Origin of the sequence: Sorangium sp. So ce176, assembly GCF_051519835.1 — a bacterium.
GTDB classification, from domain to species: domain Bacteria; phylum Myxococcota_A; class Polyangia; order Polyangiales; family Polyangiaceae; genus Sorangium; species Sorangium cellulosum_G.
Window position 1 is genome coordinate 1,895,211 of record NZ_CP150371.1, and the last position, 57,671, is coordinate 1,952,881.

45 protein-coding genes and 1 pseudogene (1 of these 46 only partly in view) are annotated in these 57,671 nt (G+C 72.4%); 24 read left to right on the forward strand and 22 right to left on the reverse strand.

From position 1 onward, the window contains the following. The first annotated feature begins 103 nt into the window (after positions 1 to 103). The 5 genes from WMF42_RS07230 to WMF42_RS07250 all read left to right on the forward strand — a co-directional run bounded on the left by WMF42_RS07230 (position 104) and on the right by WMF42_RS07250 (position 4,601). Complete coding sequence (locus tag WMF42_RS07230) at positions 104 to 1,111, forward strand: hypothetical protein (protein ID WP_061609975.1); 1,008 nt, start codon at positions 104 to 106, stop codon at positions 1,109 to 1,111. Positions 1,112 to 1,287: 176 nt separating this feature from the next. Continuing rightward, complete coding sequence (locus WMF42_RS07235; protein ID WP_061609974.1) at positions 1,288 to 1,614, forward strand: acyl carrier protein; 327 nt, start codon at positions 1,288 to 1,290, stop codon at positions 1,612 to 1,614. Further along, entirely contained in the window at positions 1,611 to 2,555 is a 945-nt protein-coding gene (locus tag WMF42_RS07240) for an SAM-dependent methyltransferase (RefSeq protein WP_061609973.1), read from the forward strand. Before WMF42_RS07235 ends, WMF42_RS07240 begins: the two co-directional genes overlap by 4 nt. Continuing rightward, positions 2,552 to 4,225, forward strand: a complete 1,674-nt coding sequence (locus WMF42_RS07245; RefSeq protein WP_437691097.1) for an AMP-binding protein — start codon at positions 2,552 to 2,554, stop codon at positions 4,223 to 4,225. Before WMF42_RS07240 ends, WMF42_RS07245 begins: the two co-directional genes overlap by 4 nt. A gap of 190 nt (positions 4,226 to 4,415) precedes the next feature. Beyond that, positions 4,416 to 4,601 carry a hypothetical protein gene (locus WMF42_RS07250; RefSeq protein ID WP_061609971.1) on the forward strand — a complete coding sequence of 62 codons (186 nt, stop codon included), beginning with the start codon at positions 4,416 to 4,418 and terminating at the stop codon, positions 4,599 to 4,601. A gap of 23 nt (positions 4,602 to 4,624) precedes the next feature. On the opposite strand, the gene WMF42_RS07255 is transcribed toward WMF42_RS07250, so the two are convergent. Together WMF42_RS07255 and WMF42_RS07260 are read right to left on the reverse strand one after the other, a co-directional pair. Beyond that, entirely contained in the window at positions 4,625 to 5,752 is a 1,128-nt protein-coding gene (locus WMF42_RS07255; RefSeq protein WP_437691099.1) for a glycoside hydrolase family 5 protein, read from the reverse strand. Positions 5,753 to 6,391: 639 nt separating this feature from the next. Then, a complete protein-coding gene (locus tag WMF42_RS07260; RefSeq protein ID WP_233561954.1) occupies positions 6,392 to 7,792 on the reverse strand; it encodes a carboxypeptidase-like regulatory domain-containing protein in 1,401 nt (466 codons plus the stop codon). A 390-nt stretch (positions 7,793 to 8,182) separates the two neighbouring features. Here WMF42_RS07260 and WMF42_RS07265 point away from each other — a divergent pair, with 390 nt between their 5' ends. After that, a complete protein-coding gene (locus WMF42_RS07265; protein WP_233561953.1) occupies positions 8,183 to 9,568 on the forward strand; it encodes an MATE family efflux transporter in 1,386 nt (461 codons plus the stop codon). 89 nt (positions 9,569 to 9,657) lie between these two features. After that, positions 9,658 to 10,038 (forward strand): hypothetical protein, encoded by a 381-nt coding sequence (locus tag WMF42_RS07270; protein WP_155798629.1) that lies wholly within the window; start codon positions 9,658 to 9,660, stop codon positions 10,036 to 10,038. Positions 10,039 to 10,156: 118 nt separating this feature from the next. Here WMF42_RS07270 and WMF42_RS07275 read toward each other — a convergent pair whose 3' ends face one another. The 3 genes from WMF42_RS07275 to WMF42_RS07285 form a co-directional block, all read right to left on the reverse strand. Continuing rightward, positions 10,157 to 10,795 (reverse strand): hypothetical protein, encoded by a 639-nt coding sequence (locus WMF42_RS07275; RefSeq protein WP_233561952.1) that lies wholly within the window; start codon positions 10,793 to 10,795, stop codon positions 10,157 to 10,159. Positions 10,796 to 10,910: 115 nt separating this feature from the next. Beyond that, positions 10,911 to 12,314, reverse strand: coding sequence for a sigma 54-interacting transcriptional regulator (locus WMF42_RS07280; protein WP_437691103.1), 1,404 nt, complete (start codon positions 12,312 to 12,314; stop codon positions 10,911 to 10,913). Positions 12,315 to 12,372: 58 nt separating this feature from the next. Beyond that, entirely contained in the window at positions 12,373 to 12,858 is a 486-nt protein-coding gene (locus tag WMF42_RS07285; RefSeq protein ID WP_437691105.1) for a Smr/MutS family protein, read from the reverse strand. 37 nt (positions 12,859 to 12,895) lie between these two features. Here WMF42_RS07285 and WMF42_RS07290 point away from each other — a divergent pair, with 37 nt between their 5' ends. Together WMF42_RS07290 and WMF42_RS07295 are read left to right on the forward strand one after the other, a co-directional pair. Next, positions 12,896 to 13,471 carry a PadR family transcriptional regulator gene (locus WMF42_RS07290; RefSeq protein WP_437691107.1) on the forward strand — a complete coding sequence of 192 codons (576 nt, stop codon included), beginning with the start codon at positions 12,896 to 12,898 and terminating at the stop codon, positions 13,469 to 13,471. Next, positions 13,450 to 14,292, forward strand: coding sequence for an SDR family NAD(P)-dependent oxidoreductase (locus tag WMF42_RS07295; RefSeq protein WP_437691109.1), 843 nt, complete (start codon positions 13,450 to 13,452; stop codon positions 14,290 to 14,292). The genes WMF42_RS07290 and WMF42_RS07295 overlap by 22 nt, the downstream gene beginning before the upstream one ends. A 27-nt stretch (positions 14,293 to 14,319) precedes the next feature. Here the strand turns inward: WMF42_RS07295 and WMF42_RS07300 are convergent, their stop codons facing one another. After that, positions 14,320 to 15,534 carry a GAF domain-containing sensor histidine kinase gene (locus WMF42_RS07300; protein ID WP_437691111.1) on the reverse strand — a complete coding sequence of 405 codons (1,215 nt, stop codon included), beginning with the start codon at positions 15,532 to 15,534 and terminating at the stop codon, positions 14,320 to 14,322. Positions 15,535 to 15,969: 435 nt separating this feature from the next. Between WMF42_RS07300 and ligD the strand changes: the two genes are divergently transcribed. The 8 genes from ligD to WMF42_RS07340 all read left to right on the forward strand — a co-directional run bounded on the left by ligD (position 15,970) and on the right by WMF42_RS07340 (position 26,790). Then, positions 15,970 to 18,327 (forward strand): non-homologous end-joining DNA ligase, encoded by a 2,358-nt coding sequence (gene ligD, locus WMF42_RS07305; protein WP_437691113.1) that lies wholly within the window; start codon positions 15,970 to 15,972, stop codon positions 18,325 to 18,327. A 145-nt stretch (positions 18,328 to 18,472) separates the two neighbouring features. Continuing rightward, positions 18,473 to 19,960: an MDR family MFS transporter gene (locus WMF42_RS07310; RefSeq protein ID WP_437691115.1), complete on the forward strand. Its 1,488-nt coding sequence runs from the start codon at positions 18,473 to 18,475 to the stop codon at positions 19,958 to 19,960. Between the two features lie 83 nt (positions 19,961 to 20,043). Next, positions 20,044 to 20,964, forward strand: a complete 921-nt coding sequence (locus tag WMF42_RS07315; RefSeq protein WP_061612616.1) for a TolB family protein — start codon at positions 20,044 to 20,046, stop codon at positions 20,962 to 20,964. Between the two features lie 287 nt (positions 20,965 to 21,251). Further along, complete coding sequence (locus tag WMF42_RS07320) at positions 21,252 to 22,481, forward strand: arabinan endo-1,5-alpha-L-arabinosidase (protein WP_437691117.1); 1,230 nt, start codon at positions 21,252 to 21,254, stop codon at positions 22,479 to 22,481. 58 nt (positions 22,482 to 22,539) lie between these two features. Further along, complete coding sequence (locus WMF42_RS07325) at positions 22,540 to 23,178, forward strand: RNA polymerase sigma factor (RefSeq protein WP_437691119.1); 639 nt, start codon at positions 22,540 to 22,542, stop codon at positions 23,176 to 23,178. Further along, positions 23,175 to 24,248 (forward strand): tetratricopeptide repeat protein, encoded by a 1,074-nt coding sequence (locus WMF42_RS07330; protein WP_437691121.1) that lies wholly within the window; start codon positions 23,175 to 23,177, stop codon positions 24,246 to 24,248. Before WMF42_RS07325 ends, WMF42_RS07330 begins: the two co-directional genes overlap by 4 nt. After that, the gene (locus WMF42_RS07335; RefSeq protein ID WP_437691123.1) at positions 24,245 to 25,429 is read left to right on the forward strand and encodes a hypothetical protein; all 1,185 of its coding nucleotides are present in this window, start codon (positions 24,245 to 24,247) and stop codon (positions 25,427 to 25,429) included. Before WMF42_RS07330 ends, WMF42_RS07335 begins: the two co-directional genes overlap by 4 nt. 386 nt (positions 25,430 to 25,815) lie before the next feature. Beyond that, positions 25,816 to 26,790: a rhamnogalacturonan acetylesterase gene (locus WMF42_RS07340; RefSeq protein ID WP_437691125.1), complete on the forward strand. Its 975-nt coding sequence runs from the start codon at positions 25,816 to 25,818 to the stop codon at positions 26,788 to 26,790. A gap of 90 nt (positions 26,791 to 26,880) precedes the next feature. On the opposite strand, the gene WMF42_RS07345 is transcribed toward WMF42_RS07340, so the two are convergent. From WMF42_RS07345 to WMF42_RS07385, 9 genes are all read right to left on the reverse strand, one after another. Continuing rightward, on the reverse strand, positions 26,881 to 29,310 hold the full coding sequence (locus tag WMF42_RS07345; RefSeq protein ID WP_437691127.1) for a cellulose binding domain-containing protein: 2,430 nt from the start codon (positions 29,308 to 29,310) through the stop codon (positions 26,881 to 26,883). A 563-nt stretch (positions 29,311 to 29,873) separates the two neighbouring features. After that, positions 29,874 to 30,242 carry a hypothetical protein gene (locus WMF42_RS07350; RefSeq protein ID WP_061611829.1) on the reverse strand — a complete coding sequence of 123 codons (369 nt, stop codon included), beginning with the start codon at positions 30,240 to 30,242 and terminating at the stop codon, positions 29,874 to 29,876. A gap of 265 nt (positions 30,243 to 30,507) precedes the next feature. Beyond that, a complete protein-coding gene (locus WMF42_RS07355; RefSeq protein WP_061611828.1) occupies positions 30,508 to 30,951 on the reverse strand; it encodes a hypothetical protein in 444 nt (147 codons plus the stop codon). Between the two features lie 283 nt (positions 30,952 to 31,234). Then, positions 31,235 to 31,954: a YciI family protein gene (locus WMF42_RS07360; protein ID WP_437691130.1), complete on the reverse strand. Its 720-nt coding sequence runs from the start codon at positions 31,952 to 31,954 to the stop codon at positions 31,235 to 31,237. 273 nt (positions 31,955 to 32,227) lie between these two features. Beyond that, positions 32,228 to 32,818 carry a GTP-binding protein gene (locus WMF42_RS07365; RefSeq protein WP_061611826.1) on the reverse strand — a complete coding sequence of 197 codons (591 nt, stop codon included), beginning with the start codon at positions 32,816 to 32,818 and terminating at the stop codon, positions 32,228 to 32,230. A 288-nt stretch (positions 32,819 to 33,106) separates the two neighbouring features. Continuing rightward, the gene (locus tag WMF42_RS07370; protein ID WP_437691132.1) at positions 33,107 to 34,354 is read right to left on the reverse strand and encodes a hypothetical protein; all 1,248 of its coding nucleotides are present in this window, start codon (positions 34,352 to 34,354) and stop codon (positions 33,107 to 33,109) included. Between the two features lie 191 nt (positions 34,355 to 34,545). Then, positions 34,546 to 35,730 carry a cytochrome P450 gene (locus tag WMF42_RS07375; RefSeq protein WP_437691134.1) on the reverse strand — a complete coding sequence of 395 codons (1,185 nt, stop codon included), beginning with the start codon at positions 35,728 to 35,730 and terminating at the stop codon, positions 34,546 to 34,548. Positions 35,731 to 35,999: 269 nt separating this feature from the next. After that, the gene (locus tag WMF42_RS07380; protein WP_155798898.1) at positions 36,000 to 36,359 is read right to left on the reverse strand and encodes a hypothetical protein; all 360 of its coding nucleotides are present in this window, start codon (positions 36,357 to 36,359) and stop codon (positions 36,000 to 36,002) included. 1,839 nt (positions 36,360 to 38,198) lie between these two features. Next, on the reverse strand, positions 38,199 to 38,411 hold the full coding sequence (locus tag WMF42_RS07385; RefSeq protein WP_199694111.1) for a hypothetical protein: 213 nt from the start codon (positions 38,409 to 38,411) through the stop codon (positions 38,199 to 38,201). Between WMF42_RS07385 and WMF42_RS07390 the strand changes: the two genes are divergently transcribed. Then, positions 38,410 to 39,693, forward strand: a complete 1,284-nt coding sequence (locus WMF42_RS07390) for a serine hydrolase domain-containing protein (protein WP_061611822.1) — start codon at positions 38,410 to 38,412, stop codon at positions 39,691 to 39,693. The genes WMF42_RS07385 and WMF42_RS07390 overlap by 2 nt on opposite strands. 100 nt (positions 39,694 to 39,793) lie before the next feature. Here WMF42_RS07390 and WMF42_RS07395 read toward each other — a convergent pair whose 3' ends face one another. Continuing rightward, on the reverse strand, positions 39,794 to 41,587 hold the full coding sequence (locus WMF42_RS07395; protein WP_437691137.1) for an adenylate/guanylate cyclase domain-containing protein: 1,794 nt from the start codon (positions 41,585 to 41,587) through the stop codon (positions 39,794 to 39,796). Positions 41,588 to 41,614: 27 nt separating this feature from the next. After that, entirely contained in the window at positions 41,615 to 43,438 is a 1,824-nt protein-coding gene (locus WMF42_RS07400) for an OmpA family protein (RefSeq protein WP_437691139.1), read from the reverse strand. 68 nt (positions 43,439 to 43,506) lie between these two features. Here WMF42_RS07400 and WMF42_RS07405 point away from each other — a divergent pair, with 68 nt between their 5' ends. Together WMF42_RS07405 and WMF42_RS07410 are read left to right on the forward strand one after the other, a co-directional pair. Then, positions 43,507 to 45,900 (forward strand): FecR domain-containing protein, encoded by a 2,394-nt coding sequence (locus WMF42_RS07405; RefSeq protein WP_437691141.1) that lies wholly within the window; start codon positions 43,507 to 43,509, stop codon positions 45,898 to 45,900. Then, the gene (locus WMF42_RS07410) at positions 45,897 to 47,423 is read left to right on the forward strand and encodes a protein kinase domain-containing protein (RefSeq protein ID WP_437691143.1); all 1,527 of its coding nucleotides are present in this window, start codon (positions 45,897 to 45,899) and stop codon (positions 47,421 to 47,423) included. Before WMF42_RS07405 ends, WMF42_RS07410 begins: the two co-directional genes overlap by 4 nt. Positions 47,424 to 47,631: 208 nt before the next feature. On the opposite strand, the gene WMF42_RS07415 is transcribed toward WMF42_RS07410, so the two are convergent. Both WMF42_RS07415 and WMF42_RS07420 read right to left on the reverse strand, forming a co-directional pair. Continuing rightward, on the reverse strand, positions 47,632 to 48,690 hold the full coding sequence (locus WMF42_RS07415) for a hypothetical protein (RefSeq protein WP_437691145.1): 1,059 nt from the start codon (positions 48,688 to 48,690) through the stop codon (positions 47,632 to 47,634). Between the two features lie 341 nt (positions 48,691 to 49,031). After that, a pseudogene (locus WMF42_RS07420) lies at positions 49,032 to 49,216 on the reverse strand (tyrosine-type recombinase/integrase); the annotation flags it as partial. 482 nt (positions 49,217 to 49,698) lie between these two features. On the opposite strand from WMF42_RS07420, the gene WMF42_RS07425 reads away from it, so the two are divergent. From WMF42_RS07425 to mtnC, 4 genes are all read left to right on the forward strand, one after another. Beyond that, the gene (locus tag WMF42_RS07425; protein ID WP_437691147.1) at positions 49,699 to 50,775 is read left to right on the forward strand and encodes a glycosyltransferase family 2 protein; all 1,077 of its coding nucleotides are present in this window, start codon (positions 49,699 to 49,701) and stop codon (positions 50,773 to 50,775) included. 102 nt (positions 50,776 to 50,877) lie between these two features. Then, positions 50,878 to 51,516, forward strand: a complete 639-nt coding sequence (locus WMF42_RS07430; protein ID WP_061612708.1) for a methylthioribulose 1-phosphate dehydratase — start codon at positions 50,878 to 50,880, stop codon at positions 51,514 to 51,516. Beyond that, entirely contained in the window at positions 51,513 to 52,055 is a 543-nt protein-coding gene (locus WMF42_RS07435) for a 1,2-dihydroxy-3-keto-5-methylthiopentene dioxygenase (protein WP_061612709.1), read from the forward strand. Before WMF42_RS07430 ends, WMF42_RS07435 begins: the two co-directional genes overlap by 4 nt. A 13-nt stretch (positions 52,056 to 52,068) precedes the next feature. Further along, a complete protein-coding gene (gene mtnC, locus WMF42_RS07440; protein ID WP_061612710.1) occupies positions 52,069 to 52,782 on the forward strand; it encodes an acireductone synthase in 714 nt (237 codons plus the stop codon). Positions 52,783 to 53,020: 238 nt separating this feature from the next. Here mtnC and WMF42_RS07445 read toward each other — a convergent pair whose 3' ends face one another. From WMF42_RS07445 to WMF42_RS07455, 3 genes are all read right to left on the reverse strand, one after another. Then, complete coding sequence (locus WMF42_RS07445) at positions 53,021 to 54,772, reverse strand: prolipoprotein diacylglyceryl transferase (protein ID WP_437691150.1); 1,752 nt, start codon at positions 54,770 to 54,772, stop codon at positions 53,021 to 53,023. After that, positions 54,769 to 56,193, reverse strand: coding sequence for a hypothetical protein (locus WMF42_RS07450; RefSeq protein ID WP_437691152.1), 1,425 nt, complete (start codon positions 56,191 to 56,193; stop codon positions 54,769 to 54,771). Before WMF42_RS07450 ends, WMF42_RS07445 begins: the two co-directional genes overlap by 4 nt. Positions 56,194 to 56,492: 299 nt before the next feature. Further along, positions 56,493 to 57,671 carry the 3' portion of an ABC transporter ATP-binding protein gene (locus WMF42_RS07455; protein WP_437691154.1) on the reverse strand. It continues 774 nt past the right edge of the window, so only the last 1,179 of its 1,953 coding nucleotides appear in the window; the start codon falls outside the window, past its right edge; its stop codon occupies positions 56,493 to 56,495.

Sequence of the window (57,671 nt, forward strand, 5' to 3'; positions counted from 1 at the left end):
CGCGGCGGCCCGGCGGCGCCCGGGCGAGCGGCTCGGCGGCCCGTCCGGCGCCGGTCCGGCGTTGGTGCGCCCTCGATCGCCCCGCCGGTGCTAAGTAGCGCGCATGCGGCTGATCGGACAGATCCACGTTTCGCTCAAGGGCAGCATCATCCAGCGCAACCCCACCGTCTGGGAGCGGCTGAAGCGCGGCTTCGGCGCCACGGTGGACCTCGACACCGATCGCATGCGCGTCGAGCTCGAGGCCACGGCCGTCGTCGACCAGGTGCGGCGGGCGCTCGGCCAGCTCGGGGTCGGCAACGCCCTCTCGCTGGTCATCGACGATACAGTCATCTTCCAGGACACCGACGGCAAGCCCGACGACCTCCCCGATCTCGTGCTCGCGCTCTCCGAGCACTCCGCCGTGTTCGGGCGCGGCTTTCAGGAGCTCCGGTTCGCCGCCGAGCACGAGGAGGCAGGGCTGCACCTCGTCATCGAGACGCGGGCGCGCACCGAGCACGCGGACGAGGAGCCGACGGGGATCATCTCCGTCGGCGGCCGCGTGCGGGACCTCGAGCCGCGAGCCGGCGAGTCGGCGGACGATTACCGCCGCCGCGTCGAGCCGCTCGCGAAGGATCCGGCGCTGTTCGAGACGGCGCGGATGCAGTTCGAGTCGTTCGTCGGGCGGCTCGAGGGCGCCCTCAAGGCGGCGATGCCGGAGGCGAGCGTGGTGCAGCACCACGCCGACGCGCGCGTCGTGCACGCGCCCTCGGGCGACGGCGCGGCCGCGCCGCAGCCTTCAAGTCCCACGCATCCGGCCTATGACCCGTTCCTTGTCTATTATCCGCCCAGCCCCCTCGGGATGATGCTGGACGTGATGCTCATCTCGTCGTTCATGCACATGATGATGCCGCCTCACGTGGTCTTCGTGAGCCCCGTGGGCACGCCGCTCGGCACGGCGCAGGAGGCCGCGGCGGATCCTGGCCTCTTGAATGCCAGCGATCGCGGCGGCGACGCCGATGACGCGGGCGGCGCGGGCGACGGGGGAGACGACGGCGATCCGTGGGGCGATGACGGCGGCGGCGTCGATGACGGCGGCGGGTTCGACGGCGATCTCGGCGACTTCGGCGACTGAGCCGCGCGGCGCTCCGACATCGAGGCGCCGCGGGCGCCGGCGAGCGCGCTCATCCTTGATGGACGACGAATGGCAATCATGGTACGGCCTATTACGGCCGTGGCCCGCGCTTGCGTGGAGTTCCTCTCGCTGGCGCGCTGAAGGTCGCGCGCGCCGAAACCGGAGCAGGAGATCGCATGAACAAGAGCGAGGCGGCGCTGGGCAAGCAGCCGCAGGTGGCGGGCGGGGGAGATCCGGAGATCGCCCGTGAGGTCCGCGCCATCATTGCAGAGCGATGCGGAATGAGCGTCGATGCCGTGACTCCCGACCTGTCGCTCGAGAGCGGCCTCGGCGTGGATTCGCTGGCGCTCATCGAGGTCAACGTCGCGCTGGAGGAGCGATTCCAGATCGTGGCGCCGGATTTCGCGGCGCCCGATCAGGCGCATATCAGCACGGTGGGCGACGTGATCGCCTTCGTGGAGGCGCAGCTCGCGGCGCGGGGCGGCCGGGGAGGGGCGCCGTGACCGCCCCGCGCACGCGCGCCGAGCGCGAGGCAGCCGCCCGGACGCCCGAGGAGCAGCGGGAGCACGAGCGGCGGGAGGTGGCCGCCCATTACCAGAACGACCCGGAGATATTCTCCCTCGTCCTCGACAGCCGCCTGGCCTACGCGACGGGCATCTTCCTCGATCCCGGCGAGAGCCTCGAGGCGGCGCAGGCGCGCAAATACGACTGGGTCCGTCGCGAGCTCGACATCCAGCCCGGCGAGCGCGTCCTCGACGTGGGGTGCGGCTGGGGCTCGAACCTCATCTATCTCGCCGAGCACACGGGCGGCAGCTTCCGGGGCGTCACGCTGAGCGACAAGCAGCGGCAGGAGGCGCTCCGCCGCGCCGACAGCGCGGGCGTCGCCGGGCGGGTCCGCATCGATCTCGCGCACATCGAGGACATCGACCTCGAGCCCGAGTCGCTCGACGCCGTGCTCTTCGTTGGCAGCATCGTCCACATGCACAACCGCGAGCGGATCCACCAGAAGATCGCCGCCGCGCTGCGCCCGGGGGGCCGCCTGCTCATCTCGGACTGCTACTTCCCGGCGCGCGCCCGCGGCGACCGGGAGAGCGCCGCCACGCAGTACATCTTCGTCCAGGCGCTCGGCTACTGCCGCCTCATCTCGCTCGCCGAGGAGCTCGGGCTCATCGAGCAGGCAGGCCTCGACGTCCGGCGCGTCGAGGATCTCACGAGCTCGTACGTGCACACGGTCGCCCGGTGGATCGACAACGTGCGCGCGAACCGCGCCCGGATCGACGCCCGCGCGCCCGGCTTCTCGCGGCTGCTCCAGACGTACATGACCGTGGGCCGGCTCTCCTTCGCGCGCCGCACCGCGCTCGAGTACATGATCGTGGCGACGAAGGGCGGCGGCCGCGAGCGCCTCGGCGTCGCGCCCTCCCCCGAGCCGAGGCGCGCGCCGTGAGCCGCGGGCCCTCTGCGCGGACGGTCGCGGGCCTGCTCAGGGCGCGGGCCGAGGCCACGCCGGAACGGTTCGGGTTCCACCACAAGCAGCAGGGCGAGTTCGTCGGCTGGTCGTGGGCGGAGTACTGGCGGCGGGCGTGCGCGGCGGCGTCGGGGCTCATCGAGGCGGAGGTGCGCCCGGGCGACCGCGTGCTGCTGCTCGTGACGGACGTCGAGGTGGCGGTGCCGTGCCTCTTCGGCGTCTGGGTGCTCGGCGCGGTGCCGATCCAGGTCGGGGTGCCCTACCGGCTCACAGACATCGCGGCGTTCCTCGGCGAGCTCCGGCGGACGGCCGCGCGCGTCGGCGCGCGCGCGCTCGTCGTCTCGTCCGCGCTCCTCGGCTTCGCGCAGGGCGAGGGCGGGGCGGACGACCTGCTGCAGCTCGCGGCCGAGCCGCTGCTCGACGCGCCCGTCGCGGGCTCGCTCCCCGATCCGGAGGGCGCGCCCGGCCCCGCGCTGATCCAGCTCACGAGCGGGAGCACCGGGCACCCGCGCGGCGTGGTCATCCCGCACGAGCGGCTGATGCTGCACCTCGACGCGATGAGCCAGCGGCTCCCTGTGCGCGGCGAGGGCGCGGGGGGCGTGTCGTGGCTGCCGCTCCACCACGACATGGGGCTGGTCGGCGGGCTGCTCTTCCCGCTCTTCAACGACTTTCCCGTGCACATGCTCTCGCCGCTCGAGTTCCGGACGCGGCCGTTCTCGTGGCTCGCGGAGATGTCGAGCATCCGGGGCGCCATCTCGCTGGGGCCGCCGAGCGCCTACTCCATCTGCATCGGGCTCGCCCGCCGCGCCGTCGAGGCGGGGCTCGACCTCGGCGCGTGGCGGTGCGCGATGATCGGCGCCGAGCCGATCTCCCCCGCCTTGCTCCGCCGCTTCGCCGAGGCGTTCGCGCCGTGCGGCTTCCGCATCGAGGCGTTCTTCCCCGTCTACGGGCTGGCCGAGGCGACTGTCGCCGTGACCTTCCCCGACCTGCTCGCCCCGCCCCGCGTGCTCACGGTGGACCGCGGCCTGCTCGAGCGCGAGGGCCGCGTGGAAGAGGCAGCGCCGGGGCCCCTCTCGCTGGAGCTCACCGGCGTCGGCAGGCCGATCCCGCGCACGGAGCTCCGGATCGTGGACGCGGGGCGCGCCCCCGTGCCCGAGCGCACGGTGGGGGAGATCGAGGTGCGCTCGGAGACGGTGATGGAGGGGTATTTCAACGAGCCCGAGGCGACGGCCGAGGCGCTGTCCGACGGGTGGCTGCGCACCGGCGATCTCGGGTTCGTCGACAGCGGGACGCTGTTCGTCACCGGCCGCAAGAAGGAGGTGATCATCAAGGGCGGACACACGATGATCCCCGCCGTGATCGAGGAGATCGCGTCCCGGGTCGACGGCATCCGGGCCGGGTGCGTTGTCGCGGTCGGGCTGTACGTCGAGGAGCGCCAGACCGAGTCGGTCTACGTGGTGGCCGAGACGCGGGCCGAGGCCTCGGAGCACGCCGGGCTCGCGGAGCGCGTGCGGGAGGCGCTGCGGGCGAACGGGGTCACCGTGGACCAGGTCGTCCTGGTCCCGCCGGGGGAGCTGCCCAAGACGACGAGCGGGAAGCTGCGGCGGCGCGAGGTGGCGGAGCGGGTGCGGGCGGGGGCGATGCGCTGAAGGGCGCCCACGGCATTGGCGCTTACGGGGGGAGCGCCGGTCTGTCGATGAACCGTCCCGAAGGGGGCTTTTCCGTTCTCCTCAACGAGGGACAGACTTGCCGTGATCCGGCCGATTTCGCGGGCGTCGCAGGGCTGCGCGCGATAAATCCCGGAATCGCTCTCCGGAGCACAACCGAACGGGAACGTCCATGTTGAGCCGGCCGAGAGACCACAAGTCCACCTGTCCCGCGCCGCTTTCGCCCGAGGCGCGCGCATGGGAGCTGGAGCAGCTCCGGGCGCTCGGCCTCGAGGACGACGACTGGAGCTCGGACGAGCAGTGCCCCTTCTGTGCCGGGCGGCCCCTGTCCGCGGACAGCCAGCGAGAGCGCGGCTGAACCGCCCGCGGACCCCGCGCGGATCACTCGGCCATCTTCGCCTTCACCCACTTGCCCGACTCGGTGAGGTCGTTGTCGGTCCAGTTGCCCGAGGGGTTTGACCTGGGCTTGAGGGCGGAGCACGCCTCGTTCTTGTCGCCCAGCGACCAGTTGGCCCAGCTGATGTCGTGCGAGTCCAGGAAGTTGAGCCATGTCTGCGACTCGCCGAGATCGAGCGTGCCGTTGCCGTCGGCCGAGCAGGTGCCCCACTCGGTGACGAAGAGCGCCAGCCCCTTGTCGATGGCGCGCTGGGCCTTGTCGCGCAGGAAGCCCTTGTGCGTGCTGGCGTAGAAGTGCAGGGTGTACGCCACGTTCGGATCGCGGAGGGGGTTGTCCGCGGCGATGTCCACGTCCTGCGACCAGTTGGGCGAGCCGACGATGACGAGGTTGTTGGCGCCCTGGCCGCGGATCTCGGCGATCACGGCCTCGGCGTACGACTTCACGTTGGACCAGCTGTTCGTGTTGAGCGGCTCGTTGAAGACCTCGAAGATCACGTTGGGCACGTTCTTGTAGGTCTGCGCCACCTCGCGGAAGTAGCTCTTCGAGAGCTCCAGGTGGTCCTGCGCGTTGTGATCGTGCCAGTCGAGGATCACGTAGAGGCCCTTCGCGATCGCCGCGTCGGCGACGGTCTTCGCCTTGGCCTTCTGGCCGCCCTGGTCCTCGAGGTACCCGCCCTCGTTCTCGATGCCCATCGCGGCGCGGATCACGGTCGCGTTCCAGTTGTCCGCGACCGACTTGACGACGTCGGCGTTGTAGTAGTTGCTCCACTGGCTCCAGAACAGGCTCATGCCCTTGAGCTGGACCGGCGCGCCGTGCTCACCGACGATGTTGCCGTTCATGACCCGGAGCTGCCCGTGCCGCTCCACCGGCGTCCCGCTCGTGGGCACCATCCCGGAGCTCGTGCTCGTCGTCGTCGTCGTCGTCATGTCCCCGGTCCCCGTGGTGGTCGAGCTCGCCGAGGTCGCCGTGGTCGTCGTGCTCGTCGCCGTGGTCCCCGTGGTGGTCGAGCTCGCCGAGGCCCCCGTCGTCGTCGAGGCCCCCGTCGTCGCCCCGCCGCCGCCGGCGCCGCCCGCGCCGTCGTCCGTCGACGCGTCACCGCAGCCGATCGTCATGGCTGCCTGCAGCGCGACCACCGCCAGGCCGAGTGACCACGTCGACCTGCCAAGCACACCTCCAAGCGAAACGCTCTTCATCATGTCCTCCAAGGGAAGTTCCGGATGGCGCGGCATTCAACGGGCAGTCCAGCTCCATGGCAAGCCCTCTGCGTCATCATGGTTAAGAGAATTGACTTACTCTCGGTATGGGGTGCAGCGCATAATTTTACAGCGTGCATCTCTCGACGAAGGGCGGCCGCCGGTCACCGTCGCGGCGCGAGGCGGAGCCTTCACGGGCGCCGATCTGGCCGAGCCGTGGTGTGCAAGCAATTGAAAATTTTTCCGCAAGACGCATGCCATCCTTCGCGCGCCGCGAGCAGGCGCTTGCTGCGCTGCGTCTGTGCCCATCGCGCGGCGCCCGTACCGCGTGGATCCACGCAGACTACGGCGTTCCCCTCGGTGGTCAGGTGACCACCCTGGTCAACCGCCCATCCATGCGCAGAGCGTCACTGTCGCTCGGGATATAGAGAACGAGCGCTCCCGGAATGTCAAGCGTGTTGCTCCGGCCGAACGCCACGACGTCCCCGTCGAGAACCCCCTCTCCGGAGGCCGGGCCACTCGGTATCTCCTCTCCTCCGCGCCCCACCGCGAGAGCCCTCACCGCGGCACAGGCACGGGCGGCGGCTCGTCGTCCGGCGTGATGCACGCCGACAGATCGAACAGCATGAAGAGCAGCGCCTTCTCCTGCGCCGTCAGCTCGTGCAGCTCCCCGTTGCGGTCCTCGCACCCGCTCGGGAACGGCGCCCCGGCCACGTCGGTCGCCGCCACGTGGATGTCCGTGTACACGAACCGGCCGCACTGCTCTTCCTCCGGCGACCCGATCGGCGTGTTGAACGTGAAGTACTTGACCCCCGCCGTCGCCTCGAACTGCGCATTGGCCTCGTTGAAGAGCCACCGCGTCGCGATCTCCTCGTTCACCGAGTTGACCCAGTGCTGCGGGTCGACGATCTTGATCTGCCCGGGTCTGCTCGACGCCCCCACGGTGACGAGCCAGTCCCGGAGCGCCTCGCCCTTCGGGAACGTCGTGTCCACCAGCACGGGGAGGTTGTCCTTGGGATCGCTCTCTTCCTCCCAGTCCGCCGTCTCCGGGAATCGTCCCGGCCCGCGCCGGAGCCAGGTGTTGTGCCAGTGCGACGCGAACACGCGCCCCCCGGCGGAGGCGTAGTCGAACATCGCTTGCAGCGCCGCCTCCGGCTTGTCGTCCTTGAACTCGGACCCCTCGCACGACAGGATCACCATGTCGTACTGGCTCAGGTTGTCGAGCGAGCGCCAGAACTGCCGCGCCGTCGAGAAATAGGCCCCGTCGTTCAGCCCGTCGCGGTACCGGCTCGTCGCTGTGTCGCCCTCGATGGCGCGCCCCGTGAACAGGTTCACCCGCCCGTCACCCGTCTCCGGCGTGAACTCCGACGCGTCGATCCCCATCTTGTAGAGCAGGCACTCCAGCACGTCCGCGCCCCCCGTCGTCAGCGCGATCTTCGGGAGATGCCCCTCCGCCTTGCTCCGCGGCAGCCGGATCGCCCCGTCCTCGGTCGGGTTGTCGACGCACGCCTCCACCCGCGGCAGCGTGATCTGCCGCCGCCATTTGCCGAGCTGGACGACGAGCGGGATGTCCTCGCCGACCGGCACGTTCTCCAGCACGAACCGCCCGCTGGTGTCCGTGAGCGCTGTCGCGATCGGATCCCCGGAGAGCGCCACGCCGCACCGGTCGCAGCTCGCTCCGTCGGTGATCGGATCAAGCTCCCTGTTCGGGACATAGACGATCACGTTGAACAGCGGGAGTTGGCCCGCGGGCTCGTACACAGTGCCGCTCACGGTTGTCTTGCGACCGCCCTCGCAGGCGAGCTGCTGGCACTCGAGCCCCTCGCACCCGGCCCCGACCCCCGATCCGCCGGTCCCCGGATCAAAAGGGATCCCCCCGAGTCCGCTCCCCGCGCCCTGGCCGGCCCCGCCGGCGCCGGGGCCGGGGCCGGCGCCGGCGCCGGACGTGCTTCCGAGCATCCCGCCGGAATCGCCGCAAGAGCATCCGGCGATGACGGCCGGCGCCATGGCAGCCGCCGCCAGGAGCCACGCTGCGCTGTGCAATCTCCCCATTCGAGCCTCCAAGCGCGGAGGGGCGAGCCTGCCCTGTTCCGCCCATTGCCAGGGTAATCGAGGCGAGGGCGAGCCGGGAAGGGATAACCCTGCAAGGCTGCGAGCAGGAACACGATTTGCCGTCTCACCTCCTGTGAGCGCGGCTCTCCGCTTCAGCCGCGGCGCCGCCCGGGCGAGCCGCCGCGCCGCGCCCCACGCCCAGCGCGGGCGGCGAGCAGCGCGCGATGTGGGAATCGCTCTCACTCAGCCGCGTTCCGTCATGGCGAGACGCGTTCTGGCAGAGTAGGATGCGGCGCCTTGCAATCGGTCATTCCTGCTCCGTCTCTTCCTCGCCCGCGCCTGCTCGACATCACCTGGCCCATCTTCAGCGAGCACCTGCTGCACATGCTCGTCGGGGTGTTCGGCGTGTGGCTGGTCAGCCGCCTGTCGGACGAGGCCGCCGCCGCGTACGGGCTGTCCAACCAGATCATGTTGACCTTCATGATCACCTTCCGCTTCGTCAGCGTCGGCGCGAGCGTGGTGGTCACTCAGTACCTCGGCGCGCGCGACCGCGCCGGCGCGGAGCAGGTCGCGCGGGCGTCGCTGGCCGCCAACGTCTGGCTGGGCGTCGCGAGCTGCGCCGTCATCGCGATCGGCGCGCGGCCGCTGCTCGAGCTGATGCGCCTGCCGCCGTCCCTGTTCCCGATCGCGCAGCCCTACCTGATGGCCGTGGGCGTGATGCTGGCGTTCGACGCGGTGAACTTCTCGATGGGCTCGGTGCTGCGCGCGCACACCCATACCCGCGACACGCTGCGCCTCATCGTCATCATGTACGTCGTGCAGCTCGCGCTCAGCCTGCCGCTCATGTTCGGCTTCGCCGGGTGGCCGGGGCTCGGCATGAACGGGCTCGCGCTCGCCGCGATCATCGGGCGCATCCTCTCGTTCTGGATGCACCGGCAGATGTGGATCACGCGGCTCCGCATCCGCCCGAGCCTCGACGACTTCTGGCGCATTCGCCCCGATCGCCTCCGCGAGATGCTGCACATCGGCCTCCCGGGGGCCGGCGAGAACGTTGTCTATCGGATCAGCTTCATGATGATCCTCGCCATGGTCGCGGACATGGGGAAGACCGCCCTCACCACGCACACGTACACGATGCAGATCGTGCACTTCCTGCTCCTCTTCGCCATGGCGGTCGGCTTCGGGACCGAGATCGTCGTCGGGCACCGCGTCGGCGCGGGCGAGCTGCACGGCGCCGATCGCCAGGTGCGCGGCGGCCTCGCCGTCGGGCTCTGCGTGTGCGTGACCGTGGTGCTCGCCACGGCGCTGGCCGGCCCCCGCCTGCTCGGCCTGTTCACGAGCGATCCGGAGGTGATCGCCACCGGCTCCACGCTGCTCTGGCTCAACCTCCTCGTCGAGCCGGGCCGCACGATCAACCTTGTCGTCATCAACGGGCTACGCGCCGCCGGCGACGCGCGCTTTCCGGTCGGATTCGGCGTCTTCTCGATGTTCGCCGTGGCCGTCGGCCTCGCGTGGCTGCTCGGCGTCCGCCTCGGCTGGGGCCTCGCCGGCGTCTGGGTGGCCTACGCCGCGGACGAGTGGGTCCGCGGCATCGCCATGTCCGTGCGCTGGCACCTCCGCGGCTGGGTGCCCCACGCGCGGCGCACCCTCCGCCGCGTGCGGATGCACAGCCGCCCCACGTGACCGCTCCTCCCGCAAACTCCACACATCACCTGTCTCCGCGTTCGAGGTGGCATGTCGCTTGCTGCGACCTCGCGCGAAGGAGACACGCCATGGCTCAAGACGAGCGCACGAAGGAAGGACGAGCGGCGGAAAGCCCGGCCGCCAGCCCGCCTGGCTACGGTGGAATTTCCGAGGGCACCGTGGGTGACCAGGGCGGAGCGGGGCAAAATGCATCCCCGGCGGGCCAGAAGGCGCCGCCGCAGGGCGGCGCTGGCGCCCCGGGAGGGCGCGAGAAGGCGGCGCGCGGCGAGGACGTCGACGAGGGCGACGCGGGGCTGGACGCTGTCGACACGCCGCGCGGGGGCGGGTCGAGCAACGAGGCGATCCCCGGCGTGCTCGACGAGAGCAAGCCGCTGAACCTGGAGTCGAGCGCCGAGCACAAGAGCAGCTGGCCCGACGAGGGCGCGACAGGCGAGGCGGGCGCGGGGTGACGGGCGCGGGGCGCGCGGGGCTGTCGAAAGAGCCCGCCTGGCGCCCGGGACCCACGAGATATGGAGCGGCCTGGCAGAAGGCGTGAGGCCGACAAGGCGGGAGACAGGCACCTATCGCCTATCCTGGCGGGGTGCTCACCTTGTCGGTCACGGCCATGCAGAGCGCCGCCACGCCGCGCCTCGGCACGGTGACGAGCTTGTCGCGGAACGCGGCGCGCTGATCGGTGTAGAGCTTCGAGACCTTGTGCGAGAGGATCGTCGAGCTCCAGACCGCGACAACGTCGGCCCAGCGGAGATCGGCGTCGGCCTTTGTCGCGTTGCGGTGGCCCTCCCCGTCGACGATGCGGATGTCGACCTCGCCGGCGAGGAGCTGGCGCAGGTCCTCGGCCGTGCCGGGCCCCCCGCCGACAACGAGCAGCCGCCGGAGCCCGCGCGCATGGAACGCCCCGATCATCGCGAGCGCCGCCCGCTTGTTCGCAGAGCTGCCGCACATGTCGCAAACTGCATCGGCGCCCACCTCGATGAGGCGCACGCCGGGCTTCGGGGGCAGCTTCGCGCACCCGGCGCAGCGGCGCTCGACCGGCTCGGGCTCGGGCGCCGGCGGCGGCGCCCTGCCGAGCGCCTGCTGCGCCCGCACAGCGATGTCCGCGGGGAGGAAGTCCGCGGGGTGCCGCAGGTCCGCGGCGGGCGCGTTCTCCGCGAGCCAGACGAGCAGCTCCGTCTCCGAAACGTTCAGGGATCTTGCGAGGTTGCGCACACGGACGGGTCGCGCCATTTCGAGGCGACTGTGACATGTGCGGGGCGGTGGCGCCCTGTCCGATCGCCGCGCGGCCGCCTGGGACGCGCCGCGGCCCTGTGTGGCGCGGCGCTGCTCAGTCGAGGGCGGCGGCGCGGCGCAGCCCGTGCCGCTGGAGGAGGCGGTGGAGGTACATGCGGTCGAGCCCCGCCTTGCGGGCGGCGCGGCTCACGTTGCCGTTCGACCACTCGAGCAGGGCGGCGAGGTAGTCCCGCTCGAACCTGTCGATGATGGCGTCCTTCGCCTCCTTGAAGGGCATCTCGATGCTGGCGGCGGCCGGCGCCGCCGGCGCGGCCGCCGCGGCGGGCGCCGCGCTGCGCTCGTCCGGCGCGGTCGCCCCCATGGCGGCGCCGTCGCCGAGCACCACGCGGCGCTCGACGTAGTTCCTCAGCTCCCGCACGTTGCCGGGCCAGTCGTAGCGCTTCATGTCCTCGATCACCTCGGGGGGGAAGAGGTCCGCCTTGTCGATGGCGCCGAGCTCGTTGAGGAAGCACTGGACGAGCAGGCCGATGTCCTCCTTGCGCTCCCGGAGCGGCGGGACGCGCACGGTGAGCACCGAGAGGCGGTAATAGAGATCCTCGCGGAACCTGCCGCTGTTCACCTCGCGCTCGAGGCGCCGGTTGGTCGCGGCGATGACCCGGATATCGACCTTGCGCACGCGGCCCTCGCCGAGCCGGCGCACCTCGCGCGAGGCGAGGGCGCGGAGGAGCTTCGGCTGCATCTCCAGCGGCAGCTCGCCGATCTCGTCGAGGAAGACGGTGCCGCCGTCGGCCTCCTCGAAGGCGCCGGCGCGGTCGCGCGAGGCGCCGGTGAACGAGCCGCGCACGTGGCCGAACAGCTCGCTCTCGATGAGGCTCGGCGAGATGGCGCCGCAGTCGACGATGACGAGCGGCTTGTTGGCGCGCGCGCTGCGCTGGACGAGCTCGGTGGCGATGACCTCCTTGCCGGTGCCGTTCTCGCCCTCGATGAGCACGTCGGGCGCGCTCTTCGCCACGCGCTCGAGGATGGGGAAGAGGCGCCGCATCGGGACCGACAGCCCCTGGAGCGCCCCGAAGCTCGGCGCGCGCGCGATCTCGGTCTCGGCGACGGCGTCGGCGTCGCGGATGCGCACGACCGACTCGCCGAGCTCGATGCGGCACTCCGGCAGGACGGCGTCGGCGTCCCGCACGCGGACGCCCGCGATGTAGGTCCCGTTGCGCGACCCGACGTCGGTGAGCCGGAAGGTCGATCGGACGCGCTCGAGGATGCAGTGGAAGCGCGACACGGCGCGGTCCGCGAGCACGAGATCGTTGCTCGGGTGGGAGCCGACGCGGATGAAGTCGCCGTCGAGCACCATCGACCGGCTCGCGGGCTTGCCCGCCTCGCGCTCGACGCAGAGCTCGAGGCGGGGGACCGCCACCACCTCGGCCTTCGTGCTGGGCTCCGTGACGGCGTTGACGCCGGGGAGATCGGCGTCGGGCGTGGCGGGGGGGCGCGGCATGCGCGCCATCTTACCTGACGCACGAGACCGCTGTTGTTCCAAGTGGCCTGTGGTCGGCTCAGGACGGGGCGTCGCCGCCGGCTACCTTGAGCCACACAACGGTCGCCCCCCACCCGCCGCGCGAGGCCGGGGCGTCGCGGAAGCCGTCCACGGCCGGGTGGCGCGAGAGGACGCTCTGGACGATGCGGCGCTGCACGCCCTTGCCGCGGCCGTGGATGATCCGCACCTCGCGGAACCCGCGCTGCTGCGCCTCGTGGAGGTACTCCTCGACAACCGAGGCGACGTCGCGCGGGGCGAACGTGTGCAGGTCGATCGCGTCCTCGATCGGCATGACAACGATGTCGTCGCCGCCGGGCGCGCCGGGCGGCTCGGGCTCCGGCGGCTCGGGGCCTGTGTCGGGGGACGCGGGCGCGCGGGGCGAGAGCGCGCTGTCGAGCCAGGCGCGGAGTCGGCGGAGCATCCGCGCGGTGTAGCCGAGCCCGCGCCGGCCGCCACCGGGCGGCGCCGCTGTCGCCCCGGGCGGCGCCCTGTTGATAGAACACATTGCACATATGACACAGGAGGATTATGATTCGTGTGTCATGTCACTCCGCGGCGCCATCCTGGGCTTCCTCTCGCTCGAGCCGACGAGCGGCTACACGCTGAAGCAGCGCTTCGACGGGTCGGTGCGGTCGTTCTGGTCCGTGACCCAGAGCCAGATTTACCGGGAGCTGCACGCGCTGGAGCGCGAGGGGCTCGTCGCGGCGACGACGATGCCGGGGGACGGCAAGCCCGACCGCAAGGTGTACTCGCTGACGGAGCCCGGCCGCGCGGCGCTCAAGGGGTGGCTCGAGGAGCCGCTCGAGCCGCTCATGCTGCGGCACCCGCTCTTGCTCAAGCTTGTGTTCGCGGCGCAGGTGCCCCCGAAGAAGCTCGACGACATCCTGGCGAGGTACGCCCGGGAGATCGAGGCGACGAAGGGCGATTACGAGGGGAGGCTGGGGGACGAGCGCATCTTCACGCTCGCGCGCTCGCCGCGCGAGCGCGACCTGTGGCGCCTGAGCATCGAGCACGGGCTCGCGTGGTGCGACGCGGAGCTCCGGTGGATCGAGCGCGCCCGCGGCGAGCTGTCGGCGGAACGAGGAGGACAGAAGAGATGGAACCGAAAGGCAAAGTGATCATCGTGACGGGCGCTTCCTCGGGCATCGGGCTCGCCAGCGCGAGGGCGCTCGCCCGCGAGGGCGCGCGCGTCGTCCTCGCCGCGCGGTCGATGGCCGCGCTGTCGAGGGAGGTCGACAGCATCGTCCGCGAGGGAGGGAGCGCCGTGGCCGTCGCGATGGACGTCACGTCCGACGCCTCGGTCGGGGCGGCGGTGGCGTCGATCCTGGAGCGGCTCGGGCGCATCGATGTCGTCGTCAACAACGCCGGCAACGGCGGCAGGCTGTCTCTCTGGGAGTCGACGGACGGGGCGTTCACGCGCGCGATGTTCGACGTCCACGTGTTCGGGATGGAGCGCGTCACGCGGGCTGTCCTGCCGGCGATGCTGGCGCAGGGCTCGGGCGTTGTCGTGAACATCGCCTCGACGGTGGCGTGGGTGCCCATGCCGGCCGCCGCGGCGTACTGCGCGGCCAAGGCTGCGGTCGTCGCCTTCTCCGAGTCGCTGCGCGGCGAGCTCGAGGGGCGCGGCGTCCGGGTGACGGTGTTTGCTCCCCCGCACACGAGCACCGGCGCCGGCAACGACTGGCCCCTCGAGGGGCCGCAGGTCTTCGCGCCCGAGTGGGTGGCCGATCAGCTCGTCGAGACGCTCCGCCGGGACCGGCGCAGCTTCCTCGCCGGCGCGTCCAACCGCAGCCTGCTCGTGCTCCAGCGGATCGCGCCCGCCCTCGCGGCGCGCATCATGAGGGACATCGGGCTGCGGGCCGAGGTGAAGAGCGCCGCCAGGATGCGCGGAGCCGACGAGGCGCGAGGCGCCGGTCGCCGCGATCTCACGACGAGGTGATGGCGCCCTGGCGCCTCTACCTCCCGGTCACGCCCCTCCCCGCAGATCCGACGGTCCGCTCGCGGGCAAGCTCAGCCTGAACGTCGCGCCGCCGTCCGGAGGAGAGTTCACGGTCAACGTGGCCCCATGCGCGGCGGCGATCCTGCTGGCCAGGTAGAGCCCGAGGCCGACGCCCGGCGCGCTCCCGCCCGTGACGAAGCGGTCGAAGATCCTGGGGAGGAGCTCCGGCGGCACGCCGGCGCCGTGGTCGATGACATCGACGTGGACGTACTCTTCCCCGGTGATCAGCTCGCTGGTGAGCTTGATGAGGACCCACTTCCCGGCAGGCGAGTGCTTGATCGCGTTGCTGACGAGGTTCTCCAGCGCCTGCCGGAGGCGAGCCCTGTCCGCCACGACGGTGAGCTCCGCCGGGCCCTCGACGCGGACGTCGACGCTCGGCGTCCCGAGCGCCTGCGCGGTGTCCCTCGCCAGCGCCGCCAGATCCATGGACGCGGGCGCGATCTCGAAGAGCCCCTGCTCGAGGCGCCCGACGTCCAGCAGATCCGAGACGAGCTGGCCGAGCCGCTCGATCGAGGAGGTCGTCCGATCGAGGTCGCGCAGGTCGTCGGCCCGGCCGTCGAGCTCCGCGCGCCGGTGGAGCAGCTCGAGGCGGGTCATGAGCGGCGCCAGGTAGTTGCGCAGGTCGTGCGCCAGCACGGTGATCAGCTCCTCGGCGGCCTGGCGCCGGCCCTGCGCGAGGGCGGCCGTGGTGACCTGCTCGACCAGCTCTGCCCTGTGCGTCAGCGCGCCGATCCAGTGCGAGACAGCGACGAGGAAGCGGAGATCGTCGTCGGAGAAGAAGGCCGGCTTGGCGGACTGGGCGGAGATGGCCCCGCGCCGCTCGCCGTCGACGACGAGCGCGACGGCGATGTGCGACCGGACGCCGAGCTCGTTCACCACGCCGGGCAGCTCGCCGGGGACCTGGTCCGCGTGCCCTGTGATGTGGGGATCGCCGGTCTTGAAGACGTCGGCGATCGAGCCGCCGTTGGCGACCGGGTGGGTGTCGAGGCCGAGCGACCGCTGCAGCCGGCCGAGCGGCGTGTTGCTCGTGCCCAGGGCGCGCAGCGTCTTTCTGCCGGGATCGAAGAGGAAGATGTCGATCTTGTCGGCGTCGAGCGCGCTGGCGAGGAGCTCACTCGCCTGGTTGAGCGACTGTCTCAGGTCGGCTGCCGGGAGCTCGAGCAGGCGCTCGAGGGTCGCCATCAGCCTACCTTCCTTAGGGCTACCTTCCTTCAGGGAGGCTTCCATTCCGGACATGGTGCTTACTTTCTCGGTGGCCGGCTCGAGCGCGTGTCGATCGCCAACAGAGGCGTGAGCCGGGTCGGGGCGGGAAATCCTTCGTCATGACGAAGCTGTCGTTCGATGGCCAGGCCTGGACGGCGCTGGTCGGTCGCCCCGGCGCGAAGCAGCGTGCGCCTGAGGGGTATCGGCTACACACGGCGCGTCGTCAAGCTCACTCCGCCTGCGCAGGGCGCGGCGCGCGGCGCGGGCACGCGCGCCGCGCCCGGGAGTACGGCGCGCCGGGGCCGCACACGTCCACCTCGAAGCGGCGCCGGGGGTCTGTCGGCCGGCCCGTCGCGTCACCCCTCGTGCGGGCGACGCGGAGGCCCGTGCGCGGGCAGCCTGCTATCCTGACGTATGGGACTGCGCGAGTACTGGCGTAAGCGCGACTTCTCCGTCACGCCCGAGCCGCGGGGAGAAGACGTCGCCGCCGCGCCTGCCGACGCCGAGGAGCGGACCTTCATCATCCAGAAGCACGCCGCCTCGCACCTGCATTACGACTTCCGTCTCGAGCTCGAGGGTGTGCTCAAGAGCTGGTCGGTGCCCAAGGGGCCGAGCCTCGACCCCGAGGTCAAGCGGCTGGCCATGCATACGGAGGATCACCCGCTGGAGTACGGCGATTTCGAGGGGATCATCCCGAGAGGGCAGTACGGGGGCGGGACAGTGCTCCTGTGGGACCGGGGCACGTGGGTCCCGGTCGAGAACCCCCACAAGGGGTATCACGCCGGAAAGCTGAAGTTCCTCCTGCGGGGCGAGAAGCTCCGCGGCGGCTTCACGCTCGTGAGGACCCGCGGGCGGTACGATGACGACGAGGGGAGGAGCTGGCTCCTCATCAAGGAGAACGACGCGGAGGCGCGTCCGGCGAAGGACTACAGCATCGTGGACGCCCGCCCCGAGAGCGTGGCCACCGGGAGGCAGCTCGACGAGATCGCCGCGGCGAAGGACCGGGTGTGGCAATCGAATCGTGCGGAGAAGGGCGCGGGGAAGACGGCGAAGAAGGGCGCGGAGAAGGCGTCGCCCGGGCGCCGCGAGCGGGGAGGGGGGGCGCGCTTCGCGGGGCGGGTGGAGGGCGCGCGCGAGGCGGCGATGCCGGAGAAGGTGCGGCCGCAGATGCCGAAGCGCCTGCCCGCGGGCAAGGTGAAGGGCAAGGCGAGCGGCGCGCCGGACGGCGAGGGGTGGCTGCACGAGATCCAGGTTGACGGTCTCCGAATCATGGCCCGGGTCGAGGACGGGCGCGTCCGGCTCGTGGACGAGAAAGGCAAGGACGTCGAGGGGCGGTTCGAGCACATCGCCTCGGCGATCGCGGGGCTCGGGCTGAAGAGCGCGCTGCTCGACGGCGAGGTCGCGGTGCTCCGGCGCGACGGCATCACGGCCCCGCCGCCGTCGAGCGCCAGGGCCGCTCCCCGGGAGGGCGAGGTCGTCTACTTCGTCTTCGATCTCCTGTACCTCGAGGGCCACGATCTCATGGCGTCGCCGCTCTCGGCGAGGAAGCAGGCCTTGAAGCGGCTGCTCGGCCCCTCGGGCGCGGGCGCGCTGCGCTACGCCGACCACGTCGAGGGATCGTGGGAGGAGGTCCTCCAGAAGGGGTGTCAGCTCTCGGTCAAGGGGATCGTGTCGAAGCGCGTCGACGCGCCCCATGTGCCGGGCCGCGGCCCGGGCTGGGTCGTGGCGTCGTGCGGCGGCGCGGCGGGACGGGCGCCGGAGAAGCCCGGGAAGAAGGCGAAGACGAAGGCGGCGCGCGGCGCGGGCACGCGCGCCGCGCCCGCGAAGGCGGCCAGGGCGCGCGCGGCCGCGGCGGAGGGCGCGGACGACGGCGAGGGCGGCTCGGTGCTCGGCGTGCGCCTGTCGCACCCGGACAAGGTGCTGTATCCGGAGCAGGGGATCACCAAGCGGGAGCTCGCGCGCTATTACGCGTCGATCGCCGGGCGCATGGTGCCGCACGTGAAGGACCGGCCGCTCACGCTGGTGCGCTGTCCGGAGGGCGCGGAGCGCGCGTGCATCTACGTGAAGCACGCGAAGGCGTGGGGGCCGTCGGCGCTCCGCCGCGTGACGATCCAGGAGAAGACGAAGGCGGGCGAGTACCTCGTGGCGGACTCGGCCGAGGCGCTCGTGTCGCTCGCGCAGATGGGCATCCTCGAGATCCACACGTGGAACTCGACCGTATCGAAGCTCGAGCTGCCGGATCGTGTTGTGTTCGATCTCGACCCGGATCCCTCGGTGTCGCTGGAGCGCGTGATCGAGGCGGCCCTCCTGCTGAGGGAGCGGCTCGACGAGCTCGGCCTCGAGGGCTTCGTGAAGACGACGGGCGGCAAGGGGTTCCACATCGTGGTGCCGCTCGCGCCGGTGAGCGGCTGGGACGAGTGCCTGGCGTTCACGAAGGCGCTGGCGGGCGACATCGCGCGGCGCGACCCGAAGGGGTACACGATCGCTGTCTCGAAGGCGCGGCGGAAGGGGAAGATCTTCATCGACTACCTGCGCAACACGAGGGGCGCGACGTCGGTGGCCGCGTACTCGACGCGCGCGCGGCCGGGGGCGCCTGTGTCGGCGCCGCTCTCCTGGGACGAGCTCGGGCCGGAGGTGCGCCCGGACCAGTTCACGATCAGGAACCTGCCCGAGCGCCTGGCCTCGCTCAGGGCCGACCCCTGGGCGCGCTACGGGGAGGTCCGGCAGAAGATCACGCCCGCGATGCTGCGGGCGTTCGGGATCCGGGCATGAGCGGGCGGGCAGCCTGCGCCGCCGCGCCGCCGCGCCGCCGCGCCTTCCGCCTCGACGCGCGGCGCGGCGCAGTGGCACGCTTGCCGCGCTGCGCGGTGGCGCGCTTGCTCTCCGGGCTGCTCCGCACCACACCCCCACCACCTGCATGGCTTCAGAACGCAAGACCCACAGAGGCCTGACCGTCGTCGGCCTGATCCTGTCCCTCGCCATGGCCGCCCTCGAGTCGACCGTGGTCGCCACCGCGATGCCCACCGTGATCGGCGATCTCGGCGGCATTCAGCAGTACGCCTGGGTCACCACCGCCTACCTGCTCACCTCGTCGGTGCTCGTCCCCATCTGCGGCAAGCTGTCCGACATCTACGGCCGCAAGCCGGTCATGCTGTTCGGCATCGCCGTCTTCCTGATCGGCTCGATCGCGAGCGGCGCGGCGCGGTCGATGCCGCAGCTCATCGCCTTCCGCGCGCTCCAGGGGGCCGGCGCCGGGGCCATGCAGCCGATGGCGATGACCATCTCGGGCGACATCTTCGACCTCAACGAGCGCGCGCGGATCCAGGGCGTGTTCGGGGCCGCGTGGGGGCTGTTCGGCATCATCGGCCCGATGGTGGGCGGGCTCATCGTGCACTACCTCTCGTGGCGCTGGGTCTTCTACATCAACATCCCGTTCGGCCTCGCGTCCGCGGCGCTCGTGGCGACCGTGTTCCACGAGCGCATCGACAGGCGGCGCCACGAGCTCGACTTCCTCGGCGCGGGGCTCCTGTCCGCCGGCGTCGTCGCGCTGCTGCTCGCCACCGGGCGGCTGGGCGGGGCGACGACGCTGATCGCCGCGATCGCCTCGGTGGCGCTGTTCGCGGCGTTCTTCGCTGTCGAGCGCCGGGCGCCCGAGCCGATGATCCCGCTGCCGCTCTTCCGGCGCCCGGTGATGTTCATCTCGAACGTGGCCGGCGCGATCCTCGGCGGCGCGATGATGGGCACGATCACGTTCGTGCCGCTCTTCGTGCAGGGCGTGCTCCGCGGCACGCCCACCGACGCTGGCAGCGCCATCGCCCCGATGCTGGTCGGCTGGCCGGTCGCGAGCGCGATCGGCGGGCGGCTCATCCCCCGGGTCGGGTTCCGCCCGCTCATCTGGGCGGGCCTCGGCGTCACGGCGCTGGCGGGCCTCACCCTCGCGATCGGCGGGGCGCACGACACGCCGCTGATGCTCCGCGCGACAACGCTGTTCTTCGGCGTGGGCATGGGCCTGTCCAACGTCGCGCTGCTCATCGCGGTGCAGAGCAGCGTCGCCTGGGATCAGCGCGGGATCGCGACAGCGAGCACGATGTTCTCCCGCCTGCTCGGCGGCGTGGTCGCGGTGGGCGTCATGGGCGGCGTCCTGACGGCGCAGCTCGCGAAGGACCCGTCGATCCCCGCGGACGCCGCGAGCCGGCTCCTGACCGCGGAGGGGGCGCGGGGGCTCGACCCGTCGATCGTGCAGCACCTCGGCGAGGCGCTCACGTCGGGCCTCACCACGGTGTTCTGGATCATCGCGGCCATGGGCGTGGTCGGGTTCATCGCCGCGCTGTGGTTTCCGCGTGTGCCCCTCCAGGCCGGGGAGGACAAGGCCGTGGCGCCGCCGAGCGAGGCCGGCATCGGGTGAGGTGGCGGGCCACCTCCGCCGCGTCCTGCAGTTGTCGACGGGGGTGAATCCGGGCCATGGTTCCGGGGCGTGAGCGGGTATCGATGAGCTGGCGTTTCCAGGGGAGCGCCGCGGCGTGGGGCCTCTGGCTCGCGCTCGGCGGCGCGGGGTGCGGGGATCAGCGCTTCGTCATCGGCATGTTCGCGCCCGGGCAGGGCGGGGGCGGGGCGGCGAGCGCGCCGGAGCGGCCGACGTTCGAGCCGCCGGCGGCGATGACCGAGCTCAACTCCGATTCCAGGGAGGAAGACCCGACGCTCACGGACGATCTGCTCGAGGTCTATTTCATGTCCGATCGCGGGGGGAGCCGGGACATCTGGACGTCGCGGCGGGCAGGGGTGGGCTCGCCCTGGGACGCGCCGCACGCCGTGGAGAACATCAACCTGGCCGAGAGCATCGAGGATACCCCCTGCGTCTCCGGGGATGGGCTCCGGATCTGGTTCTACAGCAGGCGCGAGCCGGAGGGCATCTGGCTCGCCGAGCGCGCCAGCCGGGACGACCCGTGGGGAGCGCCAGCGCACGTGGGCGCCCTCGCCGTCGAGGGCGCCACGGTGATGGGCCCTCACGTCGATCCCACAGGGCTCCTGGTCGTGGCCGGCGTCACGCCCGCGGACGCGGAGACGTACCTCGCGATCGCGTCGCGCGAAAGCCCGGAGGACGACTGGAGCGCGCTCGTCCCGCTCGCCGGGCTGGACGGCCCAGGCGACGAGGGCGCCCCGTTCCTGTTCGGCGACGGCAAGCAGATCCTGTTCCGATCGAGCCGCGCGGGAGGGGGAGACCTGTTCTGGGCACGGCGGGCAAGCGCCGAAGCGGCGTTCGAGGAGGCAGCGCCGCTCGAGGAGCCGGTGAGCCTCCCCGGGGAGCGCGACACCGATCCGCACCTCTCACCGGACGGCTCCGTCCTGTATTTCGCATCGACGCGGACCGGCGTCGCCGATCTCTACGAGGCCCGGCGCGCCGCGCCTTGATCGGACTCCTGATCTCGCGCGGCGCGGAGAGCGACGTAGATCCCGCTCGCGGCGCCGGACGAGGCGGCGGCAAGACACCTCCCGGAAGCTCACGACGCGTGGATCTGCGCCATCCTGTGCTGATGTAAAATTCTTCCCGGGTGCGAACGTTCAGAACCTCACGCGAAATTCGAGCGACCCATGATTGATCGCGGGCGCCCCGGTCCACGTGGGAAAGCGGGACCAGGAGATCTCCAGGAGGTTCGATGCATCCTCTGCTTTGCCGGTCGTGGCGACGGTGCGGGTCTGTGCGTACATGGGGCCTGCTGATCGGCGTCGTCGCGTCGCTCGCGGGTTGCGGCGAGGAGACGCCGGGAGCGGGCCCCGGCGCCGGCGGGCAGGGCGGCGGCACGACCGGCGCCACCAGCACGAGCGCGTCCTCCACCGCGGGCACCGGCGGCGCCGTGAGCAGCGCGGAGGCGACGACCGGCACGGGTGGCGCCGGCGGCGGGGAAGGGACCGGCGGCGCCGGGGGAAGCGGCGCCGGGGGCAGCGGCGCTGGTGGCGAGGGAGCGAGCGGCGGCGCCGGCGGGGGCGGCGACCGGTGCGCGGAGGCGCTCCACGACCCATCGAGCCCGCCCGGGGCGCTGCGCCTTTCCGGCGACCTCGGGACCCACGACCCGTCGGTCATCCAGGCCGGCGACCGCTATTACCTCTTCCAGACGGGCGACCGGCTCCCGATGAAGACGTCCTCGGACCTCCTCGACTGGCAGGCTGCCGGTCGGGTGTTCAACGCGCGTCCCGGCTGGCTCGCGGAGCGGGTGCCGGGCGTGACCGACCTCTGGGCGCCCGATATCTCCCGCTTCGGGGACACCTACCATCTCTACTATTCCGCCTCCACGTTCGGCAGCAACCGCTCGTGCATCGGGCACGCGACCAAGGCCTCGCTCGACTCGGCAGAGCCCTGGACGGACCGCGGCGCGGCCATCTGCTCGAACACAGGCGCGACGCGGGACGAGTGGAACGCCATCGATCCGAACATCGCGATCGACGAGGAGGGCACGCCGTGGCTCGTGTTCGGGAGCTTCTGGACAGGCATCAAGATGGTGAAGCTCACCGCGTCGGGGGAGCGGGCCGACGGGGAGCTCCACGCCCTCGCCTCGCGCCCCGACGCCAGCGGCGCGATCGAGGCGCCCATCATCGTCCGGCGCTGCGGCTACTATTACCTGTTCGTCTCGTTCGACTCCTGCTGTCGCGGGGTCGACAGCACCTACAAGATCGCCGTTGGCCGCGCGACGAGCATCACCGGCCCGTACGTCGACAAGGCGGGCAAGGCGATGACGTCCGGCGGCGGCACCCTCCTCGTCGAGGGGAGCTCCCGGTGGCGGGGGCCCGGGCACAACACGGTCCTGTTCGCCAAGGACAGGGCCTACAACATCTATCACGCGTACAACGCCGATGCGAACGGCGCCCCCACGCTGCGGATCTCGGATCTCGCGTGGGACGGCGACGGCTGGCCGATCTCCGGAGGGCCGTGACATGCGATCCGGCAGGGCGCCTTGACCAGGACTCCTGCCCTCGTGCATCGTCGTTGACGTGCGAAAGCCCGCGACCGACCTCCCGCCGCCGGGGGAGGGAGCGCCTTCGAGGGCGGACGAGCTGCTCGGGCTCGCTCGGGCCGCGGCGGTCCGCGACCCTGCGGCCATCCGCACCCTCATCACCGAGCTCGGCGGGGCCATGCTCCGGACGGTGAGGAAGGTGCTCGGCCCGCATCACCCCGACGTCGAGGACGTCACGCAGGAAGCCGTCCTCGCGCTGCTCCAGGCGCTGCCGTCCTTCCGCGCGGAGTGCACCGTCGTCCATTTCGCGAACCGCGTCGCCCTCATGACCGCGCTCGGCGCGCGCCGGCGCTTCCGCGTGCGCGCGCGCTACGACGAGCCGGACGCGCCGGTCGAGGCGGCCGCGGACGAGAGCGGCCCGTCGCCGTTCGCCCAGGCGGTCTCGACCCGGCGGCGCGAGATGGTGCTGGAGGTGCTCGACAGGATGCCGGAGGCGACCGCCGAGGCGCTCGCCCTTCATTTCGTGCTCGGCCACACGGTCGACGAGATCGCGTCGCTCGCCAGCGTCTCTCCGAACACCGTCTGGAGCCGGCTCCGCCTCGGCAAGGAGGCGCTACGGCGCGCGCTCGCCAACAACGCGAAGCTGGCCGAGCTCTTCCGGGGGAGGGAGCCATGAGCGTGGACTGCCGGAGCGAGCTCCTCACGCGCGTGCGCCGCGGCGTCGCGACGGCGCCGGACCGCCGCGCCTTCGACGCCCACCTGGGCGCGTGCGCGTCGTGCCGGATGAGCTGGGTGCTCGCGCAGGACTTCGACGCCGTGGGCGCGGCGGAGCCCGGCGACGCAGCGCTCCTCGCCCGCATCGCGAGCGTCGCCATCGGCAGGGCCGGGAGCGGAGGCGCGCCGGACGACGTGCTGCGCGAGGGCGCGCCTGTGTGGCCGGAGAGCGCGCCCGTGCGACCCGACAACGACGTCCGGCGCGGCGAGGAAGTCGCCCCGCCCGGGAGCGGCGTGGCCGGGCGGCACAAGGCGGGCTGGCGGCGGAGCGCCTGGCTCTACGCGGCGGCCGCGGCCCTCCTCTGCGGGGCGGCCGCAGCGGCCACCGCGCTGGTGGAGCGCCCGGCGCCGGGCCCGGGCGCCCGCCGGGTCGAGCCCTCGCTGCGCGCGGCTGTGTCCCGTGCGCGCCCGCCGGCGCCGTCAGCGCCCGCGCCCTCCGCGGCCGCGCCTCCCGCGCCGGACGGCGCGCCGGCGCCCGGGGGAGGGGCGCTGCCGGAGCTCGCGGCGCCCGCTCCGCGGCCGCCCGAGGCCGCGCGCGGGCCGGGCGCGGGGGCCGCGCGCGGGCCGGTCGAGGCCGCGTCCTCGCCTGCCGCCTCGACAGCGGAGCAGCTCTTCCGGGAGGCCAACGACGCGCGGCGCGCTGGCAGCACCCAGCGCGCCATCGAGCTCTACAGCGCGCTCCAGAAGCGCTTCGCGGGGTCGCCCGAGGCCACGCTCTCCCTCGTGTCGCTGGGCGGTCTCCTCCTCAACGGCGGCTCGGCCGCCGGGGCGCTCGCGCAGTTCGACAGGTACCTCGGCGTGGCCGGCGCGCGCCCGCTGGCGGTCGAGGCCCTCTACGGCCGCGGGCGCGCCTTGCGGGCGCTCGGTCGCTCCGGCGACGAGGCGCAGACCTGGCGGCGCCTGCTCCGCGAGCACCCGAGCTCGCCGTACGCCGAGCACGCGCGCCGCCGCCTCGCCGAGCTGGGCGGGTGATCGCGACGCGCGCGCCCCTCTGGATCGGCCTCGCCGCCGCGGTCGCGCTCTCCACAACGCGCGCGCGGGCCGACGGCGCGGCCGCCGTCCCGGCGGCGTCGTCCGCATCGCCCGGCGTCGCCCCGGCGGCGGCCGCGCCGCCCGGCGCCGTGCCCGCAGCGCCGTCGTCCGCGTCGCCTGGCGCTCCGGTCGTGGAGGTCGTGCTCACGGGCGTCGAGGGCGACCTCGGCGCGATCCGGACGGCGCTCGAATCCCAGGCGCTCTCGGCCTTCGCCCTCCGCTTCCGGACCGCGCCGCGCTTCGACGCCGCGGCGCTCTTCGCGACGCGCGCCGTCTCCGGCGTGGCCCTCTCGTGCTGGATCGACCTGAGCGACCCGCGCCGGGCCGCCCTTTACTTCACCGATCCCGTGGCCGATCGCTTCCTCCTGCGCTCGATCGATCTCTCGGGCCGCTTCGACGAGCTCGATCGCGAGTCCGTGGCGCAGGTCGTGGAGCTCTCGCTCCGGTCGCTGCGCGAGGACGCGCGCTCCTCGCTCGACCGGGCGCAGGCCCGCGCGCTCCTCCTCCGCCAGGCGCCGGCCCCCGAGCCGCCCGCCGACGCCGCGGCCCCCGCCGACCCGGCGGCGCCGCGCCGCGCGCTGGAGCTCGGCGCCTTCTACGGCGTGGCGGCGCACTCGGCCGAGGTCGGCCTCACGCACGGCCCCGGCGTGCGCGTCGCGCTCGGCCGGAGCTGGGGGCGGCACCGGCTCGCCCTCGACGCGCGCTTCCAGTACCAGTTCGAGCGCCGCTACGAGGAGCCGCGCATCGGCCTCGATCTCCGCACGATCACGCTCCGCGCGGACGCCTCGTGGCTCCACGCCATCGCCCCGGGCGCCACGCCGCTCGAGCTCGGCGCGCGGCTCGGCGCGGGCGTCGACCGCGTGGACGCCGCCCCGCGGCCGGGCAGCGACGGCGCTCCCGGCTTCCTCCCTGCCGCGGCGAGCGCCTCGAACGCGCTCGTGCTCGCGGCCGGCCTCGTGGCCAGGCTCCCGCTCGGCCGGGACCTCTGGATGTTCGCCGAGCTCTTCGCCGAGCTCGACCCCGCGCGCGTCCGCTACGACCTCGCGCTCGAGGAGGGAACCGAGACCGTCCTCTCGCGTTACCGGTACCGGCCCGGTGTGCTCCTCGGCGTCGAGCTCTGACGCCCGCGCGGCCCTACCCTCGGGGACTCAGGCCGGCGGAACGCCTCCATGCATCTCCATCGTCACCATGCGGCCTGGAGCGATCGCCCTGGTGTCCCGTGCGACGCCGAGCAACTCGTGATTGATCCCCGGCGCTCCCGCGCACGTTGGGCGGAGAGGAAGATGGAGAGGGAGAGAGCGAAGCGGCCCAGCGGCCGCCTCGGGGCCCGCTCATTCACGCGGTAATTTTGCAACCAGGATCCTGGCGCTCTGCTGCGCCATCGCGCTCGTCAGAGCGTTTTTCACCGGCTGATGTATCGCTCCGCCGCGCCCCGTGCGACGTCGGGGAGAGGAGAGACTCGATGTTTCGCGCACCTTTCCTTCTGTCTTTCAGGTCTTCGATTCCCTTGCGCGCGCTGCTCTCGGCGGTCCTCGTGGCCGCCTGCAGCGCCGACGACGGCGCTTCCGGGGCGGCGGGCCACGGCGCCGGCGCGGCGGAGGGCGGCAGCCACAGCGGCGGCACGGGCGGCGGCCCGGACGCCAGCGTCACGGGCGCGGGCGGCGCGCCAGGAGCCGGCGCGGGCGGCGCGCCAGGAGCCGGCGCGGGCGGCGCGGGCGAGGGCGGCGCCGGCGGCGGCGCGGCCGGAGGACCGACGGGCGCCGCCGGCGGCACGGGCGGCGGCGGCAGCGCCGAGCTGCCCGACGTCGCTGTGTACATCGCCGGCGACTCGACGGTGCAGACGTACGTGAACAGCCCCATTCACCAGGCGGGCTGGGGTCAGATGCTGGGAGAGTTCTTCGACGCGCGGGTGCGCATCGAGAACAGGGCGATCGGCGGCCGGACCGCGCGCCGGTTCATCGACGAGGATCGCCTGGCCGACCTCCTCGACGACATCCAGGGCGGGGACTACCTGCTCGTCCAGTTCGGCACCAACGACAGCAACAGGAACGCGACGTACGAGCACGACGGCGCGACAATTCCTTACTACCTGGACCCCGCGACGGACTTCAAATCGTACCTCACCGAGTACATCGAGGGCGCGCAGGCGCGCGACGCGATCCCGGTGCTTGTCACCCCGCCCCCGCGGCGCTCCTGCACCGGCGACAGCCACGAGTTCGGCAACGGCCTGGCCGCGCACGCGCAGGCGATGCGGGAGCTCGGCGGCGCGCTGGACGTGCCCGTCATCGATCTCAACGAGATGACGCTCGCCCACCTGCGCTCGATCGGCTGCGTCGCCGCGGGCGAGGACTTCTTCCTCATCCGGGCGGACGGCTCGGTCGACGGCACCCATTTCCAGGAGACCGGCGCCCGCGCCATGGCGGGCTTCGTGGCCGACGGCACAGCGGACGCCGGCCTGCTGCTCGCCCAGTACCGGAAGTGAGGGCGCCCGCGGGGGATGCCCTCCTGCGCCGGCGGGCGGGCCGCGCCGCGGCCTCGCGCGGGGCGACCTGCCCGCCGCGCGCGGCCTGCGTCACCGCACGTGGATGTCCGGCCTCGGGGGCGCCGCCATGCCGCCGCCGATGTGGAAGCTCGGGTGGGGCGGCTGGTTGTAAGCCGTCTGCTCCGAGGTGATCTGCATGCGGTACTGCGGATCGTGCATGAGCGTGTAGATCCGCCGCGTCGTCACGCTCGTTGTCGTGTAGATCCGCAGCGCCGAGTTGTCGGACTCGCGCCACACGATCTCTTCGCGCCAGTCGCCGAGCAGGTCGGCCGTGAGCGCCGGCGTCGACTTGGTCCCGTTGTTCGAGGCGCACTGGCTGCAGCTCAGCAGCGAGCCGCCGCCGTACTTCGTGATCGACGTCTTGTCCTGCAGCTCGCGCAGCTCGTCCGCGTCCCACCAGATCAGGAAGTTGGCCGACGCGGGCTGGGCCGCGACGCGCGCTCCGGTGGTGGCGGACAGCAGCCCTCCCGTCGAGTTGGTCCACATCTCGGCGCCCGGGTTGCTCGCGAGCACGTCGGCCGCCACGCCGCGCCCGGTGTCGGCCCCGGTGACCGGCCCCTTCCAGAGGACGGCGCAGGTGTTCGCGTCGCGGATATCGTAGGTCGGCTTGCTGCCGTCCTCGTGGGGCATGAACACCTCGAGCCCCGGGCGCGACGGGACGAGGTCGCTCACGTGCAGCGCGTCGCCGTGCCCGAAGCCGGTCGAGCACTTCCGGGTTCCGTTGCTGTCGATCGTGGAGGCCCCGTAGATCACCTCCTGGGCGCCGTCGCCGTCCACGTCCGCTACCGCCATGGAGTGGGCGCCCTGGCCCGTGTACGCGGTGTTCGCGTTGCTGTCGGCCTTCCAGATCTGGGTGAGGCTGCCGTCGCGGAACCCCCAGGCGGTGATCGTGGCGCGCGTGTAGTAGCCGCGGGCCATCAGGATCGCCGGCCTGCCGCTCGCGTCCTGGCCTCTCCCGAGGTCGCTCACGAACCCCGCGCTCGCGAGGAACCGATCGACCCGGTTGCCGTAGTTGTCTCCCCACGAGGACACGGTCCCTCGCGCCACGTCGAAGGCGACGGTGGCGAGCTCCGCGCCGTTGCTCCCGCCGAACACGGTCAGGTACTCGGGGCCGCTGAGCACGTAGCCCCCGGCGTTCCGGTGGTCTGCCGCGTCGTCGTCGGAGGCCGCGGGGCCTTTGCTCAGGGCGGCGCCCGTCCCGTCCCGCGTGCCCGGGGCGGTCTTCACCGCGACCTCCGCGCTCCCGTTGCCGTCGAAGTCGTAGACGACGAACTGCGTGTAGTGCGCGCCGGCCCGGATGTTTCTCCCGAGGTCGATGCGCCAGAGCCTGCGCCCGTCGAGCTTGTAGGCGTCGAGGACCACGGGCCCGGTGCAGCCGGCCTGGGAGTTGTCCTTGGCGTTGGAGGGATCCCACTTGAGGACGATCTCGTACTGTCCGTCGCCGTCCAGGTCTCCGGCGCTGGCGTCGTTGGCCTCGTACGAGTACCTCTCTCCCGCGTTGTCGCATTTCGCGGGCGTCGTCCCGCCTGCGGGCGCCGAGAGGGGGATGCGCAGGTAGTTCTGGCCCCAGGTGGCCGCGGCAGGCGAGGCTGCCTGGGCGACGCCGCCCACGACCGCCTTGATCGTGTACGTCGATGAGGTCGTGCCGGAGGCGTCGAGGTAATTCGTGCTGTTGGTGACGTTCGCGATGCGGCTCCCGTTGCGGTACACGTCGTACGAGATCGCGCCCGGGTTCGCGGGGTCGTACTCGTAACCGAACATCCTCCACCCGACGTAGACGCCGCCAGCCACCTTGACGGCGACCACCCCGCGATCGAGGTCCTCCATCTGGAAGTGCCCGCTCGGTGCCGCGCCGCCGGAGCCGCCTGCACCGCCGCTGCCACCCGCGCCGCCTGCGCCGCCGGAGCCCCCCGCGCCGCCGCTGCCGCCCGCACCGCTGCTGCTGGCGCTGGAGCTGCTGCTGGCGCTGGAGCTGCTGCTGGAGCTGCTGCTGGCGCTGGCGCTGCTGCTGGAGCTGCTGCTGCCCGACCCGCCCGCTGTCACGCTGGCGAGCGCAGCGCGCTGCGAGGGGCCGCTCGCGTTGGCGCAGAACCCGAACTTCGTCGAGGCACCACGGGCCAGGGTCGCGTTGTGGGCGGCGGGGGTGGCGATGAGCTGCGATCCGCTCGTTGTCGTGCTGGCGTTCCAGGCGCTCGCCACGGAGGAGCCGTTCATGTTGAGGACCACGCGCCACGTCGCTGTGTCCGCCGGCCCCGTGTTCTCGATCGTCACGTCGGCGCAGTACCCGTTCCCCCAGTCCGACGCATACGCCAGCGTCGCGGTCAGCCCGTCGCCCGTCAGCGGCTGATCCAAGTCTTCTTGTTGCTCGAGCTCTCCTTGAGGCTCGTGAGCGTCCTCCAGGACGCACGCTCCGAGGAGCACGAGGGCGGTGGCCGTGGCGGCCGACAAGCAAGCTCGCATGGAAAGATCCTTTCAAGGCACGCGGCGCACGAGGCGATCCGCGAAAAGAAGACCAGAGGTCCCCGGAACCAGCGGCTCCTCGGCCGCCTGTTCCCGGCGACGGAGGAGCCGTCAATGACCTTCAGGATGCCCGAGCAGCCCGGAACCAATCACGAGAATCCAGAAAGCTGCGCGTTTCTCGGTAGATCGGAGTTTTTTCGGCGCACGAGAACGCGTGATCATCGCGATGACAGCGGGTGCTCATGAGACCCAAGCCACCACCGATGTCCCGACATCGTTTCGACATCGAGCGACCGTGCTCGCCCACTGGCATCCATGGCGCTGCCTGGTCTGCCCCGGATCCATGGATTCCTCCCGGAGGGCCGGATCCGGCGGCGGGCAGCCCACGGCCGAGGTGACCCGGAGCGCGAGCCACCCACAAGAAATCCACAGCATGTGGACAAATGTCCAGTGGGCCGCTGCCGCGAGCGCCACCGGCGCGCCTGGCCGAGGCGCGTCCTGCCCGGCATCCGACGCCCAGCGGGAGCCTTACGAGCCCCCGCACCCGCGATCTGCGCCGGGGGTCAGGGCGCCGGCGGGCGGATCTGCTTGCGGATCTTCTTGAGGAAGGTCTGCGTGCACTTGCCGTGGCTGCCCTCGTGCTCGATGATCTCGCGCGTCAGCTTCGCCTTCGTCTCGTTGGAGACGGTCGAGCTGGCCCGCACCTCGTTCGCGAGCTGGCCGCCCTCGAAGGTCGCTGGCCACGTCTGCTTCTCGACGACGGCGGCCACGTTCGTCGGGCGGTGGTGCGAGGCCTTCGTCTTGGTGACGTCGCGGAGGCCTCCCTCGTCGGACCGCCGTCCGGAGCCGTGACAGCTCGGGCACGTGGTCGTGTTTCCAAACGAGTTGGCGATCCGACCGTCGCCGCCGCAGATGCCGCACGTCTCTACCATCCGCTGGGTGTACTGTATTTCGTGCGCGCGTGCAGGCTTTCTCTCGCTCTCGCGCCCTCGCGCCCTCGCGCCAGGCGAGCCGGGCCGCGGCGGCGACAGGCAGGCACTCGGCGTCGCACGCCTCGTCGCACTGGCTCGGCGGCACCTGGCCATCCTCCCTGCAGAGGTCGACGCACGCGTCCGCGGCGGGACGTCGCCCGGCGCGGTTGTGCGAGGGAACGCTCAAAGAGGGCAGGCGCCGCGCGAGCGGCGCGCCCGGCGGCGCCTAGAGACCGCCCTTTTCACAGGGGATCTCGTACTTCTCGTTCATCATCAGGGCCCACGTGCCGGGGCCGACGAAGTCGTTGCCGACGAACTCCTGGCGCAGCAGCGACGGATCCTGGATGCACTTGCCGTCCTTCTGCTTGTAGACAACGGTGGCATTCCCCACGCGGCCCGTCACGATACCGGTGTTCTCGTTGCGCTCGATGCGCCACTCGTCGTCGGTGAAGATCACCTTGGCGGCGACGCGCGTCCCCTTCTCCGTCATCTTGTCCTCGAGCTGCTTCGCGAGCGCCTCGTCGTGGATCTTCCCGGGCGACGGGATGGGGGGCGCTTCCTTCTTCGCCTTCTCGGCGGCCTCTCGCTCCTCGCGCTCCTTGGCGTCGGCGGCGCCTGCGGCGGCGTTCAGCGCGAAGCACCCGGTCGCGAAGAGGGAGATGCACGTCATGGCGATGGCGAGGCTTCCATGGCGGAGTGCGCGTTCGGATTTCATCTGGCAGTCTCCTGGGGGATCTGTCGGTGGCGCCGAGATGACCTGGCGCGCCTCCCTCGGGGCTCGAAGGAGCGCGCCCGATCAGGGGATCAGCGGGATCGATACGCTCTGGTGGCGAGACGGTTCTCCCACGATCCTGGCCACGTTTTCAGCTAGGTGAGAGTGCGTCAAGACAAATCGCGGGAGGGCGGCGCGCTCGGTTCCGGTCCAGGGGCCCGCCGGCCGTATCCAACCGACATCAGGACAGCGCGCGGGCGTCCATCTCGATGTCGCCCACGAATTCCGCATACCGGAGCGCCACGTCCTTGGCGTCGTTCAGCGACGGCACATCGACGATGACGTACCCGGCGATCAGCTCCTTGGACTCGGTGAACGGCCCGTCGATCACCGTATGCTTGCCGCCGGCCGACACGATACGAGCGCCCTTCGCGCTCGGCTGCAGGCTCTCGGTCGCGAGCAGCACGCCGGCCCGGCTCATCTCCTCGACGAGCCGACCCAGCTCCGCCGTCTGCTTCGGCGTGGGCGGCGCGCCGCCCTCCGCCGCGTCCTGGGAGTGGACCATCATGTACCGCGTCGTCGTGAGGCCCTCGGGCTTCGGCGCCATGCCGAGATCCCACACCTCGGTCACGGGCCGGATGTCGATGTCGACGTCGCCCAGCACCTCCGCGAAGCGCGACGCCCAGCCGATCGCCTCGTCGAGCGACGCGACGCGGAGCATCGCGAAGCCGGCGGGCAGCGCCTTCGCCGCGCCGAAGGGCCCCCGGGTGACGGTGCGCCGCCCGCCGGAGAACTGGAGGCGAACGCCGTGCGAGCTCGGGCGGAGCCCTTCGCCGCCGCGTAGCACCCCCGTCTTCGCCAGATCCCCCACCATCTGCCCCACACGCGCGATGAACTCGGGGCTCGGCAGCGCGCCGGCTTCAGTTTGCGCGTCGGTCCTGTGCATGATCATGAAACGCATCGCCACATTCTCCTCGGTTCCAGGTCGACAGGAAAATAACGGGTCGTCACCGGGAGGAACCCCGGCGCTCAGCGGGGCGACGAACGGGGGCGAGCCGGATCGACACGGCGGCGCATTTTTTTTTCGCGTCGTCGCGGGGACGCGCCCGGGCGCGAGCGCCTCGCCCCCACAGGCCCGCGCGGCCCCGCGGCGGGGCCGGCCGGGTTCGCGCCGCCTGTCCCTCGGCCGCTGACTCCAGGTCCTCGTGCGCGCGCGGCGCTGCGCGCGAAAGCCCTACCGCTGGCGGCGCTCCATCTCCTTGAGGGCGAGCTTCGCGATCGCCCGCAGGGTGTCGAACACCCCGCGCCCGCGCGACGCCGCGGCCTCGAACTCGGGCGCTCCGGTCGGGTTGAGCAGCCCCCGGAGCTCCGCGACATCGGCGATCCCGTCGAGATCCCGCTTGTTGTACTGGATCACGAACGGCAGCCGCCCGGGCGAGCGGCCCTCCTCGGCGAGGTTGTCCCACAGGTCGGCCATCGACTCGACGTTCGCGTCGAGCCGGGCGCGCTGCGAGTCCGCCACGAACACGACGCCGTCCATCCCCTTCAAGATCAGCTTCCGGCTCGCTCGATAGAAGATCTGACCCGGCACGGTATAGAGCTGGAGGCGCGTCCGGAAGCCGGACAGCCCCCCGAGATCGAGCGGCAGGAAATCGAAGAACAGCGTGCGATCGCTGTCGGTCTTCAGCGAGATGAGCCGCCCCTTGGCGCTCGGCACCGTCCGATCGTACACGTGTTGAAGGTTCGTCGTCTTCCCGCCGAGCCCGGGCCCGTAATAGACGATCTTGCAGTAGATCTCCCGGCTCGCATAGTTGATGAACGCCATCGGCGTGCTCCTCCAGAGTCGACGTTCGAGGGGAGGCAAGGCCGTCCCCGCATTGGAAACGAAGGCGATCAGCCGCCGTCGCATCGAGGGCGAAGGCAGCGGCGGACGACCGCACGCGAAGCGAAGGCGACCGCCGGCCCTCGCGGCGAAGGAAGCCGGCTCGCCGGCGCGCCCACGCGCCAGCGCTCCGCATCACCTCACGCGCCGCAGGCCGCGCGCTGCGGTGTCGCCGCCGGGGCGGCGCCGACCGCCGCGCCGGCGGCGCTCAGCAGGACGCGCCGGCGGCGCTCAGCAGGACGCGTCGGCGATCGCGTGAAGGGCGGCCACGAACCCCTCCAGCGAGGCGTCGCGCGCGTCGCTGTGCTTCACGAGCCGCTCGTTCACCGCGATGAGCTCCGCGACGTCCTGGCTCGCGCCGGGGATCCGCCGGAGCTCGTGGACGGCGCGGCTCACCCGCGAGGGCGGGTCGAGGCACGCGAGCGCCGACAGCGCCGCCGCCGCGCCCGCCTGGTGGCCCGCCGCGAGCGCCTCGCGCGCCATCCCGAGCAAGACCTGCGCGAAGGCGACCTGGATCGCCTCCAGGAAGCCGCGGGAGACCTCCTTGCCGCCCTGGCCGGCGTCGCTCCACGCGAGCGTCACGAGCTCGCCTATCTCCGAGAAGGCGCGCCGCGACATCAGCGCAGAGAGCGTCTCCAGGCCGTGCCTGTCCCAGGCGGCCCTCGTCGTGAGCTGGCGCGCGAGCCAGGGGAGCACGGCATAGGCGTCGCCCCCCGCCCGGACCGACCCGAGCGCGATATCCAGCAGCGCGGCCCGCGCCACGCCGTGCGCCTCCAGCCAGCCGAGCATATTCGCCCGCTCCGAGCCTCGCGGCGTCCGCCGCGCCTTCTCGAGGATCGCGTCCCGGAGCACGGCGGGGAAATGGGGGATATCGACGCTCCAGTCCTCGTCCGACCCGCGCGCGCGCTCCATCGCCAGCGCCGCCAGCGCGCCGTCGTCGATCGACAGCACCCCCGCCCGCCGCGCCGCGAGGATCTTCGCGATCGGCATGTCGCGCAGCGCCGGGCGCTCCGCGTCCAGCCCGTCGAGCTCGTCCCCGTCGAGCAGCGGCGCCGGCCCCCGGTAGGCCCCCGGCGAGAGCACGAACCCGGATTCCCATTGCACAGGCTCGCGCCAGCAGCGCGCGACCACGCGCTCGTAAATGGCCGCCGGGACCTTCCCGCGCACGAGATCCGCGAGCTCGATCCACTCCTCCTCGTCGAGGGTGAGGCGCGGCACGCTCAGCACCTCGTGCTGGAAGTGCGCTGGATCCCGGATCGCGAGCCGCGCGAGCTGCTGGATCACCGGCCCGCTGAAGCCGCTCTCGCAGCGCGCCCTCCAGCGCAGGAGATCGGATGTCCCGAGCTCCTCGATGTGCTCGGACAGGAAGGCATGATCGTCCGGCTCGAGCGCCGGCTGGCGAAGCACATGAAAGAACGCGACGGGACGGGCGCGGCCCCGGTGCGCGCGCACCAGGGCGTCGATTTCCGCCTTTCGCATGGGGCGACCTCATCATCCCGAGCCGTGAGAGCTCAGGGACCTCCTTGGGTCTATCGTCGCCTGGCGCGTGCGCGGCCCGTCATGACTCGGCGGTCGGTGGAATGACGGATCCTGTTCCTGACCGGTGCGACGAGGATAGCGCGAGCGGTCCTCCTGTCAAGCGGAGCAGGCGGGAGGGCGCTTGACGCGGGTCAACCCGCGATGAACCGCAACGGCAGGGCGACCGGGCCGCGCACGGTGAGCGTGCGGTGATAGGCGATCTCCCCGGGGCAGCGCTCGACGCGGGCGAACCGCGCGAGCAGCGCCTCGAGCGCCGCGCGGGCCTCCATGCGGGCCAGCGCCGCGCCGATGCAGAAGTGGATGCCGTGTCCGAACTGGAGTCCTCCGTGGGAGCCGCGGTGCAGGTCGAACCGGTCCGGATCGGGGAACTGCCGCTCGTCGCGGTTCGCCGAGGCCACGAGCGCGAGCACCAGCGCCCCGGCGGGCAGCGCCGCGCCGCCGAGGGAAACGTCGCGGGTTGTCAGCCGGGGGACGGACTGGCTCGGACCGTCGTACCGGAGCAGCTCCTCGAGGAAGAGCGGCACGAGGTCGGGCGCGTCGCGCAGGCGTCGCATCATGTCCGGGTGCTCGGCGAGGAACAGGAGCGCATTGCCGAGGAGGTGGGTCGTCGTCTCGAGCCCGCCCAGCAGGAGGAGCACGAGGAAGTCGACGATCTCGGTGTCGGTGAGCGCCTGTCCGTCGAGCTCGGCGCGGATCAGGTCGCTCACCGTGTCGTCCGCGGGCGCGCGGCGCCGCGCCGCGACAACGTCGTTCAGGTACCCGGTCAGCTCCGCGATCGTCGTCCTGATGCGGCCGGCGTGGGCGGGCGGCGCCGGCGCGGGCGTGATCGAGAGGATGTCGTCGGCCCATCGCTTGAAGCGCGCGCGCAGCCCGTGGTCGAGCCCGAGCACCTCGCCGATAACGAAGGCGGGCAGCGGCATGGCGAGGGCGTCGATGAAGTCGACCTCTCCCGCGAGGCCGCGCGCGAGCTCCTCGGCGACGGCGCGGACGCGCGGCTCGAGCCGGGCCACTGTGCGCGATCCGAACGCCCTGTGGATGAGCCCGCGCAGCCGCGTGTGCGCCGGCGGGTCGAGGGCGAGCATCGAGTTGGCGAGCGGGTTGTAGCCCACCCAGGGCGGCTGCCACGCCGCCTTGAAGCCGTGCGAGGAGAAGATCTCGGGGGTCTTCAGCACGAAGAGCACGTCCTCGTACCGGCTCACGGCCCACATCCCGCCGGGCTCGACCTGGCAGACAGGGGCCGCGCGCCGGAGCTCGGCGTAATGGGGATAGGGGTTCGCTCGAAACGCGGGCGAGAGCACGTCCATCCGATGATGCATCGCAGTTGCCTCCCGGGCCCCTCGGCCGGGCAGCCCGAGGGGGGCTGCCGCGGGGCGAGCGGACCACGGGGGCGTGCGAGAGCACCCCGGAGGCCAAGCGGCGATCGCCCGGATTTCGCGGCCCTCGAGCGAGGCGGCGCGCCGCGCTGACCGGTCAGAATGACCGGGCTGTCGGTCATCTTGAACGAGCGAAGCCCAGGGAGGCGGCCGACCTCCCGGGCTTCGTTCTCTCTGCTGTCAGCGCTGCGCGCGGGGTCGCGCGGTCCGCCTCACTTGACGAACACGAGCAGCTTCTTGATGCCGTTGACGTCGAAGACCTTCACACCCACGACGTCGCTCACGTCGACGTCGTTGTTGCTGAGGACGTCGCCGATCTCGATCCCGTTGGCGACGTCGACGTCCTTCAGCACGTTCTGAAGGTTGAGGATCTGAAGGTTCAGGATGAGGTTGTTCAGCGTGTCTTCCACGATATCGATATCGGCGTCGTTGAGGACGTCCTGGAGGTACACGATCTTGATGTGCTCGGCGTTGATGACCTCATCGTTCAGGTCCAGGGTGTCGGTGAGCTGGGCGGCGACCGACACGAGCCCGGCGGCCACGTTGGTGTAGTCCGGGGCGTCGGCCTTCACCGGAGCGTCCCACGACGCAAGCGCGGGGGCCGAGAGGCTGAGAGCGACGAGCGCAGCGCCAACACCGGAGAGAACGCGAGACTTGAGCGACTTCATTGTTGTTTTGTCCTCGAACTTGGGGGTTTCAGTCAGCTTTGTTTGCTTCGAGCGCTGAGCGCCGGTCAACAGCCTGTCACCAATCCATCCAACCGATCGTGTGCTCGGGCGGCTCGGGTCGTCCGATGCGCGCGTCCGTATCGATCGATCTCGACCTGGGGTCGCCATCCGACGCTCTCGCGCCGGCTTCGAACAGCATGGTTGTGCCGAGCGAGCTTCACTGAAGAAGCCCTCCCGCCCGGCGCGCGATGCGTAGGATCGTGCGCGCCGGCTTCAATGCTTATTTATGTCTGGCGTTGCTCCGACGCTCGTGCGCTCTGCCGAAGACCGTCTCGTCTTCGCATCGGTGCTTATTCACGTAGGATGCCAAGTATGGAGTCGCCGCCAAGTCGAGAGCCGGGGCGAAGAAGTTCAACGCTGCTGTCAGCTCTGTTCTCATTCCGTGTGGATCGAGCGACAGGCGTGCCCCACCGTGCTGCCACACTGAGACAATAGTCTACGCGAGGTCGATGATGTCTCGACGTGGCGCGAACAGGATTGTCGATGTTGACTGGCATGATAACATGAAAGGTTTTGCCGGCAAGCGGCGCGTGCGCCGCGTCATGCCATCTCGGTGAACGGCGGTCGTTTAAGCCACTTGACTGAATGGCGGTCGTTTCACGTCATGGGCCGTATCGTCCCCGGCGGGCTCATCGGTCGATGCCGCTGCGCGACGCAGGCTTTCCCGCGCAAAGGACGCCTGCGGCGCGTCGACGCCATCGCCCCGTGGCGGTCACCTTCATGCCGCCTGGTCCGCGAGCCGCTGGCGAGCTCATCGGATGTGACGGCGACGCGATCTGGCCGCGATATGGGCTGTAGCAGCGCGATCGGCGCCCTCAGCGGCCGTCTCTCGCGCGGCGGGAGCCGGTCGACGTCGCGGGGCAGCATGGGTCTCCGCGGGGGGCTGCTGCATGCTCCAGCATGCAGGTGCGTGCTCCAGAATGCAGGAGCATCCCGAGGCACGCTGGTGCATGCCCCAGCATGCAGGAGCATCCCGAGGCGCGCTGGTGCATACCCCAGCATGCAGGAGCATCCTGAGGCGCGCTGGTGCATACCCCAGCATGCAGGAGCATCCCGAGGCGCGCTGGTGCATGCCCCAGCATGCAGCGCCGGCAGCGGAGCACCGGCGGTCGATGGTGCGGCTCGGTCCTGAGGCGCCGCTGGCCCGGGGAGCCGCCTGCTCGGCGCGGGCGGGTCACCCACCCTCGCGAACGGGTCAAAGGGTCTGACGGTAGCGCCGCGCGCGGCGGCGGCGCGAGAGGCAGCTCCGTCGAGCTCCTGCCATGGCAGTGAGCCCTTGATGCTGCTCTCCAATCGATCCACGCAGCCACGAGAGCTGTTTGACAGGAGACAGATCGGAATCGGCGAATGAGCGCGGCAGACGGGGGGGCGAGCAGAGCGTGGGGCCGCCCTCGAGCCAGCTCGCGTGGAGGCGTCGCCTCGCGCTGGCCGTCTGACATCGTGGGGCGCACCTCGAGAGGTGCCGTCCGCGTCGATCCAGCCGCACGAGCGGCCGCCGGACGGCGCGGCAGCGCCGGCGGAGCGGCGCTCGAATGAAAGTGTCCACCCTCGCCTGAGAGCGCGGTCGGAACCGTGCTGCGCATGCGTCCACGCCCGTCCGCTGTCGTCCAGGATGTCGAGATGAGCGCACATCCACTTGCGTCATCCCGCAATCGATTGCGCGTTGATTCCCGTCGTGCCAACTCAACTGGACGCGGCCCGCCCGGCCTCTCGGCTGAAAAGGCAGCGCAATGGCGGGTGTTGTTCGTGACGCAGGCCGTGGGAGGGGAAACCTGTAGCGCTGGCGTACATGTTGCCATTCATCGCGAACGCCCACGCTGAACAGTCCTCCGGCGCTGCCGGGGCGACGCCGTGGAATCCTTTGTTCTTGATGAAAGCAAGGTTGGTAATACCCATGATCGATCAACGACGAGCGTTCGACCGCAGGCAGTTCTTGCAAGGGATGACCCAGCTCGCCATGGTGGCAGCCACGGCGCCGGCGCTGGGCAGCTCGGATGCCTGGAGAGGCGTGTACTGCACCACGCTCACCGCGGGTCGGCCCGAGGACGTGAGCATGAGCTCGGAGCGGCTGGAGGACGTCTTCGCGCGGATCCAGCGCCGGGTCAGCGATGGGCTCTTCCCCGGCGCCACGGCGCTGGTCGCGCGCCATGGAGTCGTCGTGGGGCACCGCGCGTTCGGTACCAAGGTCGCCGGCGCCGATGAGCCGGTGACGCCCGACACGATCTTCGACCTGCAGTCGATGACCAAGGTGCTCTCGACGGCCGCGGCGGCGCTCGCGCTCGTCCAGGAGGGCGTGATCGCGCTCGACGCTCCGGTCGCCAGGTACCTGCCGGAGTTCGCCGCGAACGGCAAGGGGGCCATCACCGTCCACGACATGCTCCGCTATTCGGCCGGTCTGCCCGTGGACAACCGGTTCCTGGACGTGGCGGACGACGAGACGGTCTGGCGCCTCATGGCCGAGACGCCGCTCGAGTATGCGCCGGGGACGTCGGTGCTCTACAGCGACCTCACGTACCGCCTCCTCGGACGCATGATCGCGGCCGCCGCGGGGCAAGATCTCGATACCGTCGCGGGCACACGCATCTGGAGGCCTCTCGGCATGAACGACACGATGTACAACCCGCCCCCGGAGCTCCACGAGCGCGTCGCGGCCACGGGGTACTCCGACCTCCGGGGTTACGTTGTCCGGGGCGAGGTGCAGGACGAGCAGGACTGGGCGCTGGGCTGCGTCACCGGCTGCGACGGCGTCTTCTCCACGGCGAGGGACGTCGCCGTCTTCTGCCAGATGATCCTGAACGGCGGCGCCTACGGCGGCGCCGAGATCCTGCGGCCTGACCTGGTCCGCCGCATGAAGCGGAACAACACGCCCCAGGTGACCGAGGCGGCGACAGACACATCGCCCATCGAGAACCTCCTCCTCACGCCGAAGGGCCTCGGCTGGGAGCTCTGGACGAGGCGGTTCTCCAGCGGCGGCATGCGCCTGTCGCCGCGCTCGTACGGCAAGGCGGGCGGCGCCGGCACGTTCATGTGGGTCGATCCCGATCGCGAGATCATCGGCGTCCTCTTGACCAACCACGGCCTGCCGCAGCCGTTCGACGCGCTCCACTGGGGCCGGATGCTCGACGCCATCGGCTGCGCCGAGTTCTTCGACGGCATCATCAACGCCGTGCACGGCTGACCTCCCGCCCGCGCCGCCCGGCGCTGCGCCTCACGCCTCCGCGACAGACCTCTCCCCGCCCGCCGCGCTCGCCGGAGGCCCGGCGGGCGCGCCCCGCCCCTCAGCCCGGATCGAGCGCATAGACGGCCGTTGTCGCCTTGCGCCCCGTGAGGTTGCGCTCGCCGAGCGCGCGCAGGGGGAAGGCGTCGCCCGCGAGGAGCCTCGTCGCCTCGGAGACGAGCACCTGGTCCGGCGCCGCGAGGGCCTCGAGCCGCGAGGCGACGTTCACCACGTCGCCGATCACGGTGTATTCCATCCGCTTGTCGGAGCCGATGTTGCCGACGATCGCCTCTCCGGAGTTCACGCCGACGCCGAGGCGGATCTCGATGTCGTATCGCTCGCGCCACTCCTCGTTTGCCGTCTCGAGGAAGCGCATCATGTCCTCGGCGGCCGCGAGCGCGCGGCGCGCGTGATCCGCCTGCGGGATCGGGGCGCCCCACACCGCCATGACGCAGTCGCCGATGAACTTGTCGACCGTGCCCCCGTGCCGGAACACGATCTCGGTGAGCATCGAGAAGAGCTCGTTCAGGAGGGCGACCATGCGCTCGGCGTCGCGCGACTCGGCGAGCGGCGTGAAGCCGACGACGTCGGCGAACAGCACCGACACGGTCGCCCGCTTGCCGCCGAGGGCGAGCGGGTGCTCGCCGCGGACGATCGCGTCGACGACGGCCCTGTCCATGAACCGGCCGAGGTCGCCGCGGAGCTTCGCCTCGCGCGCGATGTCGGCCTCGCCCTGCTCGAGGTCCGCGGCCATGCGCCGGAGCGAGGTGGTGAGCTCGCCGATCTCGTCGCGCCGGGCCGGCTGCGCGTCGTCGAGCGCGATCTCGCGCCAGCGCCGGGCGCCGATGAGCCGCGCCTGCGCGACGAGGTGCAGGATCGGGCGCGTCACGTGCCGGGCGGTGAAGGCCGCGAGGGCGATCGCGAGCAGCAGCGCGCCCGCGGCGACGGCGACGCCGCGGCGCCGCATCTCGTCGAGCGCAGCGAAGGCCACCGGCTCCGGGCGCCAGATAGCGACAGCCCAGCCGAGGTCGGGCAGCGTCTCGATGGCGCCGATCATCCGCTCGCCGCCCTCGTCGTGCGGGCCGAGCACGCTGATCTTGTCGGTCCAGACGGCGCCCGGGGGGAGCTTGCCCCAGAGCGGCAAGGCGGAGACGTCGCTGCCCGGCGCCGCGCCCGGGACCTTGAAGGCCGCGATCGCCCGGCGATCGTGCCCCGCGATGAGCAGGCGCACGTCGCGGCCGCCGAAGCGGCGCTCGGCGATCGCGGCCAGGTCGCGCTCGAGCGCGTCGAGCCCGACCGGCGCGACCACGTAGCCGGCCGGCCCGCGCGGGGGAGGCGGCGCCGCGCCGCCGGTCGCGCCCGCTGCCTCGCCCGGGGACCGCACGCGGGCCACCAGGAGGCCCCGGGCCGGACCGACAACGTCGAAGCCGACGCCGTGCTCGTCGGCGAGCCTGCGCAGCGCCGGCGGCGCCGCGGGCACGTCCGCGCCGGTCGACGCCTTGCGGATCACGGTGCTGATCCCCGCGTCGGGCACCTCCAGCCGCACCGCGTCGATCAGCGCGCGCGTCGCGACCAGGGCGCGCACCGACGCGACAGCGTCCTCGTCCCGGATCGCGCCGCCCGCCGCGTGGCCGAAGATGGCCGCCGCCGCGACAGCGTCGCTCTCGACATCCCGGACGCGCTGGATCGCGGCCGAGGCCACCTCCGAGAGGATCGCCGCCTGCAGGCTCTCCTCGGACGTGCGCACGGCGCGCCGGTTGACGTCGGCGAGGAGCGCCACGGCGGCGGCCACGGGGACGAGCGCGATCGCCGTGAAGAGCGCGATCGCCTTCGTCCTGAGCGAGAGCGCCCTCACGCCGGGGCCTCGGCGCGCGCCGGCGCTTCACTCAAGGGGCCCGTCCTTCCAGCCGGCCGCGCCCTCGTCCGTGCGCTTGCGGATCTGGAACTCCACCCGGCGGTTCCTGGCCCGGCCCTCGCTGGTGCGGTTGTCGGCGAGCGGGCGGCGCGCGCCGAAGCCGCGCGCCTCGAGGCGGCGGGCGTCGATGCCGTGCGCTGTCAGCCACGCGACGACGGCGAGCGCACGGCGCTGCGAGAGCCTCAGGTTCGCCTGATCGGCGCCCTGGTTGTCCGTGTGACCGTCGACAGCGACCCGGGCGATCTCGGGGTGCTCCTCCAGGACCGCCGCGACCTCGGACAGCAGCTCGAAGCTCTCCGGCTCGATCTCGGCCCTGCCCGTCGGGAACTGGACCTGCTGCAGGATGACGATCTGCGAGCCCTCGATGCGCACCGCGAAGGGGCAGCCGTGCGTCGCGCGATCCTCGCTCGGCTTGCCGCGCTCGTAGGGGCAGGCGTCCGCCGCGTTGGGGATCCCGTCGCCGTCCGTGTCCGCGGGGCAGCCGTGCTTCGACGTGGGTCGGGACCCCGCGTTCGCAGAGCCCTCCGGCGCGGCCACCGCGTCGTCCGCGGCCGCGCTGCTCACCCCCGGCACGTCCGGGCAGCGATCGTCGACGTCGTAGATGCCGTCGTCGTCCCGGTCCGGCGGGCAACCGCGCCGGAAGGCGGGCCGCGCCCCCGGCGCCGCGGCCGGCGGGCGCGCCTCGCCGATGACCCGGGGGCACGCGTCCTCCGCGTCGGGGACCGTGTCGCCGTCGAGGTCGGCGACGGGCGCCGCCGCGCGCGCCGCGCCGCCGCGATCGCCGCCCGGCCCCGCCGGCGCGGCAGCGGCGGCCGCCGGCGCGGCGGCGGGCGCCGGCACGACGTCCGCGGCGATGCCGAGCGCCGCGAAGAACCGCGCCTTCGGCGTGCCGGGCAGCTTGCCGAAGCCGGGGCCGGCGCCCGCGTCGAGCGTGAGCGGGCCGAGCGACCACCGCGCCGTGAGCAGGAGCTCCGCGCCCGCGCGGCCGGGGACCTCGATCTTGACGTCCTCCACGCCCGCGCGGCCGGGGACCTCGACCGCCCGCGCGTCACCGGCGGCGGCCCAGATCGAGAGCTCCGACCCGAGCTGCAGCGGGCCTTTGCGGACGCCCACGCCCGCGGCCAGGAAGACCTCGCTGCCGGTCAGGCTGTCCCCCGAGGCCTGCTGGAACCGGCCCCCCGCCGAGGCCGACCAGCGGAAGCCCGGGTGCTCCGCCCCCACGATCACCCGCGGCGCGTAGCGCACGGCGCCCGCGCCGGAGAACGCCGCCTCGTCGCCGGTCGGCAGCCAGACCGAGAGCCCGAGCGCCGCCGCCGGCCGGAGCCCCTCCTGCGGCAGCAGCGCCACCCGTCCGCCCACCTGGAGATCGGCCACCGAGATGCCGCCGGCGGGCGCCGGGACGCGGATGTCCCCGATCGCGGGCGGCGCGCCGCCCTGATCGAGCACGAACGGCGCGTCGAGGTCGAGCTTGACCCGGCGCAGGAGCTCGACGCTCGCGAGCGCATGGAGGATCGCCTGCCGGTCCACCCACGTTGCCGCCCCGCCGCCAGGCTCTGTCCCGCGCACACTGAGCGGTTGATGAGAATACGAGAGCAGAAGTCCGACCGCCGGCCGGAGATCGCCCGATACGCCGGCAGAAGGGACAGTGGAGAGCCCGTCGCCCGCGGGCGCGGGAGCGAGCCTGTCGAGCGCGGTGGCCTCCTGCGCCGCGGCCGGCATGGAAAACGAGGCGGCGACGAGCAGCGGGGAGGCCAGGAGGGGCGCGATGACGCGCGCCGACCAATACGCCATCGGTCTGCTCGTATCCCATTGCCTGGTCCCTTGCAACGCCGATCTCGATCCGGTAGCGTGCCGCGGGCGTGGCATCGTCAAATGGCCTGTCCGTCGCTATCGCGGTGCTCCTCGGCTGCGCCAGCCACGTTGGTTACGTCGGCGCGGCGAGCGGCAGAGAGCCGACGCCCGGATATCCAGAGGCGGTCATCCAGTGGGGCGTGCAGCGCGGAGAGACCTGCGATGACATCGCGAAGGTCCTCTACGGCTCGTCCAGCCATGTCGGCTTGATCCAGCGATATAACCGCGTCGCGTGCGGCCCGGGCGCGACGCTCGCCGAGGGGCTGACGCTCGTCCTGCCCGCCGAGGTGACGTCGATCCCGGACGCGAAGATCCGCGCGATGCGCCCCGACGTGCGCGCGCGCCCGGCGGGCGGCGCCTGGTCGCCCGCGACTCCGGGGATGCCGCTGCTCGCGAACTCGAGCGTCAACACGCTGGACGAGGGGCGCGCAGATATCGAGTTTGTGGATCGGACTCGGGTGCTGCTCGCGCCGAATACGCTCGTCGTCATCCACGGTACGGCGAGCCGGACGCGGGTGTCGACGACGCCGCCTGCGGCCGTCGAGCTCTCGGACGGCGAGGTGAAGGCGGCGCTCGCCGCGCTGCGCGGCCAGACGGTCGAGGTCGCGAGCGGGGGCGGCCGGGTGAGCGCGTCGTCGCGCGACACCGTGGTGCAGCGGCGCGGGGAGCGGACGACGGTCGCGGTGTTCGACGGCAAGGCGGACGTCACCTCGGGCGGCCTCTCGGTCGTGGTCCCGAAGGACCATGGCACCCGGTTCGTGGGCAGGGCGCCGCCCGCGCGCCCGCGCCCGCTGCCGCCGCGCCCGGAGTGGACGGCGTCGACGTCCGCGGAGGTCGCGACGATCGCGCTCGCCCCGGCCGGGCTCGGCGTCCTGTCGGCGTCGTGGAAGCCGGCGCCGCAGGCGGCCGGCTACCGGGTCGAGGTCGCGCGCGACCCGGAGTTCAACGACCTCGTCGTCCGCGAGGAGGTGAAGCCGGACGTCGTGTCGTTCCGCGCGGAGAAGATGCCGGCCGGCGCCTATTTCCTCCGGGTCCGGGTCATCGATCGCGAGGAGTACCTGGGCGTCGGGGCGGTGCGCCGGTTCCACCTCGTCGCCGCGCGCGCCGCCGGGGGCGTCGCCTTGTCGGCGGGGGAGATCGCCGCGAGCCCGTACGGGATCGTCGAGCTCACGCCGTCGCCTGCGCTCGAGCTGGCGATCGACGGGGGGCCGTTCGGACCGGTCCCCGAGCGCATCGACCTGCTCCAGCGCGCCCCGCGCGAGCTCCGGCTGCGCGAGCGCGGCGGCGCCGCGTCCGGCGCGGCGACGTCGCTCCCGGTCCGGTACACGACGGTGGGCGCGGCGATCCAGGCCTCGCGCGCGGCGGACGGGGTGGCGCTCGAGGCGCGGGTCGAGCTCGAGGGCCTCGAGGGGATCGACGTCGCCCGGCGGGTGGCGCCGCGGCTCATCGCCCACCTGCCGGGCGGGGTGCGCTCGGCCGCGCTCACCGGCGGCGACCGCGGGGGCGCGCTGACAGCGCGGATCCCGCTGCCCCCGGAGGCGACGCGCTCCGGCGAGCCGCTGCGCGTCCGGCTCGACGTCGCCGACGGCCGCGGCGGGGTGCTCGGCACGCGCGATGTCGATCTGCCCGCCGCGCCGACCGCGCCGGCGGGGGCGGCGGCGCCGCCGCCCCCGGCCCAGCCCGTGCTGGGCGCGTACGTCCCGATGCTGCCGGTGTCCGCGGTGGCGGACGTGCTCTGGCTCGGGCCGACGCCGCCCGCCGTCGTGGCCGCGGGCGCGGCCGTGTCGCGCGCCGGGGATGGCTGGGTCGCCGCGGGCCAGGTGCGCGCGAGCGGCGCTGTGGGACCGCTGGGGCTCGACGTGGCGCTCCGCTCGAGCCCGGCCGGCGACGGCGAGGCGGCGGGCAGCGCCGGCTGGCTCGGCGCGCGCCTTCGCGTCGTGCGCCTCGGCCGCTCGGCGTTCGAGCTCAGCCCCTCGCTGCGCCTCGGCGTGCCGCTGGCCGACGCGGGCCCGCCCGTCCGGGTCGAGCCCGGGGTCGCGCTCGGCGGCGCGGCGGGCCGGCTCACGTGGGTGGTCAACGCCGGCGTCCGCATCCGCGCAGCGGGCGGCGAGGGCGGCGCGGCGGGCGGCGGCGAGCTGGCCGCGCCGCCGGCGCAGGGCTTCCTGGTGGCGGGCGGCACGGCCGACGCGGCGCCGTGGCTCCGGCTGCACGGCGCGCTGGATCTGCACCTCGTGCACCGGGACGGCGGCGCGAACGACGTGCTCGGCGCGCTGTCGGCCGGCGCGGAGGCGGGCGGCGCGCTGTTCGGGGCGCTGTCGGTGCGGGTGAGCCCGTGGCGCGGGGCGGGCGAGGGCCCGGCGACCGCGCAGATCGCGATCGGCCTCCGCGAGGCGCCGCCGTGAGCGGGGGCGACGGCGCCGGGCGGCCCCCGGACGGGGGCGAGGACGCCGACCGCACCGTGCTGAAGGGCGCGCACACGCGCCTGCCGGACACCGCGCTGGTCCGGGCGCCAGGGGGTCCGCCCGGGGGCGCCGCGGCGGCGGAGACGCTCCCCTCGGACGACCCCGGCGCGGGCTCGTCGTCGCGGGCGGGCGTCGGGCGGGTCCTCGGCGGCAAGTACAACCTCGTGCGGCTGCTCGGCGCGGGCGGGATGGGGGAGGTCTACGAGGCGGAGCACGTGCTCCTCGGCGTTCCTGTCGCGGTGAAGACGATGCACCCGTACATCGCGTCGCTGCCGGAGAGCCGGCGGAGGTTCCTCCGCGAGGCGCGCGCCGCGTCGCGGCTCGTGCACCGGAACGTGGTCAAGGTGCTCGATCTCGGGGGCGACGAGGACGGCGACGACGGGGTGATCTACCTCGTGATGGAGCTGCTCAAGGGCCAGTCGCTCGCCGCGCGGCTCCGGGCGCCGCGCGAGCTCCCGGACCTCGCGGAGGTGGCGTCGATCTTCGCGGACATCCTCGACGGCGTGGGCGCCGCGCACGCGTGCGGCATCGTTCACCGCGATCTCAAGCCGGAGAACGTGCTGCTCGCGGAGCAGGACGGGCAGCGCGTCGCCAAGGTCGTCGATTTCGGCCTGGCGCACCTGGACGACCCGCTCGACGCCGGGCCGACGCTCACGTCGGAGGACATGATCGCTGGCACCCCGGAGTACATGAGCCCGGAGCAATGCCGCTCGCTCGCGGTGGGCCCGAGCTCCGACCTCTACGCGTGCGGCTGTATTCTTACGGTGTTGCTGCAAGGAAAGCCGCCGTTCTCCGGGCTGCCTGCGATCGAGCTCATGGCGATGCACATGTTCTCGATCCCGCCGCCCCTGGCCCGGCCGCCCGGGGCGCCGCCGGTCCCGCCGCTCCTGGAGCGGCTCCGGCTGGATCTGCTGGCGAAGTTGCCGGAGCGGCGGCCGGAGAGCGCGGCGGCGGCGCGGTCGCGGCTCGACGAGGCGATGTCGCGGGAGGCCGAGGCGCGGCGGCTCCCCGCGCGCAAGGGGGGCGTGCCGGTCGAGGGGCGTGGCGAGCGGGCACAACCCTGGTCGGACAGCGAGGCGGCGCGACAGGAACCTGCGCCGGAGCAAGCGGTCGCGCTGCTCCGGATCGCGCCGGCGGGGCAGGGGCTCAGCGAGGCGTGCGAGATCGGGCTCGACGCGCAGGGGATCCACCTCGTCGAGGTGCCCGACGCCGCCGCGCTGGCCGAGTCGGGGTTCGGTGTGGCGGTGATCGACGCCGGCGCGGACGTCGACGCCGCGTGCGCGCTGCTCGAGGCGCTCGGCCGCGCGGCGCCCGGGGTGCGTGCCGTCGTGTGCGCGGCGGGGCTCTCCTCGGACCGGATGAACGCCCTCGTCGCGGCGGGCGCCGCCGATGTGGTGCGCTACCCGGTCGCGCCGGACGTGCTGACGCGCAAGATCGCGCGGGTCGTGCGCCGGGGACGCTAGAGCGGCGGGTCGGCGCTCCTCGAGAGGCTGGTGGCGGCCTGAGCTGATCGAGCGGGCCGCCCCGCATCGCGCTGCGCCGCACCCCTCGCGGTCACAATATGGGCGGCCTTGCCTGGCGGCGACCTCGCGGAACCACCCGTCGAAGATCGCACCCGAACGAAGTCCCTTCAGCGCGCAGCGAACGAGTGATTCTCCCCCGCTTTCATGATCAAGGAGCAGGCTCCCATAGATCTTTGTTTGCGCTGAGAATGGCGTTCAGCCGGTCTCTGTAGAAGTTGCCGTCAATGGTCTTCATGTGACGTCTCCAAGGCTTTTCCTTGTCCAGCCATAGAGGGTTTAGCTTGATGTCCACGTGTCCAGGGTCACGCGCGGGAGCTAATTCTTTCCTGTATCCGTAATCCCAGTCGAGGATCAGTTCGCTATCTGTGCCGAACGGGAAGCGCTTAAGGAATGATGCGATCGACAATCGGTGCATCTTGCACCCTTGCATGAACTGAGCGGAACCGCGGGCCAGGTTCGTGCTCAGGCCTTGCTCTTCGACGTCGAGGTGTCTGTAGAAGTCATACAGGGCGTAGTGCTTCTGGTTCGCCGGGTTCAGGTAGCCCAGGGGGACTCCGTATTTTTTTACCAATACCGAAGTCAGGCTCTTCTCTTCGAGCGCTGCCTTCCTTATCCCAAGGTAGCCCAACGTCCAGTGTGTCTTGATCTCGTTCCAGGTGGGGCTTCCACCTGGCTCGATCTCCGCGAACGCAATGATTTTGTTTTGTTGTGTCGTGTGGAATTCCCTGTAAATGTAGCCGTCTGACTTTGGTTGAAATGGTTTGACTTTTTCGCCATCAATGAAGTCTCCCCACAGGAGCTCGAATCCTTTGGGGCCGCCGGCCGCAATGATGGGGTTGTACACCTTCGGCAGCGCCGTGATGTCAAAGCCGTTCAGGCCACCTCCGTAGCCAGGATAATTTTCAGGAGAGATGACGACTTTCCAGACTGGAAAGACACTTTCTACCGCCATCTCCAAGATGTTTCTGTGAAATTTATATCTGATATCGCTAACTGACTCACCTCCGGAGCGCTGAAGACTACCAACCCTTTTCGAACCAGGTTGCCCCTTCGGCTGCACCACGGTCGCCGGATGCGGCGGCCTCCCGCCCCCCGACGCGCCCGTGATCGGATGCTGCCCCTTCGGCTGCACCACGGTCGCCGGATGCGGCGGCCTCCCGCCCCCCGACGCGCCCGTGATCGGGTGCTGCCCCTTCGGCTGCACCACGGTCGCCGGATGCGGCGGCCTCCCGCCGGGCCCTCGCCCATCGTTCCCGGCGCCGCTCATGGTCGCCCCCTTTTCTGTTTCATGCCGCCTCCTCCAGCGAGGAGGACACGAGCCTCCCGGGTTTTGCAAGCGCACCCGCAGTCGAGCCCCTTCGTTGCGGGTCCATCCATCGCCCCTGCCATGGTCCCCTTTGCTGCCGCGCCGTTCGGTCTCACCGTCGAGACGCCCTCCCTTGCGCTGCGTCGCTCGGCGTCATGCCATCACCATGCAGCTCCGGCCGTTCCCGGCCGCGGCGTGGCCGTCGCCGGAACCGCGCCGCCGCCTCTCCGCCGCGGCCCGATGAGCTCGTCGAGGGGCTCGTCACCCTTCCGGCCACCCCGGTTCAGCGCGTGGGTGTAGATCCTCGTCGTGCTCACGTCGCGGTGCCCGAGCAGCTCCTGGATCGTCCGGGGATGTCGTGGGCCGCCTCCAGAAGGTGGGTCGCGAACGCGTGTCGAAACGTGTGGCACCCCACCCGCTTGCTCACCTGGTCCGCCTCGCGAATCGGATGGTTGGGCCGCATGGGGAAAAGAGAAGAGGACCGCAAGGGCGCCAGGGACGCAAGAGGAAGAGGCGATTGGCGGTCATCGACGGTGAGCTGGAGCTGATGGGCGCCGAGCCCGCTCGCCTCGTCACACCGAGCGTGGGCGACCTCAGCAGAGCCTGCGGGCGCCGGCGGAGCGGCAAGGTTCCGGCAGCGAGTCGACGCGAGACATGGCTCAGGCGAGTCCGGCGGTGCCCCCGCGCCGCGCGACGAACAGGGGCTCATCGGGTCGGGCAGCTCCGCAAGACCTCGCCCGCCGGTGTGCGGCCCGAGCCCAGCGGCCTGCTCACCCGCGTTCCCGGCCCTCCCACGCAGCACAGTTTGCTCCGGTCGACCCCGCGAGACCTCCTGGCCCCGCGCTTGTATCCGCCTCTCGCGCAGTCCAGCGTCGGGTCGGTTCGACCCGAGAGAGACGGGGGAATTTCATGAATCGATCGGCGAGCGCGCCCCTCTCGAGGCGTCTCTCGCTGCGGCCGCTCGCCGAACGGCCGCGGTGCAGCATCGTCATTCCCTGTTACAACGAGGAGCGGTACATCGAGGACGTCCTCCGCGGCGCCCTCCGGCAACGCTATCCGGCAGAGCTGCTCGAGATCTTCGTTGTCGACGGCGGCTCGCTCGACAGGACACGGGAGATCGTCGCGCGCGTCGCGGCGGAGGACCCGCGGGTGACGCTCCTCCACAACCCCGCCCGGATCCAGGCCGCGGCGATGAACATCGGTATTCGCCGATCGCGAGGCGAGGTGATCGTCCGGATGGACGCGCACGCCGACTATGCAGACGACTACGTCGCTGCGTCGGTCGCGGCGCTCCGGAGGACCGGCGCGCTCAACGCGGGTGGCGCGGCGCGGCCGCGCCACCGCAACGGGTTTCAGCGGGCGCTCTGCGCTGTGCTGTCGAGCCCCCTCGGCGTCGGGGGCTCGGCCTACAGGGACCCGTCACGGGAAGGCTTCGTCGAGTCCGTCTTCAACGGGGCGTTCCGTCGCGAGGCGTTCGAGATCGCCGGCCTCTACGACCCGGACGCGATCACCAACGAGGACGCCGAGCTGAACCAGCGCATCATCGAGGCAGGCGGCGCTGTCTACCTGTCCCGGGAGATCGTCGCCTACTACTACCCGCGGTCGTCCTTCGCGGCGCTCGCGCGCCAGTATTTCGCCTACGGCGCGGGGCGCGCGCGCACGCTGCGCTGCCGCCGGAGGCTCCTGTCGCTCCGGCCGATGCTGCCGTTCTTCCTGGTGACGGCGCTCGCGCTGCTCGCGCTCGCTTCCGCGCTCCTGCCGCCCGCCCGCCCGGCCCTCGCGCTCGCGTCGCTCGCCTATGCCGCGCTCGTGATCGCCGAGTCGCTCCGGCTCGCGCTGCGCGGCTCGCCCCGCGATTTCCCGTTGCTCTGCGGCATCTTCCCCGCGCTGCACGCCGCGCACGGGCTCGGGTTCTGGGCCGGCCTGCTCCGCGGGGCGAGGGACCGCGCTGGACGGCGCGAGGCCGAGCGCCTGCCGGCGCCGTGAGGGGCGCGGGCGGCGCGGACAGCGGCGCACGCCCGGACTCCGCGGCTCGAGCGGCCGGGCGGGCGCGTTGATCGGCCGCTGTGCGTTTGGTATCGTCGCGCGGTGAGCGCGCGCCGGACGTCGTTTGCCTCGTTCTCCTCGGTCGCGACCGAGCTCATCGAGCTGTCCCGCTGGTGCAGCGAGCGCGGCTGGACGCCGGCCACCAGCGGCAACTTTTCCGCCCGGCTCGGCGACGACACGCTCGCGATCACGGCGTCCGGGCGGCCCAAGGGCGCGCTCGGCCTGTCGGACATCGTCGTCGTCAACCTGGAAGGCCGCCTGACCGGGCCGTCCGCGGGGCGCCCGTCGGCCGAGACGGCGCTGCACTGCCAGCTCTACCGGCGCTCCCGCGCCATCGGCGCTGTCGCGCACACCCACTCGCGGGCGGCGACGGTGCTGTCGCGCCGGTGCGCGCACGAGGGGTACGTGACCCTCGCGGGCTACGAGGTGGCGAAGGCGCTCTCCGGGATGACGACGCACGACGCCACGGTGCTCCTCCCCGTCTTCGTCAACACGCAGGACATCCGGAGGCTCGCCGAGGACGTCGAGGCGTTCATGTCGGCGCACCCGCCGGTGCACGGTTATCTCATCGCCGGCCACGGGCTCTACACGTGGGGAGCGGACACGACCGAGACGAGCCGCCATATCGAGGCGCTCGAGTTCATGCTCGACTGCGCGCTGCTGGAAGGGAGCATCTCATGAGCTTGCTGCGGGTCTACCGGGACAGCGATCCGACCAGGGCCGAGGAGTACGCGACGCTGGAGGACATCGCCCGCGTCGCCGCCGCGTCGCAGATCCGCTTCGAGCGCTGGTCCGCCGAGCGCCCGCTGCCCCCGGGGACGGCGCCCGCGCAGGTGCTCGAGGCGTACGCCGGCCCGGTGAAGCAGCTCTCGGAGGCGTGCGGGTTCGTCACGGCGGACGTGATCTCGGTCTCGCCGGACACCCCGAACCACGGCGAGCTGCGGCGGAAGTTCCTGGACGAGCACACCCATACCGAGGACGAGGCGCGCTTCTTCGTCGAGGGGCGGGGGATGTTCTGCATCCACCAGGGGGACCGCGTGCTCTCGTTCCTTGTCGAGAAGGGCGATCTCATCAGCGTTCCGGCCGGGACGCGGCACTGGTTCGACATGGGGCCGTCGCCGTCGTTCACCTGCATCCGGTGGTTCTCCGACCCGAAGGGGTGGGCCGCCGAGCACACGGGCTCCGATATCGCGTCGCGCTTCCCGCGGCTGGAGGCGTGAGGGAGGCGTGAGCGTGGCCGCGATCCCTGCGCGCGCGGTGCTGGTCGACATCGAGGGGACAACGACCGACGTGCGGTTCGTCCACGAGACGCTGTTCTCGGTGGCGCGGCGGGATCTGGCCGGGTACGTGTCCGCGCACGCCGGCTCCCCCGAGGTCGAGGCGGCGCGGGGGGCGGTCGCGCGCGAGCGGGGCGCGCGCGAGGAGGCCGTGAGCGACGGAGAGCTCGCGGCGGCGCTGCTGGCGTGGATCGACGAGGATCGCAAGGAGACGTCGCTGAAGGCGCTGCAGGGGAAGATCTGGCGCAGCGCGTACGAGTCGGGGGGGCTGCGGAGCCACGTGTACCCGGACGTGGAGCCGGCGCTGCGGCGGTGGCGAGACAGCGGGGTGACGCTCGCTGTGTTCAGCTCCGGATCGGTCGAGGCGCAGGAGCTCCTGTTCCGGCACACGACGGCGGGGGATCTGACGGGGCTGTTCACGCGGTTCTTCGACACGACGACCGGGCCCAAGCGCGAGGCGGCGGCTTACCAGCGGATCGCGGAGGCGCTCGGGGTGCGTCCGGGAGAGGTGCTGTTCCTGTCCGATGTGGCGGCCGAGCTGGACGCGGCGGCGGCGGCAGGGATGCGCGCGGCGCAGATCCTCCGGCCGGGGACGGCGCGGGACGCGGGGGGGCGTCACGCGGTAGCGGAGCGGTTCGACGAGATCGCTGTGGAGCTCGCGGGGGCGTAGGGCCCGGCCGGCGGCAACGGCGCCGCGGGGAGGGATGCGGCGCGGGGGGCGGCGGCGCGGTCCGGCGTGAGCATCTCGTGGTGACCAAGCTTTGCTGGTCGTCCGGGCTTGATCGTCGCGACGAGCGTCGAGCGAGCCTGGGCGCCGGCCACGCCCGCAAGGCGCAGCGTCTCGTCGTGCCGCCGACGAGCACGAGCTCGTCGGCGTGCTCGATGAGAAGATCGGGCTGCTACATTCCTCAGAGCAATCCGGTGCCGACCCAGAGCCCGGGCTCGTACGCGACAAGCGCGTCGACGTCGCCCGACCCGAGCACGAGAAAGGTCGCGGGAGAGAGGCCGACGAACAGGTGCGAGCCGATCGGAAGCTGGATCCCCCAGGCGAAGCGGGCGCCGAAGGCGCCGACGCTCTCGAAGTAGGGCGATTCGAAGACGATGCGGTGGTAGCCAGGCGTGATCCCGACCGACATCTCGACGTGCGGCCCGACCCCCATCATGAACCGGAGCGGCACGCCGATCGCAAGCTGGTCGGCGTCGGGCGCAAAGAGGCCCCGGAGCTCGACGCCGATCTCGAAGCGGCGCGCATCGCTCACGGGGACGCGCGCCACGGCGCCGAGATCCAGGGACACCCCGTCCTCGACAGAGAATCGCGCCGGGACGAAGTAGCCGGACATCCCGACCGAGAGCGCCATCCGGCGCGCGTTGGCCTCCGCCTGGGGGTTCGTCCCGGGCTTCGCGGCCGCGGGCTCCGGAGGCGCATCCGGCGTGCGCCCGGACGGCGGTTCGCCGGCCGCGGGCGGTTGCTGTTCGCCGGCCGCGGGCGGGGGCTGCGACGGCGGGGGGTAGGCGCCGGCCGGAGGCGGCGGGTAGGGGTAGGGGTAGGCGCCGGCTGGAGGCGGCGGGTAGGGGTAGGGCGTGGGGTACGCCCCGGCCGGGGGCGGCGGGTAGGGGTAGGGCGTGGGGTAGGCGCCGGCCGGGGGCGGCGGGTAGGGGTAGGGCGCCGGGTACCCTGCGGGCGGCGGCGGGTAGGGGTAGGGCGCGGGCGGCGGCGTCGCAGCAGGCGCTGCGCTCGCCCCCGCGGGCGGAGCCGCCGTCGGGGCCGCGCGGGGCGCCGGCTGGGCCGCGGCGTCGCCCGCGGCGAGGCCCAGGGAGGCGAGCGACAGCAGCGCGGCCGCGGTGGCCGGAGCACGGCGCGCACGGCGAGCGCGCAGGGCGGCCGCTGCGAGCCCGAGCAGGAGCGCCAGCGAGACGACCTGGGCGGTGCTGAGCCCGCCGTAAACGCCGCGCCCGGCGTCGCCGCGGAGCAGCTCGATGGTGAACCGCCCCGCGGCGTAGAGCGCGAGCCAGGTCCCGAACGCGCGGCCGTCACGGTGCCCCCGGACGAGCCAGAGGGCGGCGATCCCGCTCGCCAGCGCCCCGAGCGCCGCCTCGTAGAGCTGCGTGGCGTGCACGGGCAGGCTCGGCGCGCCGAGGGGCACCCAGCCGGCCGCGGCGTGATCGTCCGCCGCGGGGCTGCCCGCGGGGAACCGGACGCCCAGCGCGCCCGCCGTGACGTGGCCGTAGTCGCACCCCGCGAGGAAGCACCCGGTACGCACGCAGGCGTAGGTGATCCCGAGCCCCGGCACGAGCCGGTCGAGGAACGGGCGCACGGCCGCGCCGTGACGGAGCAGCACCAGGACCGCGACGGCGACGCCCGCGATGAGCCCGCCGTAGGCGGCGCGGCCGGCGTGGAGCATCGGTCCCCACGAGCCCCGCGCGAGCGCCTCGGGCGCGGCGCGCAGCGCCTCGAAGACGTGGCCGCCCAGCAGCGCCGCGACGTACCCCGCGAGCAGCGCGCGGCCCTCGGCGGCCTCGTCGCCCCTGTCGCGGCGCACGAGCCAGAAGAACGCCGCCGCGCCCAGGAGCCCCGCCACGGCGACCATCACCGCGTACGTCGGCGCGAGCCACGGCGGCAGCCCGTGCCGCTCCAGCCAGAGCATCACGGCGCCGCTCACGCGCGCCTCCGGATGCGCAGCAGCATGTAGCCCGCTGGCACCGCCCACCAGAACGCGGCGCCGAGCGGCAACGGCGCGCCCGCGCGGCCACCTCCCGGATCGCGCCGGCCGGCGCTCACCTTGCAGCTCGAGCCCGAACCTGTGCCCGCCGACGGATCGCCGTCCTTGCAGTCCTGGTCGCAGTCGCGGCAGTTCTGGTTGCAGTCGCGGCAGTTCTGGTTGCAATCGCTGCAGTTCTGGTTGCAGCCCGCGACGTCCTCGTTGCAGCCCTTGCAGCCGCCGCCGCAGCCGCTGCCGCCGTTGCAGCCGCTGGAGTCCGTCGTGCCGCTCGGCGTGCCGCTCGGGATGACCGCCGGTCCTGTCGGCCTGCCGTACTCGAGGCAGCGGTCGAGCACGGCCATGCAGCCGTCGTCCGCGGCGAACGCGAGCGCCCCCTCGCGGCCCGCGATCGGCAGCGCGCCGCACGCGCTGCCCGCGGACTGGACGCACTCCTTCACCCCCTCGATGCTCATCAGCGCGAGCACGCAGAGCGCCTCGGCGTTCGGCGCGTCGGCGTTCACCCACGCGCACTCCGCCTGGGCATCCGCGAAGGCCGGGTCCGTGCGGTCATGGTCGCAGGAGCCGCCGACGGCGCAGGTGCACACGTCCCGCACGCCGGCGGCGCACTCGGCGATCGACCCGGGGAGGTGGTAGGGGTTGGCGTCCACGGATCTCGGCTGGATCCGGGGCCATGGGACGATGGCGACGTCGCCGCCCGGGGAGGCGAGGCGCGCCGGCGGGTCCGGCGGCGCGAGGGTGCCCAGCGCGACAAGCCACGCGGCGTTGACGTACACCGTACGATCCAGCGCGACGACGCCCGCGGGCAGGCCGGTGACGCGGATGAGGTCGCGCGCGCCCGCGCGCCGCGCGAGATCCGCCAGGACGGCGCCGGCCCGGCCGCCGAGCGCCGCCTCCTCGAGCCGCGCGGTCTCCGGCGACGCTGGCTCCCCGGCGAGGACCGGCAGCTCGAGCGGCCCCTCGGGCCCGCGCTCCGCCGCGACGGAGGCGACGGAGGAGGCGCGCAGCACGAACCCCTCGACGGACGGCTCGAGCGCGCCGAGGACGATCGCGTCCTCCCCCCGCTCCTCCCGCGCCGCGTCCGCGCTGCGGACCAGCGCCGGGACGCTCGCGATCTCCGCGCCGACGATGGCCGTCTCTCCTCCCGCCGCGCCGTGCGCCTCCTCCAGCCGCACGGCGAGATCGTGGAGGGCCTCCTCGGGCAAGGCCGCGAGGACCTCCGGCGCGGCGCTCAGCGCGTCGCGCAGCGGCAGGTCGTCGTATGGCGGCGTCTCCACGCCGCACGCGCCCAGCGCGGCGACCCCGAGCAGCACGGCGGTACGGCGGATCGCCCTCTCGATCTCGACAACGACGCTCGTTCGCATGCCCCACCCTCGCTCCCCGCTCGCGCGGCGCCCGGCGGACACGCCGCGCGCCACCGCGAGCGGGCGTATCGCCGGCGAGGACACCGCCGCGAGGAGACGAGGACGAGCGTGCCAGAATCGGAGACGCCGGCACAAGGGGCCATCGCACGGAGCGCCTCTCGCGATCTCGATTGGAGCGCGACAGACCTACACCGCGAGCGCCGTCCGACACCGGGGTGGCTCGCCAACCACCTTGTGCGAGCCCGCCCCGGCGGCCGGCGCGCGGGGCGCCCGAGCCGGGCGGCCGGGCGCGCCCGCGGTCACGTGTACCACTGCGCCTGGAGCTGGAACAGCCGCGCATACTCCCCCCCGCGCGCGATCAGGTCGTCGTGGGACCCTTCCTCGACAAGCGCTCCGTTCATCATCACCAGGATGCGATCCGCGAGCCGCGCGGTGCCGATCCGGTGCGAGATGAAGATCGTCGTCCTTCCCTCGGAGAGCGACAGGAAGGTCTGCATCAGCTCCGTCTCGGCGCGGGGATCCAGCGCCGACGTCGGCTCGTCGAGGATGAGGAGCCGGGCCGGCCGCAGGAAGGCGCGCGCGAGCGCGAGCTTCTGCCATTGCCCTTGCGAGAGCTCGTGTCCCCCCTCCCAGACGTTGCCGAGCCGCGACTCGTAGCCTCGGGCGAGCTGCGCCGCGATCCCCTCGGCGCCCGCGCGGCGCGCCGCCTCCTGGATCGCCCTCATGTCGTCGAGCGACGGCAGGTGTCCGAAGCCGATGTTCTCCCTGAGCGTGAGCCAGTACTGCACGAAATCCTGAAAGGTCACCGCCAGGTGCTCGGACATCGTGACCGGGTCGATCTCCTGCGCGGAGACGCCGCCCAGGCGCAGCTCGCCCCGCGTGGGCGCGTAGAGGCCCGCGATGAGCTTCACGAGCGTCGTCTTCCCCGCGCCGTTACACCCCACGATCGCCACCTTCTCTCCGCTGCGGACGCGGAAGCTCACCCGCTCGAGGGCGCGCTTGCCCGTGCTCGGGTACGCGAAGGAGACGCCCTCCGCCACGATGCTCGCGTCGCGCGGCGCCGGGCTCCGGCCGGCCGGACGCGCGGGCTCCGGGAGCGCCAGGAACGCGAACAGATCGGACAGGAAGATCGACTGTTCGAAGAGATCCGCGCCGCTCCGGAAGACGGTGTCGAGCAGGTTCTGCGTCCTGGTGACCACCTGAGAGAACACCATGAAGGCGCCCAGCGAGATGGCCCCTGTGAAGATGGCCCAGATCAGCGCGGCGAACGCGTACAGATAGGCGACGACCCGCGTGGCCTCGGACTGGATGCCACGGACGGCCCGACGCCGCTCCACCCGCATCTCCTCGGCGTGGACCTTGTCGAAGAGCGATCGGTATTGCCGCACGAGGTAATCGGTGAGGCCGAGCAACCGGATCTCCTTGGCGGCCCGCGGATCCGTCACGAGCCCGCTCAGGTAGGTCATGCGCCGCCCCTC

What these genes read in the sequence shown, in the direction of transcription:
- WMF42_RS07375 (WP_437691134.1), bottom strand. Translation starts at nt 35,730, where the DNA reads ATGCATCATCGGATGGACGTGCTCTCGCCCGCGTTTCGAGCGAACCCC.
- WMF42_RS07235 (WP_061609974.1), top strand. Translation starts at nt 1,288, where the DNA reads ATGAACAAGAGCGAGGCGGCGCTGGGCAAGCAGCCGCAGGTGGCGGGC.
- WMF42_RS07390 (WP_061611822.1), top strand. Translation starts at nt 38,410, where the DNA reads ATGATCGATCAACGACGAGCGTTCGACCGCAGGCAGTTCTTGCAAGGG.
- WMF42_RS07315 (WP_061612616.1), top strand. Translation starts at nt 20,044, where the DNA reads ATGAGCTGGCGTTTCCAGGGGAGCGCCGCGGCGTGGGGCCTCTGGCTC.
- WMF42_RS07350 (WP_061611829.1), bottom strand. Translation starts at nt 30,242, where the DNA reads ATGGTAGAGACGTGCGGCATCTGCGGCGGCGACGGTCGGATCGCCAAC.
- WMF42_RS07300 (WP_437691111.1), bottom strand. Translation starts at nt 15,534, where the DNA reads ATGGCGACCCTCGAGCGCCTGCTCGAGCTCCCGGCAGCCGACCTGAGA.
- WMF42_RS07270 (WP_155798629.1), top strand. Translation starts at nt 9,658, where the DNA reads ATGGCTCAAGACGAGCGCACGAAGGAAGGACGAGCGGCGGAAAGCCCG.
- WMF42_RS07285 (WP_437691105.1), bottom strand. Translation starts at nt 12,858, where the DNA reads ATGTGTTCTATCAACAGGGCGCCGCCCGGGGCGACAGCGGCGCCGCCC.
- WMF42_RS07355 (WP_061611828.1), bottom strand. Translation starts at nt 30,951, where the DNA reads ATGACGTGCATCTCCCTCTTCGCGACCGGGTGCTTCGCGCTGAACGCC.
- ligD (WP_437691113.1), top strand. Translation starts at nt 15,970, where the DNA reads ATGGGACTGCGCGAGTACTGGCGTAAGCGCGACTTCTCCGTCACGCCC.
- WMF42_RS07290 (WP_437691107.1), top strand. Translation starts at nt 12,896, where the DNA reads ATGTCACTCCGCGGCGCCATCCTGGGCTTCCTCTCGCTCGAGCCGACG.
- WMF42_RS07385 (WP_199694111.1), bottom strand. Translation starts at nt 38,411, where the DNA reads ATGGGTATTACCAACCTTGCTTTCATCAAGAACAAAGGATTCCACGGC.
- WMF42_RS07295 (WP_437691109.1), top strand. Translation starts at nt 13,450, where the DNA reads ATGGAACCGAAAGGCAAAGTGATCATCGTGACGGGCGCTTCCTCGGGC.
- WMF42_RS07260 (WP_233561954.1), bottom strand. Translation starts at nt 7,792, where the DNA reads ATGCTCGGAAGCACGTCCGGCGCCGGCGCCGGCCCCGGCCCCGGCGCC.
- WMF42_RS07330 (WP_437691121.1), top strand. Translation starts at nt 23,175, where the DNA reads ATGAGCGTGGACTGCCGGAGCGAGCTCCTCACGCGCGTGCGCCGCGGC.
- WMF42_RS07400 (WP_437691139.1), bottom strand. Translation starts at nt 43,438, where the DNA reads ATGGCGTATTGGTCGGCGCGCGTCATCGCGCCCCTCCTGGCCTCCCCG.
- WMF42_RS07425 (WP_437691147.1), top strand. Translation starts at nt 49,699, where the DNA reads ATGAATCGATCGGCGAGCGCGCCCCTCTCGAGGCGTCTCTCGCTGCGG.
- WMF42_RS07360 (WP_437691130.1), bottom strand. Translation starts at nt 31,954, where the DNA reads ATGCGTTTCATGATCATGCACAGGACCGACGCGCAAACTGAAGCCGGC.
- WMF42_RS07280 (WP_437691103.1), bottom strand. Translation starts at nt 12,314, where the DNA reads ATGCCGCGCCCCCCCGCCACGCCCGACGCCGATCTCCCCGGCGTCAAC.
- WMF42_RS07310 (WP_437691115.1), top strand. Translation starts at nt 18,473, where the DNA reads ATGGCTTCAGAACGCAAGACCCACAGAGGCCTGACCGTCGTCGGCCTG.
- WMF42_RS07450 (WP_437691152.1), bottom strand. Translation starts at nt 56,193, where the DNA reads ATGCGAACGAGCGTCGTTGTCGAGATCGAGAGGGCGATCCGCCGTACC.
- WMF42_RS07435 (WP_061612709.1), top strand. Translation starts at nt 51,513, where the DNA reads ATGAGCTTGCTGCGGGTCTACCGGGACAGCGATCCGACCAGGGCCGAG.
- WMF42_RS07250 (WP_061609971.1), top strand. Translation starts at nt 4,416, where the DNA reads ATGTTGAGCCGGCCGAGAGACCACAAGTCCACCTGTCCCGCGCCGCTT.
- WMF42_RS07345 (WP_437691127.1), bottom strand. Translation starts at nt 29,310, where the DNA reads ATGCGAGCTTGCTTGTCGGCCGCCACGGCCACCGCCCTCGTGCTCCTC.
- WMF42_RS07255 (WP_437691099.1), bottom strand. Translation starts at nt 5,752, where the DNA reads ATGACGATCGGCTGCGGTGACGCGTCGACGGACGACGGCGCGGGCGGC.
- WMF42_RS07365 (WP_061611826.1), bottom strand. Translation starts at nt 32,818, where the DNA reads ATGGCGTTCATCAACTATGCGAGCCGGGAGATCTACTGCAAGATCGTC.
- WMF42_RS07230 (WP_061609975.1), top strand. Translation starts at nt 104, where the DNA reads ATGCGGCTGATCGGACAGATCCACGTTTCGCTCAAGGGCAGCATCATC.
- WMF42_RS07370 (WP_437691132.1), bottom strand. Translation starts at nt 34,354, where the DNA reads ATGCGAAAGGCGGAAATCGACGCCCTGGTGCGCGCGCACCGGGGCCGC.